We start from the raw sequence: 55824 nt of genomic DNA, 5'->3' as shown, positions 1-55824 counted from the left end.
CATGGACCGGGCCAGCGCGGTACGTTTTCGTAAATAGAGCCTCAAAAACTCACGTTTGAGAGGGCTTGTCTGCGAAAACGTACCGCGCCGGGTCGTCCCTTCACAGGGGATCCCCCGGCCGCGTGAGCTAGAGGATTTCGCCCGGGGTGTAGGCCGCGGCCTGCGGGTGCTGGTCAGCAATCGCCTTGATGCGGCCCAGAATCTGGCTCACCTGCGACTCGGCAGCACCGATGAAGGCGTGCTTATCCGACAGCGCGGCCTCGAGAGCTGCGGCATCGAGCGGCAGGCGCTCGTCGGCAGCCAGGCGCTCAATCAGGTCCTGCTCCCCGCCATTCTCACGCATGTTGAGTGCTACAGCGACGGCGTTTTCCTTGATGACCTCGTGCGCGGTCTCACGGCCCACGCCCGCGCGCACCGCCGCCATGAGGATGCGGGTGGTGGCGAGGAAGGGCAGGTAGCGCTCCAGTTCACGGTCGATCATCGCCGGGAAAGCACCGAATTCTGCCAGCACGGTGAGGAAGGTTTCGAACATGCCGTCAATGGCAAAGAAAGCATCCGGCAAGGCAACGCGGCGCACCACCGAGCAGAAGACGTCGCCCTCGTTCCACTGCTGGCCGGACAGGTCCGCCACCATCGTCAGGTAGCCGCGCAGAATGACCTGGAAACCGCCAACACGCTCGCAGGAGCGGGCATTCATCTTGTGCGGCATCGCGGAGGAACCAACCTGGCCCTCCTTGAAGCCTTCAGTCACGGTTTCGTTGCCGGCCATGAGGCGGATGGTCGTCGCCAGTGAGGAGGGCGCAGCACCAAGCTCCACCAGCGCGGACACAGCATCGAAGTCGAGGGAGCGCGGGTAAACCTGGCCCACCGAGTTGAATACGCGGGAGAAGCCCAGGTGATCCGCAATGCGCGTTTCTAGCGCCGCGAGCTTGTCCTCGGATCCGCCCATGAGGTCAAGCATGTCCTGCGAGGTACCCATCGGGCCCTTGATGCCGCGCAGCGGGTAACGGCTCAGCAGAGACTCCACGCGCTCGATGCCGAGCAGGAGCTCGTCGGCAGCCGAAGCGAAACGCTTGCCCAGGGTCGTGGCCTGGGCGGCGACGTTGTGGGAGCGGCCCGCCATCACCAGAGTCTGGTACTGCGCGGCGCGCTCACCGATGCGGGAGACCACCGCGATGGCTTTATCGCGGGTCAGCTCCAAAGAACGCAGGATCTGCAGCTGTTCCACGTTCTCCGTCAGATCACGCGAGGTCATTCCCTTGTGAATGTGCTCGCAGCCGGCCAGGGCGTTGAACTCTTCGATGCGAGCTTTAACGTCGTGGCGCGTGACGCGCTCACGCTCCGCGATGGAGGCGAGGTCGACGTTCTCAACCTGCGCCTCGTAAGCGGCGATAGCCGCAGCTGGGATGTCTACGCCGAGATCCTTCTGCGCCTTCATCACCGCAATCCACAGCTGGCGCTCCAGGATGATCTTGTGTTCTGGGGACCAGATTTCAGCCATCTCGGGGGAGGCGTATCGAGCGGACAGGACGTTGGAAATGTTCTTCTTTTCAGCCACGTCGCTCATTATTCCACGCCTCGCCCCAAAGGAGGCATTATCAGCGGATTAGATGCTGATCTGGCCCTTCTCCGCTGGCAGTGCGATGTCTGTGCGGAAGAAGCTGCCCTCCAGCTCGATGCCGCCGAGAATCTCGTAGGCGGCAGCACGGGCATCGGCGAGGGTGGCGCCGCGACCGAGGACGTTGAGGACGCGCCCACCGTTGGAGACGTAGCCGCCCTCCCCCGTGGTGGTGCCAGCATGGAGGACGCGGGTGGGATCGTCAAGATCCGGCGAGGTGATCGAATCACCCTTGCGCGGGGAAGCCGGGTAACCCTCGGCAGCCAGCACCACGGTAACGGCGTAGCCTTCCTCCCACTCCAGCGGCGCAAGTTCCGCCAGCTGTCCGGTGGCAGTGGCATTCAAAACCTTACCCAGCGGAGACTTCAGCAAAGCGAGCACCGCCTGTGTCTCCGGGTCTCCAAAGCGGGCATTGAATTCCACCACGGCTGGGCCTTCCTTGCCCCACGCCAGGCCGGCGTAGAGCAAGCCAGAGTAGGGAGTGCCACGCTTGACCATTTCCTTGGCCACGGGAACGCAGACTTCGTCGACGATGCGCTGGACGCCGTCGGCAGGCAGCCACGGCAGCGGGGTGTAGGCACCCATGCCGCCGGTGTTGGGGCCTTCATCGTTGTCATAGGCGCGCTTATGGTCCTGTGCCGGGAGCAGCGGGACGACGGTTTCGCCGTCCACCAAGCAGAACAAGGAGACCTCCGGTCCGTCGAGGAAGGACTCGAGCAGCACTGGGTTGCCCACGGCATGAACCGCATCGACGTGCGCGCGGGCCGCGTCGCGGGACTCGGTCACCACGACGCCCTTGCCGCCGGCCAAGCCGTCGTCCTTAACCACGAAGTGCGGGCCGAAACGATCGAGGGCGGCCTCGATGTCCTCATCGCTGGTGCCGGGGGCGAGCTGCTCCGCGCGTGCGGTGCGCACGCCGGCGGCCGCCATGACATCCTTGGCAAAGGCCTTGGATCCCTCGATCTGTGCCGCGCTTGCCGACGGCCCGAAGACCGCAATGCCGCGCTCACGCAAAGCGTCCGCCACGCCTTTCACCAGCGGCACCTCCGGCCCGATGACCACCAGATCCGCGTCAATATCAACCGCCAGCTCCGTCATACGCGCAGGATCGTCCACCTGGGAATACTCCGGGTGAATGGTGGCTTGCTTGGCATGTGCCGGGGAACCCGGGGCGATGTGCAAATCGGTAACAGAGGGATCAGATTTAAGGCCAGTGAGCAGGGCGTGTTCGCGGCCGCCCGAGCCAATAACGAGAATGCGCATGCCGTCTATCTTAACTGGCGGTAGCCTAGGGGCCATGTCTTCCGTATTTACAAAGATCATCGAGGGCGAGCTGCCAGCTCGCTTTGTCTACCGCGACGAGAAATGCGTGGCATTTTTGTCCATCGAGCCGCTACGTTATGGCCACACCTTGGTCGTGCCAGTCGAGGAGGTCGATAAGTGGACTGACCTCGATTCTCAGACTTGGGCGCACCTCAACGAGATTGCTCTAGAGATCGGTGGCGCCATTAAGACGGCCTTCGACACCCCGCGTACGGGCTACATCATCGCCGGCTTCGACGTGCCGCATACCCACATCCACCTCTTCCCCACCGAGAAGATGGAAGACTACGACTTCGCCAAGGCCTTCGCTGCCGACGCCACCGACCCCGCCGCCATGGACGAGGCCGCCGCGCGCATCCGCCAGCACCTCGGCACGGATGAGGACGGCCGCCGCAGCAACTAGGCGCTAGCTCCCGCTCGTCGGCGCCTTGGGGAGGCGGACGGTAAAGACCGATCCGCTGCCCAGCTCAGAGTCCACGGAGATCGAACCGCCGTGCTGTTCCACGAGGGACTTCACAATGGCCAAGCCCAAGCCCGAGCCACCCGTATCGCGGGTCCGTGAACTATCCGCACGGTAGAAGCGCTCAAAGATATGGGCTGCATCTTCGGGGGAGATGCCCTTGCCGTCATCGGCGACGTCGATAAGCACGTTCTCCTCATCATCCCGCAAAGTCAGCGTCACCGATGCCTCGTCACCACCGTGACGGATACCGTTAGATACCAAGTTGAGCAACACTTGGTGCAGGCGGTCCGCGTCACCGTTGACTATCGGAATCTCGGAGGCTTCATTGTTGACGTTGATCGTGCGGCCAGAAAAGGCCGCGCGTGCCGAAGAGCCCACGGAAAGCACGAGCTCCAGCATGTCTACCTCGCGCATATCGAGGCGCGATCCCTCCGCACGCGTCAGGGCTAGCAAGTCCTCCACCAGCAACGACATGCGCTGCGACTCGGCATCGATCTTGCTGAAGACAAATTCCGGATCTTTAGTCGCCCCCGAACGGTACAGCTCCGTGTAGCCGCGCAGGCTGGTCAGCGGCGTGCGCAGCTCGTGGGAGGCATCGCCGACGAAGCGGCGCATCTGCTGCTCCTTTTCCTGCGCATGGACGACGGAGTTCTGCAACTGTCCCAGCATGACGTTAAGCGCCGCGGCGAGCTGGCCTACCTCGGTATGTAGCGGCCACTCTGGCACGCGCTTGTCCAGGTTGCCGGCCGCGATTTGGGAGGCCGTTTTCTCGACCACGCGCAGCGGCCGCAGCGCCCGGTGGATCAGCCACATACCCACGAGCGCGATAATGAGCATGACCAGCGCCGCGATGATGACCTGGACTATAGCGAGGCCTTTCAGAATGGAGTTTTCCGTCGTCATGTCTTTAGCGACGACCACCACGGAGCCATCCGTCTTGAGCTGCGCCACGGCACGCCATTCGGTTTCGCCTTGAATTGAGCGAACGGTGCTAGGTTCACCACCAACGACCACCGAACGAGCATCCGGCAACGCCGCCGTCGGCCGCGTGGTTACCACGGAGCCATCGGGATAATACGCCAGTGCTACATAGTCCGTCGGGGGTCGGCGGCTCCCGTCCTGCGGCGTGTAGAAAGTCGCGTCGAGATTGCTGGCCCAAGAACTCAGGGCATCATTCAGCTCGGTGTCCACGCGGGTGTAGAGCACGTTGCGCATGATCGACGAGACCGCCAAGGAGGACATAGCCAGGCCCAGGCCCGAAACCAGCACCATCAAGACGAGCAGCCACGTGCGCAAGGGCAGCGCTTTAGGGCGCTGCATGCGCCGGCGCAAGGCGCTATTGCGCACCGGCGTGGATCCGGAATCCGGGTTCGCGGTGGATTCGCTCATAGTGAAAAAGCCTACGAGCGCGGTGTGCGCAGCACATAACCAACGCCGCGGACGGTGTGGATGAGCGGTGTATCGCCGGTATCAATCTTGCGGCGCAGGTAGGAGATGTAGGACTCGACCACGTTGCCATCGCCGCCGAAGTCGTAGTGCCAGACGTTATCCAGAATCTTGGACTTGGACAGCACCACCTCGCGGTTCTGCATGAGGTAGCGCAGCAGATTGAACTCGGTGGGCGAAAGCTCCACGATCTCCCCTGCCTTGGTGACCTCGTGGGTGTCATCGTTGAGGGTGAGGTCGGCATAGGTCATGGTGGCGTCACCGTTCTGGTCATCCACTGTGCTGCCGCGGCGCAGGATCACGCGCAGGCGGGTGATGACCTCTTCCAGGCTGAAGGGCTTGGTGACGTAATCATCCGCCCCAATGGTCAGGCCATGGATTCGCTGATCCACGCTGTCTTTGGCGGTGAGGTAGAGGACGGGGCCGTCGAGGCCTTCCGCGCGCAGCTTGCCCAGCAACTCAAAACCATCCATGCCCGGCATCATGACGTCCATGATGTAGGCATCAGGGTTGATCTCCCGCGCGATGCGCAGGGCTTCGTTGCCGGAGTTGGCGCTGTGTACATCGAAGCCCTGAAACTTCAGGGAAACAGTAAGTAGTTCAACGATATTGGGCTCGTCATCGACGACAAGTACCTTGACGTCCTTTGAATCATCCATGGTCCCGCTCTGGTCCTTTCTCCGCTGTTCCTATGACTAGGTGGCGTGGGGGTTTCTCATTCAAAGTGAGAAGTATTGCACTACGCCTTCCCAGGGTACTGAGCGGAGTCTGGACGTGCGCTGTGAACAAATCAGTCCCACACGAGATTACCCAGATCCAGCCCTTCTGCCTGGGCTTGTGCTTCAATCAGCTGACGCAAGTAGCCGGCATTACCGCGATAGGTCTCATCGAAGCGCGGATCCTCGCAGTACATGCGAGCCAAGATCACTTGCTTGGACCTCGACACTGGGTACCACTGAGCAATGAGGTCGCGGTGCTTGTCGACGATTTCCTTCGCCCCCTCGCTGCCCGGTTCAAGCCCTGCGTTCGCGGACTCCTCTAGCTCGGCCGCAAAGTTTTCATGATCCACGGAGAATCCTTCCCAATCCTTCTTCCCCATCGATTCCGCAGCGGCCGCACTCGCCGCCCATTCTTTGCTGTCTCCCCACTTCTCGCGGGCTTCTTCCTGCAGTTGGGGCCATGCATCACCCAGATTGCGCACTTTTTGACTGGGGCTTAGGTTCTTATCCATTTCGGTCTCCTCAATCAGTCTTTCCACTGCGTACAACATCGCATCGACGTCGGCTCGCCGCTTCTGTAAAGCCTCGTGTTGGCCTCGGAGGCGGGCCAGAGTGGCGGAGGAAGGGGCATCGAGAAGCACTGCGATGTCCTTCAGCTCAATTCCCACGCTGCGATATATCAGGATGTCCATCCCGCGCTGCACGTCATCTTCGGTGTACAGGCGGTGATCACCCCCAGTGCGCCACTGTGGGCTGAGCAGCCCAATGTCATCCCAGTGCCGCAACGTGCGGGTGGTGACTTTGAGGATTTCGGCAACGTCGCCGATGCTGTAGTCATTACGCATGACGTTGAGCCTAAAAGTTGACGTCGCGTTAAGTGCAACTCCTGCCACTCAGCACATATTTTTGCCTACGATAATGAAGCATGACGCAAGCCTCGAAACGCACTGACCGCCTCACCGTGGCTGCTTGGGCCCTGTGGGACTGGGGTTCGGCTGCCTTCAACGCGGTTCTCGTGACGTTTATTTTCTCGGTCTATCTCACCGACTCGGTGGGCCAACACATTGACTCGCAGTTCACCCCGGCGCAGTGGTTGTCGTGGTCTATGACGGTGGCGGGTCTGGTGATTTTTGCGGTCACCCCCGTGATGGGTCAGCGTTCCGACCGGTTGGGCACGCGGCGGCGCGCGCTGGGCTTCTGGTCGCTGCTGACCTTCCTGGTCATGGCCAGCCTGTTTTTCATCCGCAATGATGCGCCCGTGTATTTCTGGCTGGGGCTTGTCGGCTTGGCGGTAGGTTCGGTGACCATCCAATTCGCCGAAATCAATTACTTTGCCCAGCTCAACCAGGTGGCCACCGAGGACAAGGTGGGCCGGGTATCTGGCCTGGGCTGGTCGGCGGGTTATTTCGGTGGCATCGTGCTGCTGCTCATCTGTTACTTCGGCTTCGTCTCCGGAGAGGGAGGCGGACTTGGGCTATCCACGGAGGGCGGCTGGAATATTCGGCTCGTGGCACTGCTCGCCGCGGCGTGGTTTGGGCTATCTGCCATTCCCGTGCTGCTGCGCGTGCCGGAGATTGCACCGTCGGGTGAAGCAGCGGGCGGCCTCACAGCGTCGTACCGTGAGCTGTGGCGCACGGTGCACACGCTGTGGCGAGAGGATCGCAACGCCTTTGTCTTCCTCTTCGCTTCTGCCATCTTCCGTGATGGGCTCTCGGCCGTGTTCAGCTTCGGGGCGGTGTTGGGCGTATCCGTCTATGGGCTTTCGCCTGGCGACGTCCTCATCTTCGGCGTTGCCGCCAACGTTGCGGCCGCACTGGGCGCGGTTGCGGGCGGGCTGATCGACGACCACGTGGGCCCCAAAGCCATCATCCTCACCTGCCTGACAATTCTGACGTTGATGGCGGGCATCATGTTCTTCGCGCAAGGCCCGACGGCCTTCTGGATCTGCGGGCTCATCCTGTGCCTGTGCGTGGGACCAGCCCAGGCTTCCGCCCGCGGCTTCTTGGCGCGCGTTGCCCCGCCAGGACGTGAAGGCGAGATGTTTGGCCTCTACGCCACAACCGGGCGTGCCGTAGCGTGGTTGACGCCTTTCCTGTTCGGCGTCTTCGTCTTCCTGATGGGCCAAGGAGACCGGGGAGGCGTGCTCGCCATAGGGCTAGTCCTCCTCGTCGGAGCGCTCGTGCTCATCCCAGTCAAAGACCCCGCGAAAGCATAACGCTGTCGCGGGGTGGAGCCGCAGGGCGTGGGTTCCTTGTGGTGCGTCGGCCCCTTCTAGCGTGAGAGCGAAGCGCTCACGCTAGAAGTCCTGTGGACGCGGAATGTTGCGCAGGTTGGACTTCGCCATGGAGAGCATCTGACCCACGCCGCCACCGAAGACGGTGCGGGTCGCTGCCTTGGAGAAGCCCAGCAGCTGCTCGAAGGTGAGTGTCGGCGGCAGGGAGAGGGCGTTCGGGTCCGTGACGACGTCGATAAGCGCAGGGCCGTCGTAGGCCAAGGCCTCCTTGATAAGGCGCGGCGCGTCCTTCGGATCCTCGATGCGGAAGTGCTTGATGCCTGCGCCTTCCGCGATCTGGGCGAAGTTGACGTGCTCGTGGTCGGTCTCATGCTCCGGCAGGCCTTGGACCAGCATCTCCAGCTTGACCATGCCGAGGGAAGAGTTGTTAAACACGAACATCTTCACCGGCAGGTTGTGCAGCTTCACGGTGAGCAGCTCGCCCATGAGCATAGACAGCCCACCGTCGCCGGAGAAAGTGATGACCTGGCGTTCCGGGTGCGCCGCCTGCGCACCGATGGCCATCGGCAGTGCGTTGGCCATAGTTCCGTGGCGGAAGGAGCCAATCTGCTCGCGCTTGCCGTTCGCAGTGATGTAGCGCGCGCCCCACACGTTGCACATGCCGGTATCGACGGTAAAGATGGCGTCTTCATCGGCCTGCTGGTCAATGAGGTCTGCGATGTACTCCGGGTGGATCGGCGTGTGCTTCTCCACGCCAGAGGTGTAGGCCTCAACGACGTGGTGCAGCTTGTCGTAGTGATTCTTGAGCATCTTGTCGAGGAAGGAGCGGTCCTTCTTCTCATCGACGTGCGGCAGGATGTTCTCAATGGTGGCGGCGACATCACCCGTCACCGGGTACTTAATGCGGGTGCGGCGGCCAATGTGGGAGCCATCGATATCGACCTGGGCCACGTTGGCATCCGGCAGGAAGTCGTTATAGGGGAAGTCCGTGCCCAGCAGGATAAGCAAGTCCGCCTCGTGGGTGGCCTCGTGTGCCGCGCCGTAGCCGAGCAATCCGGACATGCCGACGTCGAAGGGGTTGTCGTACTGGATGTACATCTTGCCGCCCAGGGCGTGACCGATGGGAGCCTTGATCTTCTCGGCCAACGCAAGAACCTGCTCGCGCGCATCCTTGACGCCAGCACCGACGAAGAGAGCGACGGTCTTAGCCTCATTAATGGCCTGGGTCAGCGCAGCGGCCTCTGCCGGGTCCGGGTAGACAACCGGGCGTCCGGAGGAAATAACGGAGGAGGTGAAGGTGTCCTCTTCCGCCTCTTGAGTGGAGACATCGCCCGGAATGACGAGGACGGACACACCCTTGCCGGCCATGGTGCTCTGGATGGCATGGTGCAGGACCACACCTCCCTGCTCAGCGGAGTTGACCATTTCGCAGTAGCCGGAGCACTCCTGGAAGATGGCCTCCGGGTGGGTTTCCTGGAAGAACTTCGAGCCGATCTGGCGGGAAGGAATGTGGCTGGCTAGGGCGAGGACCTTGGCGCCGTTGCGGTGGGCGTCGTAAAGCCCCTGAATAAGGTGCGTATTTCCCGGACCGCAGGAGGCGGCACACACGGCAAGGTTGCCAGTGGTGAGGGAATCTGCCTCAGCGGCGAAAGCCGCGGCCTCCTCATTGCGGACGTGCACCCACTCGATGGAGGATTGACGCACCGCATCCACGATGGGATTGAGGGAATCACCAACGAGGCCATAGATGCGCTTGACCCCTTGGGCTTCCAGAGTTTCCACGAGCTGCGTGGCGTAATTGCGTGCCATGTTGTACCTCTCTAACTTTTATCGCTAACGGCCCCCAGTGTCCCCGCACCGGGCACATTTCGCCACCTTACAGCTGCCTTCTCACGTAGTAGAGGCTTTGTGACTTCGACAACAAACACGCTTCTTGAGCTTTGAAACTGTAACGACCGTTCGCTATAGTTTCGCAGCATGACAGATGCACGAACGGAAACCTCGGCAGAGATGCTTCGGACCTCAGCGACCCGCCGATGGACCTTCTTTGGCGTGGTCTCTTTAGGCCTGCTCATGATCGGCTTGGATAACTCAATCCTCTACACAGCCCTGCCGGAGCTCTCCGAGCAGCTCCACGCCACTTCGCTGCAGCAACTATGGATCATCAACGCCTATGCACTCATGCTTGCCGGTCTCCTGCTGGGCACCGGAACTCTGGGCGATAAAATTGGCCACCGCCGCATGTTCGTCATCGGCCTGTGGATTTTCGGCATCGCGTCTCTGACCGCAGCGCTAGCGCCCGGCGCGTGGGAGCTCGTCGCTGCCCGCGCCTTCTTGGGTCTTGGCGCCTCCATCATGATGCCCGCTACCCTGGCTCTGATTCGTCTGACCTTTGAAGATGAGATTGAGCGCAACACGGCCATCGGCATTTGGGGCTCCATTGCCGTCGTTGGCGCGGCCGCAGGCCCCACGGTGGGCGGCTTTTTGCTTGAGCACTTCTGGTGGGGATCGGTCTTTTTGGTCAACGTGCCCATCGTGATCATCGCCCTCATCCTCACTGCCTTCCTCGCCCCACCGAACGTGGCGAACCCAGCGAAGCATTGGGATTTCTTGTCTTCCCTTTACGCACTGATCACGCTGGCCTCCCTAGTGCTCGTCATCAAGTCCGTAGCCAGCTCCCACCTCAACGCCATGCTTATTGGTGGCGCGCTGGCCGCCTGCCTCATAGGCGCTGTCCTCTTTACTCGCCGCCAGCACACACTGGAGGAGCCGCTTCTCACCTTCGATATCTTCCGCTCCCCCATCTTCAGCGGCGGCGTGTTGGCCGCAGCCGGCGCCATGTTTGGCATGGCCGGGCTGGAAATGACCACCACGCAGAAGCTGCAGTTGGTGGACCTCTACTCCCCACTGCACGCTGGGCTCATCATTTCCCTCATCGCGCTGGCCGCGCTGCCGATGTCCGCGCTGGGCGGGGCTAACCTGCACCGCTGGGGCTTCTTGCCCATCATCGCCGGCGGCTTCCTCGCTATGGCAGCGGGCATTGGCTGCGTGGTGTGGGGCGGCACGCACGACGTGTTCCCCGCATACCTGGTTGGCCTGTTCATCACCGGCCTCGGCGCGGGGTTCGTGATGTCGGTATCCTCCACCGCCATCATCGGCGCCGCGCCTGCCTCGCGTTCCGGTATGGCCGCGGGTGTGGAGGAAGTTTCCTATGAATTCGGCACGCTGCTGTCCATTGCGGTCACCGGTTCGGTGCTGCCTATGCTCTATAAGAGCGGGCTGCCAGAGGACATCCGGGACCTAGGCATGGATGCACTCCACGACCCCTCGCTCGCGGAGGCCGCCGGCCCCGCATACACCGATGCTTACTTGGCCACCGCCGCCGGACTTGGCGTAGTCATGCTCATTTTTGCTGCGGTCACCGGCTGGTGCTTCCGCAGCAACCCAACCTCCGGAGGTGCCGATGCCACGCATTAGTAAAAAGGTTGAGGCGCTCGAAAAGGCGCTCGCCATCATCGAGAAGGATGGCGTTCACGCCCTCACCTACGATTCCCTGGCCACTGCCACGGGCATGAGTAAATCGGGGCTCATCTACCACTTTCCTACCCGGCACGAGCTGCTCATTGATTGCCATAAGCTGTGCGCGGAGCGCTGGGAGGAAGAGCTCATCGGTCTCTCCGGTGGCAAAACGGCGGAGCAGTTGAGTCCTCGCCAGCGCTACCGCGCCACCTTGGAGTCGATGGGCAAGAATGACCCGCTCATTGAATTGCTCATGTCCATCCACTCGCAGTCCCATCCGGACTTCCAAAAGGTGTGGAGGGACGTCGATGGGCGCTGGCTGCCTGATCCTGCCGCGGAGGATGAATCCGTCGTGCTGGCATCAATCATCGCAGACGGCCTGTGGGTGCACGATCACCTCACCGACCGCCCCCTGCCGCCGCAGAGACGCCGCGCGCTTATCGACGTCGCCTTAGGCCACCTCGCCGAATAACCCCCAGAATGAAAAAAGGGCCTTGAAAAGGCCCTTTTGAGCTGGAGACGAGACTTGAACTCGCAACCTACGCATTACAAGTGCGTTGCGCTACCAATTGCGCCACTCCAGCACCGCGGCTCATCCGCTAGGGGAATCGTACCTGAGCCCACCCCATACAGAGAAAGTCAGGGTGCTTGCGCTGCGAAAAAGTGAACGTAAAAGCCGCGAAAAGCACTGGCAGGTGCATAAATCGACGGCAGTTACTAAAGTGCTGACTTACCGAACCCAGAAGTGTTGTTGAGGTCTATCTTTTCCGTGTCTGTTCTTTCTTCCTTGCGCCAGCGCCTGCTGTACCGTTCGGCCTCCGTCGCCACCATCGACGCTGCAAAGGCCGCACCACCGCCCTCCCCTCTAGCCCCTGTCGATCTCACCGATCCGGCCCAGGTCACAGGCGTCATGGAAATCGCCGCACGCGTTGGTGAAATCCTCATTGCGGCGGGCTCAGCCAATACCGACGTGCAAGCGCAGATTCACCTCGTCGCTTCCTCCTATGGTCTGCACTACTGCCACGTGTCGATTCTGATGAACACCATCACCATCCACACCTCCATCGGCACCGGACCGGAGCGGCACAACCTCCATGTCTTCCGCGTGGCACCGAGCATCGCCGTGGACTTCACTAAGCTCTCCGCTGTCGACCGGCTCATCCGCTCCATCCACTCCGGTGCTACCCCGCCGGCAATGGCGGAGAAAATCCTGGATGACATCGACGCGATGAAGAACCCTTATTCCAAGACCACCATCGTCAGCGCGTGGGGTGCCATGGGTGGATTCATCGCCGTGATGCTGGGCGGCGACCTTCTCGTCGGGGTTGTCACCTTCCTCATTTCGGCACTCATTATGGGCACGAACATGTTCCTGGCGGACTATCGCTTGCCGCCCTTTTATCAGAACCTCGTCGGCGGCCTACTCGCCGTTGTCCCCGCGGCCATCCTCTACAACATCTTCGCGGGATTTGGCATCCAGATGCTACCTTCCCAAATCATCGGTTCCGGAATCATCATCCTGGTGGCGGGCCTGACCTTGGTGCAGTGTTTGGTGGACGGGATCACCCGCGCGCCCGTGACCTCATCCGCCAAGTTCTTTGAGGCGCTCATGTCCACCGGCGCCATCATCGCCGGCGTCGGTCTAGGTATCCAGGTGGCTTCGTGGTTGGGCTTCAGCCTGCCGCCACTGGCGACACTCGCCCCGCCCGTCTATCACCAGATCCCCCTTCTGGTGCTGTGCGGTGGAATCGGTTCTGCTGCCTTCGCACTAGCGCTGGGAGCGTCGTGGTCCGAGGTCACCATCTCCGGGCTCACCGCAGCCGCCGGTATGATTTTCTACTATTTCCTCGTCGTCTTATTAGGCGTCGGAGCTGTCGTCGCCTCCGGTATTTCGGCCGTGGCGGTCGGCCTCGCCGGTGGTCTCCTCTCCCGCCGCTACATGATGCCGCCGCTCATCACCATGATCGTGGGCTATACCCCCATGCTGCCGGGTCTGACTTTGTACCGCGGCATGTACGCCATGCTCAACGAACAGCTCATTACCGGCCTGACCAACCTGGCCAGCGCCCTCGCCATTTCCGGTGCACTAGCCGCTGGCGTGGTCTTCGGCGAGCGAGTGGCCCGCCGCCTGCGCCGCCCGCAATACTTCCGGCCTTATAACTCGATCAAGCGCTTGGGCACGTTCTCCTTCTCGCGTGCCACCCGCTTGGCCCAGCGCGCCCGCATTCCGCGCGTTCCCCTATCGCCCTTCGCTCCGCGTCACAACCTGCCAGCCCCACCGCCGCAGTACGGCCCCAAACCGCCGACGCCTGCACAGCAGGCGCGCTTCCAGCAGGGCGATGCCGTCACGGACATGTGGCCCGTCACCACGCAATTTCCAGCGCAGCGCCCCACCTACACAGTGCCCGGCAAAGATGACCCGAGCGCCCCAACGGACTCGCAATAGCGTAGAATAGCCGGTCTGAAAGCTTTCACACTTCATCCCAGGAGGACTCCGTGCCACCAAAGGTCACAGATACTCAGCCCGCCGCTGATCAGACTCATGCTGTAGAGGAAGAGACCGCCCGCGCCGCGCGTCGCGTCGTCGCCACCTATGCGGAGGATTTCCTCGACGGCGTGACCCTCATGTCGATGCTGGGCGTCGAACCAGAAGGCTTGGTCCACCGCAAGGTTTTGGCTGAGCAAGCCGATGCCGCTCCGAAGAAGAGCAGCAAGAAGGCAACGAAGAAGGCCTCCAAGAAGTCCACCAAGAAGACGACAAAGAAGGCTACGAAGAAAGCCACCAAGAAGGCCACTAAGAAGTCGAGCAAAAAAGCTACCAAGAAGGCAACTAAAAAGGCCACGAAGAAGGCCTAGTTATGTCCGGGCGCAGCAATAGCTTCGTAGTCGTGGCCAACCGGCTGCCGGTGGACCTCGAAACCGCCGCCGACGGCACCCGTGAGTGGAAGGCCTCCCCGGGCGGCCTCGTCACCGCGCTCTCCCCTGTCCTAGAAGAACACCGGGGCTGCTGGGTGGGCTGGCCGGGCGTGGCCGACGAAGCTCCCGAGCCTTTCACCACCGACAACGGCGTTCTACTTCACCCGGTACGCCTCACGAATGAGGATTTTGAGGCCTTTTACGAGGGTTTTTCCAACGCCACCCTGTGGCCGCTCTATCACGATCTCATCGTCACCCCCATCTATAACCGCGATTGGTGGGACACCTACCGCGAGGTCAACCTGCGCTTTGCCAACGAGGTAGCGGCCGTCGCTGCGGAGAATGCCACGGTGTGGGTGCAGGACTATCAGCTGCAGCTGGTGCCTGGCATCCTGCGCCAACTGCGCCCCGATCTCACTATCGGTTTCTTCCTCCACATCCCCTTCCCTTCCCCGGATCTCTTCCGCCAGTTGCCGTGGCGTGAAGAGTTGGTGCGGGGGCTTCTCGACGCCAACCTGATCGGCTTCCACCTCGAATCCAACGCCCGCAACTTCGTGGAGCTGGCTCGCACCCAGGGCCTCACAGTAGAAGGTGAGGTCAGCACCCGCGAGGTGACCGCCCGCATCGTGACGAATAGCGGTCATTCCGTCGGGGTCGGCGCCTTTCCCATCTCCATTGCAGCGAGTGAGTTCGCTGAGGGTGGCGATGCAGAGGACGTCGTCCAGCTCCGCGCTGAGTTGGGCAACCCCGCACACGTCATTTTGGGGGTCGACCGCTTGGATTACACGAAGGGCATCCTGCAGCGCCTCACTGCCTTCGAGGAACTCCTCGAGACCGGGGCGCTGGACCCGGACGAGGTGACCTTCGTCCAACTAGCTACTCCCTCGCGCGAGCGCATCGATCACTACCGCGCCACGCGCTCGAAGGTGGAGGAAGCCGTGGGCCGCATCAATGGACGCTTTGGGCGCTTAGGAGCACCCGTGGTGCATTACCAGCACAGCTCAGTCCCGAAAGACGTACTACGGCGCTACTACCGGCTCGCAGACATCATGCTGGTCACACCATTCAAGGACGGTATGAATCTGGTGGCCAAGGAATACGTGGCTTCCCACAGCGATGGCTCCGGCGCGCTCGTGCTCTCCGAATTCGCGGGCGCTGCAGCAGAGCTTACCCAAGCCAACCTGTGCAATCCCTTCGACATCGAGTCCATCAAACGCGCTCTACTCTCCGCGGTCAAGGCACTGGAGGAATCTCCTGATACCATGCGCGAGCGCATGATTGCGATGAACGAGCAGGTGCGTCAGCACGATATCGCACTGTGGTCGCAGTCCTTCCTCGGCGCACTGAACCAGGAGGAAGCATGATGCGGCGCCGGCCCGCCGCAGCGCTCACCGCTGTGCTCGGCACGGCGCTGCTCACGCTTGGTCTGAGCGGGTGTGGCTCCGCCGAGGAGGAGCCTGCGCCGCGCGGCGATGAGCGCATCCTGGACAAGGATTGGCAGGTCATTAACCTCTATACATCTCCGGATGCTCCTTCCTCCCTGCCCGCCGATACTGCACACGTGCCGCACATGAGCTTCGGTGAACACACCGCTGTGGGCTCGACCGGCTGTGTTTCCTTCACTGCCGAGGTTTCCTTCCACAAGGATGACAAGGCCTCCACCATCTGGGAGGGCGACGTGATGCGGGTGGAGAAAGCCACTTATGAGAGCCCGCCGCGCAGTGCTGACTGCGAGGGCTCGATACAGTGGGCCGATTCACTCATGCGCAACCTCATTGCTGAGGGCCATGAATTCGATTTCGGGCTTAACCCGAACAACCAGCTGGTGTTGACGCTGCGCACTGACAAGGTGGACTCACCGATCATCCGGATGGCCTCGCTGTAGCCTTGAAGTTTTCGGCGCTAGGGTGGGAAGCATGATTGATGCTCTCGCCTCCGCAGAACACCTCGCGGTTGTTTCCGATTTTGATGGCACCTTAGCGGGCTTCGCACGCAACGCGTATGATGTAAAGCCGGAGCAGCGCTCGCTCGACGCCCTGGCCACCTTAGCGGAGCTCCCGAACACCACCGCCGCGGTGCTCTCCGGCCGGCACCTCGAGGGCCTAAAACAGGTATGCCCGCTGCGCGAACCGGTACTTTTGGGCGGTTCGCATGGCGCCGAGTCCTCGTGGGAGGATTCCGCCCTCACTCCGGAGATGGAAGCTCACCTGGCGAAGAAAGAAGCAGAGCTCAGAGAAATCATCGCGCGCCACCCCGGCGCGGAACTGGAGGTCAAACCCTTCCAGCGCGTGCTGCACCTGCGGACACTAGAATTGCAGGATCCTGACGCGGCGGCCGCGGCGTATGCAGAAGGCGAGGCTCTCAGCGCCGATGGTTTCCCCAAGACAGCGGGCAAGTGCGTCGTCGAGTTTTCTGCTACACAGGCCACGAAAGGCACGTGGCTTGAGAAGCTTCGCCAGCGCGTCGGCGCCACGGCAGTGGTCTTCTTGGGGGATGACACCACCGATGAAGACGGCTTCGCCCTGCTCAACCAACCGCCGGACCTCGGCGTCAAGGTCGGTGAGGGCGCAACGCAAGCGGCGCTGCGCGTGCCCGATATCGCGGCGGTGACGGAGTTCCTCGAAGAACTCGCCGCCGCCCGCGCGCAGCACAGCGCTTAAGCCCCAGCCGGGGCCACGGTCCGCCCGGGATGGAAGGTGGTCTCCAACAACGCGCGCGGCACCTCTCCGCGCCCATCGATGAGGCTGGCCAGCATGCGCCCCGCCGCCGCCCCCTTTTCCTTGTTCGGCTGCACGACGGTGCTCAGGCCCAGCGCCAAGGCGGGCGCAATGCCGTCGAAGCCGGTAACAGAAAGCTGCTCGGGAACCGCGATTCCATGATCGCGTGCATAAGCGATTACGCCAAGCGCCATCGAGTCCGTCGTACACAACACCGCGGTGAGATCCGGGTGCCTAGTCAGCAATTCCTCTGCGGCCGCATAAGCGGTGCGTGGATCATTGATGTGGCGCGTCACCACGGGGATGCCTGCAGGATCGAGTCCCGCGTCTGCAAAGACATCGAGCGCACCCAATACACGTGAGCGTTGCACGTGCATATCCGCCGCAGCTAGCTGCGCAGCCGTCACTTCACCATCGAGGCGCTCGCGGTATAGGCGGATGGCAAGGATGCCGATGCGGGTATGGGAGGCGTCGACAAGCGCCTGCGCCGCCGGGGCAATCGCGGCGCGGTCATCGATGCCCACGAAGGGCAAGCCCGAATCCGTGGGCTGGTCACACACCACCACCGGCAAGCCGCGGCGTTGCACGGCTTCAAGGTAAGCATCACCCGCCGCCACGGAATAGACCACAAATCCATCAACCGCCGCCGACCCTACGAGCTGCGCTGCCTGGGCGTCATTGGGAGCACCGACGGTATCTGGGCCGGCCGGGATGAGAGTCAACGTCGTGCTCGCCCCTGCCGAGGCCTCCGCCATGCCGGCGAGGAAATCTACCGAGGCCATGTCCTCGAAGGCATAGGACAGGTGCTCAGTAAGCAGGACGCCCAGCGACCCCTGGCGGCGTGTGCGCAGGCTGCGCGCGGTGGGATCCGGGCCTGTGTAGCCACGCTCAGCCGCCGCGGTGAGGATGCGCTCCCGGGTGGCGGGGGCCAGCTGGTCTGGGCGGTTATACGCGTTGGACACCGTGGTGGGCGAAACCCCGAGTTCGGCTGCCAGGGAGGCCAGCGTCGTGCTGCGTTTGGACATGACGGTAAGACTACCCGTTTTCAACTTATTATCATTTGACAACAATTTTCACTAAAGCGTAGAAATAGGGACATGACCACTTCCCTCCCACGCCGCGCTTTCCGACGTCCCACCGCCCTCCTCTTCGCTGCCACGCTGGGCGCCGCCTCGCTGAGCGCCTGTTCTTCCAGCGGCGATAACGCCGATGGCGGCTCGGATGCCGGTTCCGATAAGGAGACCATTCAGGTCGTCGCCTCGACCTCCATCTGGGCTGATGTGGCCCAGGCGGTCGTCAACACCGCGCAGACCGACGTCAATATCGACGTCCACGCCATCGTGAGCGGCAACAGCGTGGACCCACACCACTTCGAGCCCACCGCCGCGGATATCGCCCGCGCCGACGAGGCCGACGTCATCATCGCCGGTGGCGGCGGCTACGACGCCTGGCTTTACCAGGCCGTCAAGAACCAGGACCAGATCATTCACGCCCTGCCGCTTACTGCGCATGACCATGGCGATCACGATCATGGAGAACATGAGCATGGCGAGGAACACGACCACGCGCATGATGAGCATGGTCATGACCACCATGACCATGGAGAAGGTCATGACCATGACCACGCTCACGAAGGCGAGACCGTGACCATGGACGAGGCCAAGAAGATTGCCGCCGAGCACCCCGAGCAGGTCACCAACATCGATGGCAACGAGCACGTGTGGTACGACTCCGCCGCCATCGAGAAGGTGGCGACGGAGGTCGCCACCCTCGTTAACGAGGCCAACCCAGAAGCCAAGGCGACCGCCGACCCACTCGTGGAACGTATGGAAGGACTGAAGGCACGCATCGAGAAGCTCCCGCAGCGCAACTACGCGCAGACCGAGCCCATCGCGGACTACATCTTCAAGTACACCGACAGCACCGACGCCACCCCGGAGGGCTACCGCAAGGCCACCGTCGCTGAGGGCGAGCCCACCGCCGCCGATTTGGCCCGCTTCCTTGAGGACATCAAGCAGGACAAGATCGACCTGCTCATCTTTAACCCACAGACCGAAACCGACATGACCAAGCGCATCCGCGCCGCCGCCGAGGATAAGAACATCCCGGTGGTAGAGATTGGTGAAACCCCGCCGGAGGGGACCAACTTCCTCGACTACTACGAGGAAGTCGTCAACGCACTCGAGGCTGTGTAAGTGCTCATCTCTTTTAAGAACGCCGCAGTAGAACCGCTGTGGTCGGACATGAACCTCGCCGTAGACCGCGGCGAGTTCATCGCCGTTTTAGGCCCCAACGGCGTGGGCAAATCCACGCTCCTCGGCACTATCTTGGGTACCCGCCAGCTCACCGCGGGCAGCGTCGACGTCAACTGCCGCGTGGGCTTTATCCCACAGCAAAGAATGTTCCCCCAGGACCTGCCCCTGCGCGCCCGGGATCTCGTGTCGCTCTCCCTCGCCCATGGCGTGCTCCGGAAGCGACGGCCTGCTCGGGGGCGTGTCGACGAACTCCTCGCCGAAGTCGGTGCCACCGGCATCGCTGACCGCCGCGTGGGCCAGCTCTCCGGTGGACAGCAACAGCTCATCCGCCAAGCCCAGGCCCTAGCCAACGATCCAGAGCTCATCCTCGCGGACGAGCCGCTGTTGTCTTTGGATCCAGCGCGGCAGCAGGCGACCGTCGAGAAGCTCAATGCGTGGCGCCACGAGCGCGGCACCTCCGTACTCTTCGTTACCCATGGCATAAACCCGGTGCTGGGCGTGGTGGATAAAGTGCTCTACCTCGCGCCCAATGGCCACACGTTCGGTTCAGTCGATGAGGTCATGCGCTCCGAGGTCCTCTCGGAACTGTATGGCTCCTCCGTGACTGTTCTCAACGTCGATGGGAGGCTCATCGTTGTCTAAATTCATCGAAGATACCCAGTACCTCCTGGGCGTTGATTTTGTGCAATCCTCGCTCATCGCCTGCGCGCTGCTCGGAATCCTTTCCGGAGTGATGACCTCACTTATCGTCCTGCGCCAAATGTCCTTCTCTGTGCACGCCACCTCTGAGCTCGCGCTCATGGGCGCGGCCGCCGCCCTGCTGTTCGGCCTCAATATCGGCTTCGGCGCGATTGCCGGCGCCATCGTCGCCGCCATCATCCTGGCGGTGCTGGGACTGAAAGGCCAACAAGACAGCGCTATCGGCGTGGTCATGAGTTTCGGCCTGGGACTCTCGGTTTTGTTCCTGCACCTCTACCCCGGCAACGCCAAAACCGCGATGACGCTACTGACAGGACAAATTGTCGGTGTCTCCTCCGCGTCGGTGTGGCTGCTCGCCGCGACGACCGCCATCATCGTTGCCGTGGTGGCGCTGTTCTGGCGCCCGCTGCTCTTCGCTTCCGCGGATCCCGTCATGGCTCAAGCCGCCGGCGTGCCGGTGAAGTCTCTGGCGGTGTGTTTCGCCATCCTCGTGGGCCTGACGGCCGCGCAATCCGTGCAGATTGTCGGTTCCCTGCTCGTCATGGCGCTGCTCATCACGCCGGGTGCTGCGGCGGTACAGATTACCTCCTCCCCACTGCGCGCGGTGATGTGGTCCACCATCTTCGCGGAGGTCTCCGCCGTGGGCGGCCTGGTCCTCTCCCTGGCGCCGGGCCTGCCCGTCTCGGTCTTCGTCACGAGCATCTCTTTTGTTATTTACCTGGTCTGCCGCGGCATCGGCTGGGCTCGCAGCCGCAAGGCCGTCCGCGACGACGTCGCCGCCCGCCGCGCCTCCCAGGAACACTTCCGCGCCGCCACCGATCGCGCCGACGCCGAGACACACCACACCTCGACGCACGATGAGCACTGCGCGCATCAGGATTAGGCTAGATGCGTGACTTTGGAACGCCGTAGCCTCGAATTACAAGACCGCACCCGCACGTACCTCGTGTACCGCCCGAATGATGACGTCGAGCGCCAGAGAGACCTCCTCCTGTTCTTCCACGGCTCCCTGCAATCCGCGAACGTCATCCGCCGCTTCACTAACGGCACGTTCGATGACCTCGCCACCCGCCACGGCATGCTTGCGGTCTACCCCACCGGCGTGGAACAGCACTTTAACGATGCCCGCGCCACCCTGCCCGTCGCCGCGCGCGAGCTGGGCATCGATGACGTCGCCTTCACGCGCGCCATCCTCGACGAGCTGCGCGCGGAGCAGGAGATTGGCCGCGTGTTCCTCTGCGGCTTCTCCAACGGCGGGCAGATGGTTATCCGCTTGCTCTTCGACGCCCCCGGGCTTGCCGATGCCGCCTGCGTCTTCGCCTCCACTCTCGGCGCCGGCGCCAACCATGCGCCCACCAATCCGGACTCGGCGTACCAACCCACCCCGGTCATGTTCGTCCACGGCACGGGCGACCGGCTCGCGCCCTATACGGGCGGAACGGCGGGCATTGACCCGAAGCGCACCCGCGGTGCCGTCACCGGCGCGCAGGAGAACGCCGCACGCTTCGCGGAGCTCAACCATGCCGCCGGCCCAGAGCGCACCCACCTTTTCCCCGACACCGTTGTCGACCGCTGGGAGCCGGCAGACGCCACCGGCGCGCCGGTCGAGCTCGTGAGCGTCGAGGGCATGGGCCACGTCATCCCGTCGGGCAACGAGCTGGACCCACGCCTGGGTAAAAACACGGATTCCTTCATCGCTGCCGAGCTCGTGGAGGAATTCTTCGGGCTCTAGACTGCACGTGCGCCCCATCGTGTCTCACTCCACTCAGCCCCAACCTCGGGTCGAGGCCGTTCGTAGGTGAGCGTCGAGAAGCAATAATTGTGGATTACCGACCAGTGCTTTGGCGATTCCTAGACGCTGTTTCATACCGAGCGAAGCATGCTCGCAGGAAACACTGTGGTGCAATGAAAGGCCTACAAGGGATAAAAGATCCTTCAGTTCATCATTCAGTGAACCTTGTTGTAGTGGTCGGCAATGTCGTTGACGATCGCGTAGAGGTCGCGTTCCATCGCGTAGGTTTTCTTTTCTCGCGTACTGACTAATCACACTTGCGACCCGTTGTTATCTAGAGAATTATTACGTCCCAGCGTGATGTTGCACACGTCTGTGCATGTATGTACTCTCGATGTCACGGTTTGCTGGCGAAGATTCTTCAAGTTACCCGCAGCTGAATCTGTACAAGGTGAAAACGGCAGGCAAAGGACCGAGTCGTCCTCGTCTCTAAGCCGTGGAACCCCAATCCTCCAGAACCTTGTATTCGGCACACGCACGCAATCTGAATGTTCAAGATGTGAAGTACTGGCCAGCAACCAAGAAGTAAAGATCGCCATCCAGCTTTCTCGGCCCTGAATCTAGCATCCGGAGGCGTAGAGAAACTCACGCAACGACTGAAACGCCAGCGTCTGTGTCACGTCGCGCAGCTCAAGGAAGAACCCATCTTCTGTAATTTCAACAATCCGCGCACCGGGGATGGCTGCCACAATCGGCGAGTGCGTCACCACGATGAACTGCGCACCCGCCTCCGCGGCGCGATGGATTTCCGCCATGAGCGCCATCTGCCGCACGAGCGAAAGCCCAGATTCCGGCTCGTCGAGGATGTAGAGCCCGCGCCCATCAAAGGAACGCTGCACGACGTCCATGACGGACTCGCCATGCGACATCGCGGTCGAACCAACGTTGTAGTGCGCCTCCGCTCGCAGGAAGTAGCCGTCCTTGGGCGCGGTACCTAGCCGCAGGCTCGCCCACCTCCGGAGGGGATTGATGGGACCGGCGGAGCGCTGCACACCCCATATCCCACCGCGCTCAGGAAAGCCGTACTCGAAGGCAATGCCCTCGGCGAGCGTCGACTTTCCTACCCCGTTGTCCCCGGTCAGCACGGTCACCGGCGCACGCAGGTCCAGTCCTTGGCGTCGCAGCGCCACGAAACCAGGAACGGAGGACACCCACTCAGGTCCGTGGCCGCCGTCCAGCGCGGCATAGGCGTCGACATAGAAGTCTCTCATTCGCCCTCCCCAATAAGAAACGCGGCGGTCCCCAATGGATCGGCAAGGAACTCGCGCGCGGCGTGGACAGCTTCCGTCGCTTCGGGAGCGACGGGCGCAATCCCCTTGTCGCCGAACGCGTAGACGGTCGCGCCTTGCATGCTGAGGAAGACTGGCGAGTGCGTCGCGAGGATGACCTGCGCGCCCTGGGCGGCGAGGCGCTCGAGCTGCGTGACAACCTCGACCTGCCGGGGATAGGACAAGCCGTCTTCCGGCTCGTCGAGAATGATCATTCCGTCAGAATGGAAGCGTCTCTCGACGAGGGCGAGCAGACCCTGGCCGTGGCTGAGAAACGGCAGGTCACTGAGCGGATCGGGATTCTCCGGGCTGTGGATCTGGTGGTGATACTCGCTCAAGTTGAGGAAGGTCTCGCCGCGCAAGAAGTACACGTCGCGCGGGTTGTGCGCCCGCGAGCAGATGAGCCACTCGGGATAGTCCTCGTCGCCGGTGGCAAACCGGGCGTGGCGCGAGCCGCCCTCGGGATTGACGCCAAGCCCCACGGCGATGGCCTCGAGCAGCGTGGATTTTCCGGCGCCGTTATCCCCCACGACGACGGTCACGGGCGTAGGCAAACGCAAGGCGCCGCCGGGCAGCGCTGCGATGAGCACGCCCAGGCGGCGCATGTGTTCCGGCACGCCGGGCAGTCCCTCCCCAATAAGCTCCGGGGCGGGACGCACACTCGTGAGGAACATGGCGACGAAAGCGTGAGCCTACTTCTGGGCCGCGCGACGCTGGCGGGCGAACTCGGAAAGCACCGCACCTGCCGCCACGGAGGCGTTGAGGGATTCAACCCAGTCGGTCATGGGGATGGACATGATGGCATCGCAGTTCTCGCGGACGAGGCGCGAAATGCCTTTGCCCTCAGAGCCGATGACGATGACAACGGGGTCGGTGCCACCGTTGTAAGTATCGAGGGTGTGCTCGCCTCCCGCATCCAGGCCAACAACCTGGTAGCCGGCCTTCTGGAAGTCCTGGACCGTGCGGGTCACGTTGGTCACGCGAGCCACCGGCAAGCGCGCGGCGGTGCCGGCGGAGGTACGCCAGGCCACCGCGGTGACGGAGGCGGAGCGACGCTCTGGGATGATGACACCATGGCCGCCGAAGGCCGCGACGGAGCGGATGACTGCGCCGAGATTGCGCGGGTCGGTGATGTTATCGAGGATGACGAACATACCCGGTTCCTGAGCATCGCGGGCCCGATCCATCAGGTCATGAACGTCGGCATACTTGTACGGCGGAATCTGCAGGCCAATGCCCTGGTGCATGCCGTTGCCGGTCATGCGATCCATCTCGTGGCGCTGGACCTCAAGAATCGGGATGTTGCGGGTATTGCACATGGCCACTGCCTCCGACAGGCGGGCATCATTACGCGTGCCCTGCACGATGTAGAGGGAGGTAGCAGGCACCTTGGCGTGCAGGCACTCGATGACCGGGTTGCGGCCAACGACCATCTCCGCGGTCTCCTTCTGGTGGCGGCCCGAATTGCGGCGCTCGCGTTCCAGCTTCGCCTTGTGCTTGGCGTGGTAGACGCGGTCCTCCGCCTTGGGCGTAGGGCCCTTGCCGGCCAGGCCCTTGCGACGCTGACCACCAGAGCCCTTCGTAGCCCCCTTCTTATTGGACTTGCGGGCGCCCGCGCCGCCGCGGCCATGGGTACGTGCCATAATTCTTCTCCTTTGTTGTCCTCGACTTCTGTGCTGTCCTTGGCCTTTGCCAAGGACGGTTAATCCGCCAAGGACCAGGTGGGGCCGTCGGCGGTGTCGGTGATGGTAATACCCGCAGCTGCAAGGCGGTCGCGCACGGCGTCCGCAGTAGCCCAATCCTTTTCTGCGCGGGCGGTAGTGCGACGCTCCAGTTCGGCACGGACGAGGACGTCCAGTGCTGCATCAGCGCCGCTCTCTTCGCCACTATCTTTCCACTGTTCATCGAGTGGATCAAAGCCAAGAACCGCAGCCATGGCGCGCACAGCCCCGGCGAGGCGCTCGGCCTCTGCACGGTTGTCGTCGCTCAGCGCCTTATTGCCCGCGCGCACGGTGGTGTGGATTTCCGCCAGCGCCTTCGGCACAGCAATGTCATCATTCATCGCCTCTTCGAAAGCCGGGGTCCACTCGCCCTTTTCTACGTTTTCAAACTTGCCCACGAAGTCCTCGATGCGGCGGTAGCCGGCCGCAGCTTCGGTCAGCGCTGCCTCGGAGTATTCGAGGACCGAACGGTAATGCGCGGAGCCCAGGTAGTAGCGCAGCTCCACCGGGCGGACGATCTCCAGCATGTTGGCAATGGAGAGCACGTTACCCAAGGACTTCGACATCTTCTCACCGGCCATGGTGACCCAGTGGTTGTGCATCCAGTAGTTGGCAAACTTATCGCCCGCCGCATGGGATTGTGCGATCTCATTTTCGTGGTGCGGGAACTGCAGATCCAAGCCACCGCAGTGGATATCGAATTCGCCGCCTAGGTAGTAGGTGGACATGGCCGAGCACTCCAAGTGCCAGCCCGGCCGGCCACGGCCCCACGGGGTGGGCCAGGACGGCTCACCTGGTTTAGCCGCCTTCCACAGCGCGAAGTCCTGGGGACTGCGCTTGCCAGCGTTGTCTGTTTCGCCCTGTTCCATCTCCTCGACACGGTTGCCAGACAACGCTCCGTAGTCCGAGCCTTCCGTGGCATTCCACGCCGCGACGTCAAAGTAGACGGAACCAGCACCGTCTTCGCCAGGCACGGCATAAGCAAAGCCGGCGTCGATAAGCCGCTGCATGTACTCCACCATCTGGGTGACAAAGCCCGTCGCGCGCGGCTCCACGGAAGGGGGCAGAACACCCAGGGTGTTATAGGCCTTGGTGAACTCGCGCTCATAGGTGGATACCCACTCCCACCAGGGGCGGTTATTCTCAGCGGCCTTGGTGAGGATCTTGTCATCGATATCGGTGACGTTGCGCACCAAGGCCACGTCATAGCCCTGCGCGAGCAGCCAGCGGCGCAGGATGTCAAAGGCAACGCCGGAGCGCAGGTGCCCAATGTGCGGCTGCGACTGCGGGGTGGCACCACACAGGTATATCGACGCATGGCCAGGGCGAACCGGCTCGAACTCACGTTGGCTGCGGGTGGCGGTATCAAAAATGCGCAAAGTACTCACCCGCCCTAGTCTAATTGACCCGCAGGTAGGAATTCACCACGGCCGATGGTCACACGGAGCAGGACTGGGCGCAGTGCCTGTCCATTCAACCCGATTTAGGTCGTGGATGGATGAGCAACGTCGCTTTTAACACTGATACTGGCGGCTTACAGTAGCGTGGTGGGATTGTTCCGCACCCAATTGACCTAAGACAGGAAGGCGTCCCGTAAAAGGCATCTGTCACAAGGCATCTTTGGGTCTAAAAACGCCATTTGACTGATGCCTTTTGTCAGACGCCCTTTGTCAGATGCCTCAAGCATGTCCATGGAGGCGTGCAGGAGTTCGTCGTGCCGAGCACGAAGTGCCTCGGTATTGGTAATTCGCATTGTCAAAGCCACAGCGCCCCCTTTCTCCTGACACCAGGTTAGGACTCGGTGGCGCGCCAGACTACAGCCGTAGCCACGGCAGCGCGGCCCTCCTTGCGCCCGGTGAAGCCAAGGTGATCCGTCGTCGTGGCCGAAACGGATACTGGGGCGCCGAGGATGTCGCTCAGCACGGCCTCGGCTTCCTTCCTCCGCGGGCCCATCTTGGGGCTCTGGCCAACCAATTGTGCGGCAGCGTTGCCGATGATGAAGCCTTCCTTTTCTAGCAGCTCGCGGCACTCGCGCAGCAACTGGGCGCCGGAAACCCCGTCGTACTCCGGCCGGCCTACACCAACGAAGGAGCCCAAATCGCCGAGGTTGGAGGCGGAGAGCAAAGCGTCGACAAGCGCGTGGCTCACCACGTCCCCATCGGAATGGCCCTCGCAGCCATCGACGCCTTCAAAAAGCAGACCTGCGATCCAGCAGGGTTTTCCGGGCTCGATCTGGTGGGCATCGGTAGCGATTCCCACGCGGGGGATGATGGGGTTAGTCACTAGGCACCTCGAAGATGGTCGGTTCGACCTCATCCGTCACGGCTTTCGCCAGGACGAGGTCGATGGGGGTGGTGATTTTAAACGCGAAGGTATCTCCCTGCACGGTCTCCACGCGCTCACCATGCCATTCCATGAGGCTGGCGTCGTCCGTGGCGACGAAGTCGGGGTCCTGCGCCCAATAGTCTAGGTTGGCGCGGCGCAGCGCAGCCAGGCTAAAACCCTGCGGCGTCTGCACAGCGCGCAGACGGGAACGGTCCGGCGTAGACAGCACCGCGGTCCCTTCGACTTCTTTGATGGTGTCTGCCACGGGAAGGACCGGGATAACTGCGGTGGCACCGTCGAGCACGCGCTTGGCGACGCGCGCGATCATCCCCGGCGGCGTCAGCGCTCGGGCGGCGTCGTGGATCAGCACCACGGCGTCCTCCTCCGGGATTGCTTGCAATCCCGCCCAGACGGAATCGGCTCGCTCACCCCCGCCGTGGACGATACGTACGGGAACATCAGAATCGATGCGGTCGAGGATACTGGCGGCGTAGCCCTCCATCGCGGGACTGACCAGAACGATGATCTCATCGACGAATTCTGAGGTGATCATGGCCCGGACAGAACGCTCCAGCAAGGTGCGCCCGCGCAGCTCCACGTAGGCCTTCGGGACTTCGGCCCCGAGGCGCGTTCCCTGACCGGCAGCCGCGACGAGAGCAATGACGCGGGCGGTGGAGCGTTGATTAGTCTTCGTCGTCGAAGGAGAGGTCATCGAGATCGACGTCATTGTCAATGTCGGTGGTAATGGACTTGTCCTCCACCAGGCCAGCGGCGCGGTGGCGCTCGATGGTGGCGTTAATCTCCTCCATCATGGTGTCAGCCTTCTTCTCATCAACCGGCTTAGCCAGGGAGAGCTCGCCCACCAAGATCTGACGGGCCTTAGCCAGCATGCGCTTCTCACCAGCGGACAGGCCGCGGTCCTGATCGCGGCGCCACAAGTCACGCACGACCTCTGCCACCTTGTTGATATCACCGGAGGCGAGGCGCTCTTGGTTCGCCTTGTAGCGGCGGGACCAGTTGCCAGCTTCCTCGACGTCTACTTCGCGCAGGACGGAGAAAACCTTCTCGAGGCCTTCCTTGCCCACAACGTCGCGCACGCCCACCATCTCAACGTTCTTGGAAGGAACACGCACCACCAGGTCGGACTGGTTGATTTGGAGAACGAGGTATTCGAGCTCCTCGCCGCCCATCTCCCGCGTTTCAATCGCCGTAATCTTGGCGGCGCCGTGGTGGGGGTAGACGACGACCTCTCCGACCTTAAATTCCATTGCCACTCCTTGTGAAGCCTTTGAGACGATGCCCATCGTGTGCGCTCGGCGTGCTCTCGGTGGGCCGCATATACAGGGAGTCTATTCTAGCACGCTGCTTTCTACCCCTGCTGCCCCGCCCGGGCGCTGCGCACTGGCTGCACTACACCACTATGGCGGCTGATATAAAGCCCGGCTACCCCCGGTCTACCCAAGGGGTTTAGCGGAAACTGTGTGCTTTCCCCCCGGAGGTACTAGGCTAAAGCGTTGATAAGCTTTGTGATCGCAATTCAATGGAGGACACTCACAGTGCAGTCCCTGAAGTCCGCCGCTCGCTGCGGTGCCATCATGTCAGTTACCGCCCTCTCCGCGCTGGCCTTGGCGTCCTGCTCGGCCGGTCATGTTGCGCAGACCGCGGAAAAGGTGATTGCTGTCGACGGTGCATCCGCAAGCTCCGAAGATGGCAAGGTGGCCGTACGTGACGTCACCATTCAGGTTGAGCCGGACACCGGTGAGACCTCCCTGAAGTTCGTTGCCGTGAACCAGGGCTACAAGGTCGATGACGTTACCCTCGAGTCCGTCAGCGTTGACGGCCAGGATGTGCCCCTGGAGGGCGTCGAGCCGCTTCCGCGCGATCATGCTCTCTACGCCGATTCCCAGGAGAACCTGGACCGCCTCCCCAAGGACGGCAAGGATAAGAACATCACTTATGTGACCACCTCCCTGGAGAATGAGGACTACGCCTTTGGCGGCTCCCGCCCGGTGACCTTCACCTTCAACACCGGCACCATTGAGGTTGATGCCACCGTGTCGGCCTCCCCGCTGCAGTCCGGTAACTATGACCGCGACCCGCAGTCCACCGAGGGCTACGCCGAGAACAAATAAGCCTTTTCTTCATAGATAAACCGCCCCAGCTGCCAAAGTTGTAGCCCGTGATTTAAAGATTCGGGAAAACTTCGTCAGTTGGGGCAGCTGCGTTTCGTATTAGTGTTTTCGCACATACACAAAGGCCACCGCATGAGATACCACGCGGTGGCCTTTTTCTACGGTGCCGGCGAGGCGCTTAGGCCTGAGAAGAGCCTGCGAGCGCGAGGACAACAATAGAGTTCACGATGCCCAGGGAGGACAGAGCAGCCGGAACCAGAAGAAGGTTCGGTGCCTGCGGGCCGCCGTACTTAACCATCTGATCCATAACCTGGTTCAACGGCTCCGGGTAGGTAGCTGCGGAAGCAGCCGGGGCGCCAGCAAATGCGACAGAGGTAGCAGCGGCCAGAGCAACGAGGGTGCGACGAATCTTCATTATGTCTCCTTGAAAAATCTGATGAACGTGTGGGGCGGATTAGTTGAACAGCAGGTTGGACAGGAAGCCCAAGGAGGACAAAGCTGCCGGAACAAGAATAACGTTCTGAGCCTCGTAGCCAGCAGTGTTGGCGATCTGGGTCAGAACGGAGGCCAGCGGCTCCGGAGCCTGTGCAGCGGAAGCGGCGGGGGTACCAGCAGTTGCAACGGCTACGGCAGCACCAACGGCGACAAGAGTACGACGGATCTTCATGAAAACACCTTCGCGGGTCGGGAGAGTATAGGACCGGAGACACACAAACTTGGGACTGTGTTGTATACCCCTCGCCGCGTAGTTTACCCCATCACTAGTGGGACGCCTCTCGTAGGCTAGATTCTCTCCACTCGGGGGTAACGCTTGTTTCTGCTGATGGAGCAACACAAACACGTGCCTGTCCACGCGGCTTACTAGAGTGTGAGACATGGCAAAAAAGGTTCGTCCCGTCCACACCTGCTCTGAGTGTGGCTTCGTCTCCCCCAAGTGGCTTGGCCGCTGCCCTGAGTGCGGCTCGTGGGGGACGCTGCAGGAAACCGCGGCAGCCCAAAGCAGTACCGCCGCCCAAGCCGCCATGTCTGGGCGGCGCCCCACCGGTTTGACTCCGACGAGCCCAGCGGTGCCGATAACGAAGGTCGGTGCGTCAGCGACGAAGGCCATCAATACCGGAATTGGGGAGCTTGACCGAGTCTTGGGCCGCGGCATCGTCCCCGGGTCGGTGGTGCTCATGGCGGGTGAACCGGGAGTCGGCAAATCCACTCTCCTGCTCGAGGTTGCTTCCCGCTGGGCGCAGCTAGGGCGCACTGCGCTGTATGCCACCGCGGAGGAATCCGCCGGTCAGGTCCGCGCCCGCGCTGAGCGCACCGGGGCTTTGCACGAAACGCTCTACCTTGCGGCTGAGTCGAATCTCGACGTCGTCTTTGGGCACGTGGAACAGCTCAAACCCAGCCTGCTCATCGTGGACTCCGTCCAAACCATGCACGCCGCCGGAGTCGAAGGCGTGGCTGGCGGCGTGGCCCAGTCGCGCGCGGTGACCGCTGCCCTGACCACGCTGGCCAAAACCACCGGCATCCCCATCCTCCTCGTCGGGCACGTAACCAAAGACGGCAACGTTGCCGGACCGCGCGTGCTTGAGCACCTCGTGGACGTCGTCCTGAATTTTGAAGGTGACCGTCAATCCTCTCTGCGCCTTCTCCGGGGCCTGAAGAACCGTTTCGGCGCCACCGATGAGATGGGGTGCTTCGAGCAGACAGCGTCCGGAATCCGGGAGGTCGCGGATCCTTCTGGCCTCTTCCTCTCCCACCGCGGCAGCACCCCGGATGGCTCGGCGGTGACCGTCGCTATGGATGGTGTGCGCCCCATTCTGGCTGAGGTCCAGGCACTCACCGTGGATCCTGTGGCGAAGAACCCGCGGCGCGTGGTGACGGGGCTCGACTCAAACCGTGTCCCCATGGTGCTCGCAGTGCTCCAGGCCCGCGCGGGCGAACGCACCAACGACAAGGATGCCTATGTGGCCACGGTGGGAGGAATGAAAATTCAGGAGCCGGCAACGGACCTTGCCGTAGCCCTTGCCACGTGGTCCTCCTTGCACGAGCAACCGCTACCGGCGAAGACCGTTGTCATCGGGGAGGTTGGCCTCGCCGGAGAGGTGCGCCGCGTGCCCAACCTAGACCGTCGCTTGGCGGAAGCCGCCCGCTTGGGTTACCGCCATGCCCTAGTCCCGCCCGGAAAGGTGGAGGTCAGCGGCAGCATGCAGGTGCGTCAAGCAGCAACGCTAAGCGAAGCAATTGCTGCTCTTAAAGCAGATTAAACGGGAGCGCTGGGGAGTAATTCTCACCGATGACGGAGTGTAGGAAGTAAGCACCCGGCTCGGCTTCCTCGCGGTCGGTGCACTTGCCCGGCTCGGAGCGCTTACGGGACCAATCCGCCTGGAAGTAGCGAGTCTCACCGGATTTGAAGGTCTGCTTGCCGGTTTCCACCGAGGCATAGCAATCGGTATCGGCCCACACGCGCTCGTTAGAGCCCATCTTGTAGACCTCGAAGCGCAGCTGTTCCTCATCCAGATCTATGGAGCAATCTGCCGTTGTCGGGTTAAAGACCTCCAAGTAGAAGGTCGGCATCTTATCGGCCGGAACACTGTCCTCGTTGGTCTTGGCCAGCACCTTGAGGTCTTGGAGGGAACACGTCGTCTTGGTGGGATCAACGGTCAACTCGTCGGGCTTCGCCTCAGAGGATGGCGCTTCCTTGTCCTGCTCACCTTCCTTCGGCTCAGCCGGTTCCGAGGCTTCAGCGGAGCCCTCGGCCGCAGTGGACTCGGTTGTCTCCACCGCCGAGGTTGCTTCCTCCGACGGGGCCAAGGTATCCGAAGCCGCTGCTTGCTGTGATTCCGCTCCCGGTTCCTCCGAACCGCTAAAGAGCGCGGTGGCAGCCCAAATAAGAACGATCACGAGTACCAAGATCGCCACGAGCGCAGCGACGCGACGGCGAACATAGATCTCTCGCGGCAGCTGCTTCGGGGTACGGGATGGCTCAGTCACAGCTCTTAGTTTAAGGGGACTAGAGCCCAACCCGGGCCAGCCCGCAGCCGCGTGTCTTGAGCAGCGGCTTCTATGTGCTCACCCGAGGAACCGGCTGAGCACACGGGTTATTCAACGCCGTGTAGGACGACGGTCTCCACGCTGGAATCCTCTAGGAGATAGCGCAGGCCGACGATGCCGAGCGTTCCGGCGTCGAGAAGCTGGCGTGCAGCCGGGATATCAGAGATGATCTGGGAGACTACCTGCGCGGTGTTTTCGCGCTCGAAGTCAGCGCGGTCTTCGCGGCCATCGCGCTTGGCCACCATCGAGGCCGCGGCAACTTGCTCGATGATTGGACGCTGCAGGCCTGTCGGCAGATCGCCGCCCGCCAGGAAGTCTGAGGCTGCACCCACCGCGCCGCAGGACTGATGGCCCATGACCACGAGCAGGTTGGCCTTGAGGTTTTCCAGGGCGTAGTCCAGCGAGGCCATCACCGCGCTGTCCAGGATGTGACCGGCGGTGCGGATGACGAAGGCATCGCCGAAACCAATGTTGAACACGTGCTCAATGGGCGCGCGGGAATCGGAACAGGCCAGCACGATCACGCGCGGGTCTTGGCCTTGGGTCAGGCCAGCGCGCAGCTTCGCGTCTTGATTTACGTCGATGAGGTTACCCGTCACCAGTCGGTGGTTACCTTCCTGGAGGGCTTCCCACACCTTCTGCGGGTCTTGAGGGACATCTACTAAAGGCATGTTTCTTAGTCTAGACCCCGCCGCCCTACACTGAGGTGCCTATGGATACCCAAGCTGTCGTGGAATGGTTCGATGCTCATGAGCGCCCCCTGCCGTGGCGCCGGCCGGGTACCTCGGCGTGGGGTGTGCTCTTAAGCGAGGTCATGAGCCAGCAAACTCCCGTCGCGCGCGTCGCCCCGCAGTGGGAGCAGTGGATGCGCCGCTGGCCTACCCCACAGGACCTTGCGGCGGCCTCCAAGGCAGATGTCCTGCGCGCGTGGGGCAAGCTGGGCTACCCGCGCCGCGCACTGCGCTTATGGGAGTGCGCGAAGAAGATTGGTGAGGGAGAGGTCCCGGGAGACGTCGACAAGCTCTTGGCGTTGCCGGGGATCGGTGAGTACACCGCCCGTGCGGTGGCCTGTTTCCATTTTGGCCACAACGTTCCGGTGGTGGATACCAACGTCCGCCGCGTCTATGCCCGCGCCAAGGAGGGGCGCTTTCTCGCCCCGACGCCCACGAAACGCGAATTAGCACAGGTAGAAGCCCTGCTTCCGGACGAGAACGGCCCGCGTTTTTCGGCCGCTCTCATGGAACTCGGTGCCTTAGTGTGCACGGCCAAGAACCCGGACTGTGCCGCCTGTCCCATTAAGGCCTCGTGCGCCTGGCAGCTCGCGGGCTGCCCAGAACCTAGTGCGGAGGAGACCGCGCGGGCTAAGAAACGCGTGCAAAAGTTCACCGGCACGGACCGGCAGGTGCGGGGGCTGCTTCTCGACGTCCTCCGAGGCTCGGCCCACCCAGTTACCCAAGCCGACCTGGATGCGGTATGGCCAGACGCGGCACAGCGCTCGCGCGCACAAGCCTCACTGCTCGAGGACGGGTTGATGGATGTCAACGACGAGGGTTTGTTCCACCTGCCGCACTAGGCACGTGTGAGAAGTCGATGAGGTGGCCGAAGGTCCAATCGCGGTCGGTCAACAAGCGGGCGAGGATAAGCCCGCAGCCGATGGCCGCCACGGCCATCGAGGCGGTAGCGAAGTTGCTCAACGCCTGGTCCATGTTGCCCACGTTGAGGTGATAGACGGTGCGGAACATGGAGGTGCCCGGGATCATGATGACGGACGCGGGCACCGTCGTGGTGATGCGCGGCAGGTGTGCATGTGTGGAGGCCACCGCGCCCAAGAGCCCGACGATGACACCGCCGGCGAAAGCGCCGACGTAGGCCGTGGCCCCGACCCCGATGAGGAGCAGGCGTACGAGGTTGGCCACCGTTCCCACCGCGGCCGCCACGAGGACCATGCGGCGCGAGGAGTTAAAAAGGAACGCGAATCCAGAAATGCCCAGGAAGCTGGCCGCAGCAGCAGCCAGGTACCACACGGGCGCATAGTCTGGGATTCCCGGTTCCGGAGTGAGCTCCGTGGTCCAGCTGACCAGAGCTACGGTAAAGGTCGCAGCGGTGATCACCGTCAACGCATAAGTCAGGCGGGATAGCCCAGCCTCGAAGTCGAAGCGCGCGAGGTCAATGAGTGCGGAGAACAACGGGAAGCCGGGAATAAGGAAGAGCACCGCGGCCACGTAGCCCGAGGAAAACTCCGACGGATCCGCCACCCCGGCGACGGCTACGGCCTCGGTGGTGAAGAAGTACACGAGGCTAGCCACCGTTCCGGCCGCCACGATGCAGCCCAGCTGATGAACGTGCTTGCCGTGTAGGACCGCGCGGGTGAGCTGACCACAAAAAGCGGCGAGCGCCACGAGGAGAATCGCCAGCGGCGTGAAGAAGTTCAGGACCGCGAATGAGGCGCACGCTATCGCCGCCGCGGCTGCCAAGAACCAACGATTCCACCGCTTGACCACCGTCGACTCGATGGAATCAAGCATCTCTGTAAGATCTTCGGCCGTAATGCCCGCGTACAGACTGTGGTGGGTAAGGTCCTCCAGCGCCTCAATGCGGGAGGCGTCAACTGCCGGCGAATGCTGCTGGGCCACCACGGTACGAAACTCGCGGCCACGGTGAAACGTGCATGTTATCTGGGTGACGCCAACGTTGGCGTCGAGCCGATCAAAGCCGAGCGCGCGGGCGGCACGTTTCATGCCGCGTAGCACGCGGTAGCCGGACGTTCCCGCGCCCATGAGCATCATGCCTAGGCGCAGGACGACGTCCGCCTCGTACCCCATGCGGACATAGTCGCTGTTGGGGTGAGAAGTCATTAGCGCCAGCGTCCCCGGAAATTCAGTCCGCCGGGCAGGTTGACCCACATGCCGCCGCGGGAGTTAAAGGTCACGGGGCCGACCTTCGTCGACATCGACGCACCGGAACCGGAAACGTTAATCCAGCTATTCTTTCCGGTCTTCTTGCGCTTGCGAAAATAGATTCCCATGCGCGCTAGCTTAGCGCAGCGAAGCCGCTGCGCACCGGCGACAGAGCGATTACCCTTACGGCACGAATCTGATCTCTCCTCGCGCACTCGTGGCGGCCCTCGCGCTCGCGGCTACCGCACTGGCACCCGCAGTGGCATCGGCGGCGCCCACCAACTGCCAGGCTCCCTAAGACTTAGTGCAGACCGTCCAGGGATGAAAATGGCTCCTCTGCCTCGATGTCATGCAGGGGCACGCGTACCCAAGGCGAATCACTGTGTGCGAGCAACTCGGTGAGCCGTTGCGATTGATCCTTCATCGCAGCGGCGACGTCGGGCTCACCGTCACTTGCCCAGATCATTCGACCCCACCAGAAGCTTGCGGCTACGTCAGCCCACGACACGAAGTAGCGCTGCAGGGCCGCCACGGCCTTATCGGAAATCTGAAGGAACTCTTCTGGAGAGATCCACCCCAGCTCCGTTGCCGGACCACCGACGTTGTGAATTCGGATTATGTCCCATGCGCGAGTCGTGGCGGGCAATGCCGGGGCTGCTGCTTTGGCAAAGCCCTCCGAACGCAACATCCTTACGAGGTAGCGGAACTTATGTTCTCCACGACGCGGATCCGCGCCTTGGGCAACAAAGAAGTCTTTAAGGAACTCGACCTTTTCCTCCACTTCCGCATCTAGCTCGCGCTCGGGGACGTCCTTCACGGCGTATGCGAGCGGTAAAATAAAGTCATTTTCCACGTGCTGACTACCTTCGAGCAACACGTCAATAGCCTGGTGCGCTTCCTGTGCACCAGTGACCCCCCAGTTTTGCTCGAGAGATGCTTTGTAGTACTTGGCCGTCCTTGCATTGATGTCCTCAACCCCTAGCGGAGTCGCAAACGCCTTATTGCTCTTGTATATCATTCCCCAAGAGTGGCGGCGCACTTCATCTTTGCTCGGCGCCGGTTCCGGCCACGGGAACTTTGTAAGGCGGTAGATCCAAGTATCATCAAACTTTGCTGGCGTGAACGTTGAGCTCATATCTTCACAAAGTACCGAGGTTCCCAACGTGGATCCGTGGCGCCCCCTCCGTCACCCCTATGTTGGGGAGTGACGGACGCCATATCGCAGCACACACACAGTCATCATTTTTGATGTGTTGTTAGTCTCGTGTGCATGACAGGACCCCAAATTGCATTGACAGACCGGCCAGATCTCGGCGCCGCGCTTAAACGTGCTGGTGATTCCGAGATTGTGCACACTGCCGCCGCAGCCGTTGTGGAAGGCCTTGGTGTCGACGAGATTGTCTTGGAAGCCGCCCCCACGAAAGCAAGCGGGGTGGATGGTGCCGCGTTTGTCACCAACCGTAGGATCCTCGTGACCGCCGATAAGAAGGATCCATCTCATTTTGAGTTCCTTGAACTGGACAGCCTCGGCAACGTCACAGTTCTGCCCTACAAGGGTGGCTGGGCCGTCGTGGCTCAGCTCTACAGCACCTACAAAGTGTGGAGCGGGTTCACGGAGAAGGCCGCGCGTCGCGTGCAGTTTGCCGCCCAGTGGGCCCTGACCGCAGGCCGGGAGGCACGAACGGAGGCCTCGCGCGCGGTGTCTTCGGAAGAACTTTTTAAGCGATGGAAAGAAAACAAGCACCGTCTCAATCGCAACAGCGTGGAAGAGCGCGTTGCGTCGATGCACTCCCTGTATTCCGACATTGATTCACGGTGGTGGACTGAATAATGAGCAGACTTGCATACCCGGGTTCGCCCGACCACTTTAACGGGGCAGAAGACACCTCACACATCGAAGAAGGCCAGATAATTGCGGATAATGGCTATCGCCATTTCATCAAGCACGGCTCACCACTAGACGCCGGCACGTCTCCGAAGAGCGCCTCGGGCACCGCCTCACCCTCGTCGAACCCCACCGCGGGAACCACAGGCACCCACTCCAATGACTCAAAGCAGGGTCTCAGCGTTAAGAAGCAGCTGTTGCTCCTCCCGCTCGTGATCGCGGTCATCGTGGTGGTAGCGATTGGCTACGTTGCACTTAAAGACGCGCTCTTTGGTGATAAATCAGAGGATTCGGCTGCTCCCGAACAACCGGCCGCTGAGGCACCTGCCGATTCTGGGGCTTCCAACGGTGGCGCTACCGGCGCGACCGGTGGAGCAACCACTGGCGACACTCAAAGTGGCCTCACCCCTGCTGACCAAGCACCCGAGCCGATTACTGACTTCGTGGAGGCTTGCACGGATTATGAAGTGGTGTTCAGCTACTACGGCGCGGATAACTCCCCTGCCCCAGAAGCAATGGGCACCAACTGCTCCGTGGATACGACGAAAGCACCTGAGGTTGGTTACGTGGTCTTCACCGATGACCCTGCCGCCACCGCCGCCGTTCGTGACGGCAAGCCCGTCCTAGACGGCATTGAGATTCCGGCAGAATCAACGCGTGGCTCCACATTCAAAGCACAGCGAGTCGAGTCCCTCATCACTGTTCAGGAAATCCTCCCAGATGATAAGGGAATCGTTGAGTACATGATCAAAAATAATGACCCTGAGGTGGCAAAGAAAGCTCTGGTAGACCTCGGCGTGGCCAAGTAGAGCTAGAACGCGCACTTCTACCCGCCGCCTTCTGTTTTCATTTTATTGTCAATAAGAGTCGGTGGTGATAAGCTGAGTGCATGGCACACGAGCACCACGACCACGATCACTCCGGCACACCGCTACGCGCACTCCTCATAGCGCTGAGCATTACCGGCACCGTCTTCTTCGCGGAGCTGATCGGCGGCTGGTTGGCGGGCTCAATGGCGCTGATGGCCGATGCGATGCACATGCTTTCCGACGCCGCCGGGCTCATCATTGCGGTGATTGCGGTGTTGATTGGGCGTCGACAAGCATCAGCCCAGGCCACATACGGCTACCGGCGAGTGGAGGTGCTTGCGGCGCTGGCAAATGCGGTGATGGTGCTGGCGATCTCGGTGTGGATTGTCGTCGAAGCGGTGCGCCGCCTACAGAACCCGGCCGAGGTGCAGGGCGAGGCAATGCTGATCATCGCGGGCATCGGTCTCGTGGCGAATGCACTGTCGGCGTGGGTGCTCCACCGGCACCGCGAATCCTCAATTAACGTGGAGGGCGCGTTCTTGCACGTGCTGGTGGATTTGCTCGGCTCGGTCGCCGTGATTGTGGCGGGCATCGTGGTGCTGACCACGGGGTTTGTGGCGGCGGACGTGATCGCCTCCCTCGTGATCGCGGCGATGGTGCTGCCGCGCGCCTGGCAGCTCATGCGGTTGTCGGCGAGCGTGCTGCTCGAGCAGGTTCCGGCGGGCTTCGACGCCAGCGTGATCGAGCCCGCGCTGCGGCAGGTCGAGGGCGTTGCCGATATCCATGACCTGCACCTGTGGAGCCTGGATGGTGTAAACGTGCTCACGACCGTGCACATCGTGCGCGACGGCACCGTCGACACCGGCCCACTGTTGGATGCCGCCCAGCAGGCTCTGCGTGAACACGGCATCGAGCACTCCACCATCCAGATCGAACACCCGGAGCACGAATCCCACGAGACCGTGTGCTGATTCCTTTTTATTAGTCGGTGGGATAGCCCACCCACCGGTCACACAAAGAAAGCCCCGATCCGCACGAAGTTCACATGCGGTTCGGGGCTATTCCTTATGGACCCAGTGTGGGTCCCGAGTCAGTGCTTAGAGCGGCTGGCCAGCACCGGCACCTGCCGGCGGCGGGTTGCCGTCATCACCATCATCGTTGTGGGATTCCTCAGCGGAGTCGCTACCTGACTCGTCGAGGACGTCCGGGGTGACAGTGTCGGGGCCATCGGAGTCTGGGCCGTGAGTTTCGGCGTCGATTTCGGTGGCCAGTTCCTCATCGGCCTCACGCACGGCGGTCTCCTCGAGATCCTTGTCGAAGGTGTCCTCCGGCAGTGGGCGCGGACGCGGGGTGAAGGTGAAGGTGGCAGAAGAGTTGTCCTTGGACTCGCCGTCCCAGCCTTCAACGTCCACGGTGATGATTTCGCCCGCACCGATTTCGCCGAAGAGGATCTTCTCGGAGAGCTGATCCTCAATCTCGCGCTGGATGGTGCGGCGCAGCGGACGAGCACCCAAGACCGGGTCGAAGCCGCGCTGAGCCAGCAGATCCTTGGCCTTCTGGGTGAGCTCAATGCCCATGTCACGCTCGGAAAGCTGCTTCTCCACGCGGGCGATGAGCAGCTCCACCATCTCGACGATCTGCTCCTGCGTGAGCTGGTGGAAGACCACAATCTCATCAATACGGTTCAGGAACTCAGGGCGGAAGTGCTTCTTCAGCTCGTCGTTGACCTTGTTCTTCATGCGCTCGTACTGCGCATCGGCGTCATTCTCCGAAGAGCCGGTAAAGCCCAGTCCCACGGCCTTCGAGATGTCCTGGGTACCCAGGTTGGAGGTGAAAATGAGCACCGTGTTCTTGAAGTCCACCACGCGGCCCTGACCATCGGTCAGGCGGCCATCCTCCAACACCTGCAGAAGGGTGTTGTAGATCTCCTTGTGGGCCTTCTCGATCTCATCGAAGAGCACCACGGAGAAAGGCTTACGGCGAACCTTCTCGGTCAGCTGGCCGCCCTCTTCGTAACCAACGTAACCCGGAGGGGCACCGAAGAGGCGGGACGCGGTGAAGCGATCGTGGAACTCACCCATATCGATCTGGATGAGGTCATCATCCGAACCGAAGAGGAAGTTAGCCAAGGACTTCGACAGCTCCGTCTTACCCACACCGGACGGGCCAGCGAAGATGAAGGAACCAGAAGGACGACGCGGGTCCTTCAGGCCAGCACGGGTGCGGCGGATGGCGCGGGAGACGGCCTTGACGGCATCGTCCTGGCCAATGATGCGCTTGTGCAGCTCCTCTTCCATGTTGAGGAGGCGGTTGGATTCCTTCTCAGTAAGCTTGAGAACCGGAATACCGGTCCAGTGAGCGAGGACCTCTGCGATCTGCTCCTCACCAACCTCGGCGATTTCCTCCAAGTCACCGGAGCGCCACTGCTTCTCCTTCTCCGCACGCTCTTCACCGAGCTTGCGCTCCTTATCGCGCAAACCAGCGGCCTTTTCAAAGTCCTGCGCGTCAATCGCCGCTTCCTTTTCCTTGCGGACCTCGGCGATGCGGTCATCGACTTCACGCAGACCTTCCGGAGCGGTCATGCGCTTAATACGCATGCGGGCGCCGGCCTCATCGAGGAGGTCGACAGCCTTATCCGGCAGGAAGCGGTCATTGATGTAGCGGTCAGACAGGGAGGCCGCTGCCTTCAGCGCCTCATCGGTGTAGGAGACACGGTGATGTGCCTCGTACTTATCGCGCAGACCCTTGAGGATGAGGATGGTGTCATCGAGGGAAGGCTCTTCCACCTTGACCGGCTGGAAGCGGCGCTCGAGAGCGGCATCCTTCTCAATGTGCTTGCGGTACTCATCCAGGGTGGTGGCACCGATGGTTTGCAGTTCGCCGCGAGCCAGCTTCGGCTTCAACAGCGAAGCGGCATCGATAGCGCCCTCGGCGGCACCGGCGCCGACCAGGGTGTGGATCTCATCGATGAAGAGGATGATGTCACCGCGCTGGTTAATCTCCTTGAGCACCTTCTTCAGGCGTTCCTCGAAGTCACCGCGGTAGCGCGAACCGGCCACCAGGGAGCCCAGGTCCAGCGAGTAGAGCTGCTTATCCTTAAGGGTCTCCGGGACCTTGCCGTTAACGATATCGAGGGCCAGACCTTCGACCACGGCGGTCTTACCCACGCCGGGCTCACCGATGAGCACCGGGTTATTCTTCGTGCGGCGGGACAGCACCTGCATAATGCGCTCGATCTCAGAATCGCGGCCCACTACCGGGTCCAGCTTGCCATCACGCGCCGCCTGGGTGAGGTTGCGGCCGAACTGGTCCAGCACCAGGGAGTTGGAACGCTCACCGGAGCCGCCTGGGCCGCCACGTCCACCCTGGCCAGCGCCGGCACCGGCGCCCACCGGACCTGCACCACCCTGGGACTGGTTGCCCTCTCCCTCGTTGCCCTCATAGCCGGAGAGCAGCTGGATAACCTGCTGGCGAACACGCGGCAAGTCAGCGCCCAACTTCGTCAGCACCTGGGCTGCTACGCCATCGCCCTCGCGGATGAGGCCAAGCAGTAGGAATTCGGTGCCGATGTACTTGTGGCCCATCTGAAGGCCCTCACGCAGGGAGAGCTCGAGGACCTTCTTGGCGCGCGGGGTGAAGGGGATGTGGCCGGTGTGCGGCTGAGAACCTTGACCAATAATCTCTTCCACCTCACGGCGGACATCCTCCAGCGAGATGCCCATGGACTCCAAGGCCTTGGCTGCTACACCTTCACCTTCGTGGATAAGTCCCAGGAGGATGTGCTCGGTGCCGATGTAATTGTGGTTGAGCATGCGTGCTTCCTCCTGCGCCAAAACGATGACGCGGCGAGCACGGTCAGTAAACCTCTCGAACATTACCTCTTACCTTTCGCTCTAAATGTGTCATCCACTCTAACGCGCGGGGAGGACACTCCATCCACGATTTCTCTCCCCCTCTTCCACTAAACCTACATTTCCGCAGGTAAAGGCACTGTACGCCGGTAGCGAACAGGTCATGATGAAGCCGCTTTTCGCACTAACCTGCCACAGAGGCTTCGCCACCTTAGAATGAAGAGGATTCTATATATCTCATCATCGACCCCTCCACGAAGGATTTCCTCTCATCGTGACTATGCTCCCAGAATTTTTCACCACCCAGCACCAGCTGCGCCAAAAGGCAGTCTTGGACCCAGGAGCGGACTCCACGCTCTTCCTCGTGGAAGATCCTTCACATGACGAGCTGCTCGTGGAGATATACAACCCAGAGGACCGTGGTGTGCTCCGCCAGTCCGGCGTCGTGGGGCAACTACAGCACAGCGCCATCGCCCCCATCGTAGGCACGGGAACGATGAACAACGGTCAAGAATTCTTCGTGCGCCGCAGCCTGCCAGGTGAGCAGCTGTCGAATTTCACTTCCTCTGGCATCGGCGCGCAGCACCTTTCCCGGGAGGAGGCCATCGCTGTCTTCGCCCCTTTGGCTGACGCCACCGATTTCCTGCTCCAGAAGGGCCGCAATAATTTCGCTCTCCGCGCGCTCAATCCGCGCCGCATCATCCTGACCAATAACCGCTCGAACGCCTTCTTCGCAGCAGTCGGCCCAGCTACGGGCTCCGAGGCCCCCACTGCAACAGCGAAGGAGGCAATCGACCGCCTGGCACAACTCCTCGCCGCCGCCTATCCTTCCTTCCGCGCAGCAGGCGCTTATACCTCGGCGGCCGCCGTTGTTGATTCTCTCCGAAATGCTGGAGCAGGGATGGCCAGCGCCAGCGCGGCAAGCGCAGGTGCCACCACCACGCCTAGCGCCGACGCCGCCGCGGGTACGCCACAGTGGCAACCGGAACAGCATTACGCTGCCGCCCCGCAAGGAGAATGGGGAACGCAGCCGCAAGCGCCGGTTCCCGCTTCCACCCCTGCAGAAGACTCCGCTCAGCGCGGGTCGACCTCGAAGAGCAAGGTCTTTGCTGGCCTTGGTGTGGGCCTTGTCCTTTTAGCCCTCATCGGCGGCCTGCTGTGGTTCTTCTTGGGCCGTCCGGCGTGGTCTGAGGAGGAGCAAGCGCTGGTCGACGACCACCCAGGACTCATCAGCTCCCGTCCCGGTGGGGAGGGCTTCGACGGTGCCACCTGCGAGTCCCGCGAGCCGGAGGATGGTCAGGACGCGAAGATTACCTGCGTTGGCGACGGTGTGGGCTACTCGGTGGCGAGGTACGGGGACGTCGCCAAGCGCGACGCAGCTGCCCCAACACAGGATGCGCAGGAACTGTCCAACGGCCAGTGCACCGTACGCAGCTATGACGTTTCTGATTCCGAGCCAGTCTTCTACATGAGCACCGAGGACTCCGCGGACGCCGTCCTCGTGTGGGGTGAGGACGCCGAAGAACTTCGCCTGAACATGCCGCTGTGCTAAGCCGCACGCTCACTCGGCGCAGCTAGTCTGCGCCGTTAGTCCACACGCTTAAGCAGCGGTGCAATCACCGCAATGGCGATACCGGCCACGCCGGCAAAGAGGAAAGCCCAATGCGTTCCCTGTGCCGTCGCTGCGGCGGGCCCCATCCCCGCGGCGGCGCCAGCCTGGGTGCCGCGTGTGAGGAAGACTACGAGCAAAGCCGTTCCCGTCGCGCCAGCCAACTGCTGGAAGGTGTTCATGATGGCCGAACCGTGCGAGTAAAGCTTCTCCGGAAGCGAGGACAGCGCTGTGGTCATCAGCGGCGTCATCATCAAGCACATGCCGAGGGAGAAGATCACGTGCATGCCCACGACCATCCACAGGGCTGAGTTCTCACCCAAGATGACCATAAGCCACAGGCTGGCCACCATGAACAGTGAGCCCGGAATCATGAGTGGACGCGGGCCATAGGAATCGAAGAGCCGGCCCACGATCGGGGAAAGGAAAGCCTGGAGGATGCCGCCGGGCATCACCGCCAATCCCGTGGCAAAGGCGGTGACGCCCAAGGTCGTTTGCAGGTAGATGGGCAAGACCGTGACCATTCCCAGCATGAGCCCAAAGGACAGGAGGAGGATGATCACCGCGAGAGTGAAATTGCGGACGCGGAAAGGACGCAGGTCCATCAGTGCGCGGTCCTCCAGTGCCAAGCGCTGCTGGCGACGGATAAATACAATGAGCGCGATGACGCCGACCACGGTAACGGCGATATCCACCCAGGCGCCGCCCTCCAGCATCTTTTCCATCGAGGACAGACCATAAATCAGCCCGCCAAACGCGAAGGCGGAAAGGACGACGGAGAGGCCATCGAGCGGAGTATCGCGGTTCTCACCCACATTGCTCAATCGCCAGAGCCCAAAGGTGAGAATAAGGGCGACGAGCGGCGCCATGGCCCAGAAGATGACGTGCCAGGTGAAGCGGTTCAGAATCGCCCCGCCGACTGTGGGGCCAAGCGCCGGGGCAACGGAGATAACCACAGAGATGATGCCCATTACCGTGCCGCGGCGCTGCGCTGGGACCAGCGTCATGGCCACGGTCATCAGCGTAGGAATCATCAGCGCGGTTCCGCCGGCTTGCAAGATGCGGCCCAGGAGCAGAATGACGAAGCTCGGGGCGAGGGCCGCCACCACGGTGCCAACCAGGAAGAGTCCTGCGGAGGCGGTGAAAATCTGCCGCGTGCTAAGCCTCTCCAGCAAGAAGCCGGTGGTCGGAATGACGACGGCCATGGTGAGCATGAATCCCGTCAACAGCCATTGGGCGCTCGTAGCAGGAATGGAGAAGTCCGCCATAATGGCTGGTAGCGCAACGGAGAGCGAGGTCTCATTGAGAATCATGACCATCGCTCCCAGCACCAGGATGCTGAGGTTAATTATCACCTTCGAGGGAATGTCAGCGGACATGCAGCCAGCCACACCTTTCAACTCTTCATTTTTGGCTCTAAGCGCTGCTACTAAGCCTGGCAGCACTCAGGCGACAACACGTAAGCGATTTAGTGTATTCCCTAGGCGGCTGGGCATGACACATGACCCGGAGCCGCAGGGTTCTCCATTCTCCCGCGGCTTGAGGTGTCTGACTGCGATACCTTAGGGCAGGGTTTCCATGTTGCGCGGCGTGATGACCACGACGCTGCCACCGCTGTCCAAGCTGCAGCCCAACAAACGGTTTTCTGGGGTGTCCTCCCACAGTTTCGGCGCACCGTAAGCACAGTGCCCCAGGTCCGTGGTGAGGTGGCCACGGTTTCCGCCCTCGCCAGCCTGCCAGTCATGGTTAGCGTATTCATCCAGCAATTCCATGGCGTCATTGCAATTCGTGCCGTCCTCTTGCACGTAGACCAAACCGGTGTCTTCACCACGCGTACCGCTTTCACCGCACACCGTTCCGGTGTTGGCGATGCCGCTCGCATCTGGCTTCGCTGGGAAGGTATCGGAGTAGTACTGGCCATCGTCCTTGACGGTGAAGTGGTGCCCGTTCGCCTTGACCACAAACTCGTTGCCACTGAGTGCTTCAAAGGTTCCACCGTCAAAGCTCACGGTCTCGCCCTCGTTGAGCGTTGCAACTTCGGTCGGTGTATAGAACTCAATGGCCCACACCGGGAAGAAGCCGCGGTCGCCGAGGTAGCTCACCGCGTTTGACCTCCAGCTCTGCATGACCGGCCCCGGATAAATTGGCGGATCGGCAAATTCGACCTTGCAGTTCGGGGCATCGGCCTCTTCGTGGATGAGGCAGAGGACGCGCCCATCCGGGCTCTTGACCGCTGGGATGGGGTTCGGAATCGTCGCTAGGTTGCCACCCGCCATAAAGTCCTGCGGATCGCGTTCCTTCAGGCCGCCGGGTTTGTCTTTATCGGGCTTGGCGCTGCTCGACGCCGCGGCCTCGGTAGAGCTACTGGAGGCAGACTCAGAGCTAGTGGAGCTGGCGGAGTCCTGTTGAAACTGTGGCTCATCGCCCGCCGGCTCGCTCGTCGAAGAACACGAAGCCACGGCGCAGGCCATGAGGGAGGCAGAAAGGATAGAGAGAAGCTTCTTCATAACAATCATCGTCCCACGAAATAGTGTTATGCCACTAGTTTTCCGAGTGTTTCGGGTCTTCGGGGTGTGCAGCGTCAAGAAGAATAACGCGACCGATACCGGATAAATCTTCGCAATGAATCCGACGTGCATACGGATTAGGTGTCTCAACGAATTCCGGTTCTCTGTGGGAGCACTTCCAGCCGTCAAGCTCCAGGATTCCCCGGGTGTTCACTTCTTTTATGTCCCACTCGTAGTTGACGTACTTGTCCACGATCTCCATTGCAGTCGTGCAATTCGTACCGTCTGTCTGCACAAAGACTTTCTGGCGTCCAAAATTGGTGTCGGTCTCGCCGCAGACAGTACCCACGGGCGCATAGCCATTGGTGTCCGGCTTCAGTGGATAAGTATCCGCCGAAAACTGGCCGCCGTCCTTCACTGTGAAATGGTGGTCTTGGACCTGAACCGTGAATTCATCCGCACTGGGGGCTTCAAAAATCACGCCGTTGATATCGACTTTCTCGCCTTCCTCCAGCTGCTGTGAAGGAACCTGGTCCCCGGCATCCACCACGCCCTTGGGGAAGAAACCGGCACCTTCTTTATAGCTGACCATGTTTGCTTCCCATTGCGGGTTCTCGGGGTCGGGCAGGATGGGCGGGTTCTCGAAGCCAACGAAGCACCACGGCCCTTGAGAGCCCTCCGTCAGAGAACACGACACTCTGCCGTCTGGGCTCCTCACTCCCCAGGCAACCGTCGTCTCATACCTGAATCCGGTAGCGCGGAAGTCCTCAGCATCGCGTTCTTTTAGTCTGGAAGATTGAGAATCAAACTCCGGCTCATTATCTGTAGAATCGCTCGCTACCGCAGCACCGGATTCTTCCGAACCGCTCTCAGAGCCGGAGCTATCCACAACTTCGAATCGAGGAGTGTCCTCTATTCCTTCATCGGAGGAACAGGCAACCAATCCAGCGGCCACCATCGGGAGTGTGAGAAGAGAGAAAAACTTTTTCATGCTTTGCATTGTTCCACGCAGGCAGGCTTCACGCTGGGTGTTTCCTTGCTACGACAACTTAAAAGCCCTTAAAACAACAACGCACAAGCCTTCGGCTGCGGGGCCGGTGGCTTGTGCGTTGAGGAGGAAAGCTAGCGCGGAGACTAGTGCTCAGGTTTCACGATTGGGAAGAGCACGGTCTCACGGATTCCTAGGCCGGTCAGAGCCATAAGCAGGCGGTCCATGCCCATACCAGCGCCCGCTGTCGGCGGCATGCCCTGCTCCATGGCGGCGAGGAAGTCCTCATCCAAAACCATGGCTTCTTCATCGCCGCCAGCAGCCAAGCGGGCCTGGTCCTCGAAGCGCTCACGCTGGATTACGGGATCCACCAGCTCCGAGTAGCCGGTGGCCAGCTCGAAGCCGCGCACGTAAAGGTCCCACTTCTCCGTCACGCCTGGCTGCGAGCGGTGCTGCCGGGTCAGCGGGGAGGTCTCAACCGGGAAGTTCTTCACAAAGATTGGGCCCTCAAGCTGGTCCTCGCAGAGCACCTCCCAGATCTCCTCCACCAGTTTGCCGTGGCCCCAGCCGCCGTTCTTCGGGACGTCGAGCCCGATGACGTCAGCAATCGCCTTGAGCTCCTCGACGGTGGAGTCGATGGTGACCTCCGGCTGGCCGGGGAACTTGCGCTGCAGAGCCTCGTTGAGGGAGGGGTACATTTCAATCTCCGGCCACTCTTCGCCACCGAAGTCATACTCAGTACCATCAGCCAAGGTGACGGTGGTGGAACCGAAGACCGCGCGAGCCACAGACTGGATGGACTCGCGGATAGTGCGGGCACAGTCGTTGTAGTCACCCCACGCCTCGTAGGTCTCCAGCATGGCAAACTCCGGGGAGTGGGAGCGGTCAACGCCCTCGTTACGGAAGTTGCGGTTGATCTCAAAGACGCGGTCGATGCCGCCGACCACAGCGCGCTTCAGGAAGAGCTCCGGAGCGATGCGCAGGTAGAGGTCAATGTCCAGGGCATTGGAGTGGGTCACGAACGGGCGGGCCGCCGCACCACCGTGGAGGGTCTGCAACATCGGGGTTTCGATCTCCACGAAGCCCTCATCTTCCAGGTAGTTGCGCAGCGCACGCATGACCTTCACGCGGGTCATGGCATTCTTGCGGGCCTCCTCGCGCACGATGAGGTCGTTGTAGCGCTGGCGCACGCGAGTTTCCTCGTTCATGTCCGCGAAGGAAACCGGAAGCGGGCGCAGGGACTTCGCCGCCATGGTCCACGTGGAGGCCATAACGGAGAGCTCGCCACGGCGCGAGGAAATGACGCGACCCCGCACGGAGATGAAATCACCCAGGTCAACGTCAGACTTCCACGCGGCGAGGCGCTCCTCCCCTACCTCTGCCAGCGACAGCATGGCCTGCACCTGGGTGCCATCGCCATCCTGCAAGGTGGCAAAGCAAAGCTTGCCAGTATTGCGCATGAAGATAAGGCGGCCGGCGATGGCTACCTCGACGTCAGTCTCCTCACCCGCGCTGAGGTAGGTGACGCCCTCTTCCGCGGCCGGCTCTTCGCCCTCGGCAACGACCTGGAACTGCTGGCGGAGATCCCGCAGGGAGATCGTGCGGTCTACGGTCACCGGATAAGGATCAGTGCCGGACTCCAACAGTCGGGCGCGCTTCTCACGGCGAATGCGCAGCTGCTCGGGGACGTCAGTAACTTCAGTATTCTTCTTCTCGCTCACGGTTGTCTAGGGTAGTCGATCCCCATACGCTGGCGCGATCCCGGTTCACAGAGAGTTCATCTGGTGGTTAGACAGCATCAACCATGCGGTCATCTCAACCGTATTAACTCAGTGCGTCCGTTGCGACATCCCTTACGCAACCAACGATTTTCGATTTTTGGAGCATAACTTTCATGGCACTCAACGGCCGTAATCTCTTGGCTAACATGTTCACCTCGTCTCGTTCTTCTCTTACCTGCACCTACAAGTGCGGTAATGCCTGTTTCGGCGAATGCGAGAACACCTCCGACAACCCTTACTTCGGCGATCAGTTCTCCCGCCGTACCGCCCTGCGCGCCGGTGGCTTGGCCGTCGTCGCCGTCGGTGGTTCTTCTGCGCTGGCTGCATGCGCTGCTCCGGATGACAACGGGTCTGCGGCTGGCGGCTCCTCCGACAAGACCAGCGAGGTCAAGGGCTCTGACATCGAGCTCACCTCCGCCGAGGGCATGCACTTTGAAGCCGTAGAGGCCAATACCAAGGATGAGGTCGTCATCCCGAAGGGCTATGAGCAGTCCGTTCTGATTGCCTGGGGTGACCCGGTCATCGAGGGCGCACCGGAATTCGACGTCAACAACCAGACCGCCGCGGATGCGGAGAAGCAGTTCGGCTTCAACAATGACTTCGCCGGCCTCATCGAGCACCCGGATGACAAGAACCGCATGATCTACATGTGCTCGCATGAGTACACCACCGAGCCGATGATGTTCCCGGACTACGACCCGGAGAACCCCACCGAGGAGCAGGTAAAGATCGGCTGGGCCGGCCACGGCCACACCATCCTCGAGGTTTCCAAGGTGAAGGGCTCCGGCGAACTCAAGCGCGAATTCGGCCCGCTCAACCGCCGCATCACCGCCACCACCCCGTTCACCCTGGTTGGCCCGGCTAAGGGCACCGACCTGGTGAAGACCTCCGCCGACCCGAAGGGCGAGAAGGTCCTGGGTACCCTCAACAACTGCTCCGGTGGCGTGACCCCGTGGAACACCATGCTGTCCGGCGAAGAGAACTTCGACCAGTACTTCGCAGGCGGTGACGTCAAGGACGACAAGGCCGCTGAGTCCCTCAAGCGCTTCGGCATCAAGGAGGGCCCGTCCGACCGTAAGTGGGAGAAGTACGATGACCGCTTCGATGTAACCAAGGAGCCGAACGAGCCAAACCGCTTTGGCTGGCTCGTGGAGATCAACCCGCTAGATCCGAACTCCACCCCGGTCAAGCACACCGCTGTGGGCCGCTACAAGCACGAGGCTGGCAACATCCACATCACCAAGGATGGCACCGTGGTCTGCTACTCCGGCGATGACTCCCGCTTCGAGTACGTCTACAAGTTCGTCTCCTCCAAGAAGTACAAGGAAGGCGACCTGGAGCACAACATGACCATCCTGGACCACGGCACCCTGTACGTGGCCAAGATGGAAGGCAACTCCCCGGAGAAGGAAATCGACGGCTCCGGTGTCCTGCCGGAGGACGGTGCTTTCGACGGCAGCGGCGAGTGGGTCAAGCTGCTGACCTCCGATACGGAGAACAACAAGTTCGAGTCCCACGTGGACGGCATGTCCGCCGAGGAAGTCGCCGTCTTTACTCGTGAGGCCGCCGATAAGGTGGGCGCGACCAAGATGGACCGCCCAGAGGACGTTGAGGTTCACCCGGAGACCGAGAAGGTCTACATCGCGCTGACCAACAACAAGTACCGTGGCGCCACCGGTGAGAACGCTAAGAAGAACAAGGAAGACGCCAAGGAATGGGCTCCGGTCAAGGAGAACAAGAACGGCCTGGTCATGGAGCTCGAGGATGACCACGCCGGTGAGAAGTTCACCTGGAACCTGTTCCTGGTCTGTGGTGATCCGCGTGAGGCCAGCACCTACTTCGGTGGCTTCGATAAGGAGAAGGTCTCTCCGATTTCCTGCCCGGATAACCTGGCCTTCGACAACCACGGCAACCTGTGGATCTCCACTGACGGCAACGCGCTGGACTCCAACGATGGCCTCTACGCCGTGACCACCGAGGGTGAGACCCGCGGTGAGCTCAAGTGCTTCCTCACCGTCCCGGCGGGCGCGGAGACCTGTGGACCGATCGTCGACGATGACCGCGTCATGGTCAACGTCCAGCACCCGGGTGAGGCTGACGACGCCACTTTTGAGAACGCCACCTCCCACTGGCCTGACGGCGGCAAGTCCACCCCGCGCCCGGCCGTGGTCGTGGTGTGGAAAAAGGACGGCAAGATCGGTACCGAATAAGGCACCGACGTTGCGTAGTGCGCACTCTTAGGCGGTGCGCAGCTGCGCCTCCAGCACCTCCTGCGCAAAATCCCACAACGGGGTTGCAACCCCAGCCTTGGCGCCCATGCGTCGGATAGCTCCGACCTGGGCGTCAAGTTCGTTTGGTAGACCTTCTTTGATGTCGCGCTGCATGGAGGACGTGTTATCCGGGTGCTGCTGGCGGGCAAACTCCATGGTTTGCTCGACCACATTGTCAGGCAGGTCCACGCCAAGTGCACGTCCAACAGACTCGACTTCCCGCATGAAGGCCTCAAGCTGGCCGGGGATTTCCTGGCAAAGGTAGCCAATCGGTTTATCCACCAAGGCGCCCAGAGTGCCGGTAGGGGTAACGAACATGGCTTTCGACCAGACGTCGACAAGCGCTGCGTCGTGGAACTTGCTGGAGGCACCCGCCTCTTTCAGCGCGGCCGCCAGATCCTCACCTGTACGGCGCAGTGACTCCGGCGCATCAGCACTCAACGGACCAAAAGCCAAAGCCAAAGGCCCCGGATTGCGCTTGATCTGAGCCGGGCCCAGACGCGTGGCATAAACACGGGCAACCCCAGCAAGGATGTTTTCCTCCCCGAATTCCTCGGCCGCAAGGTACGGAATCTCGACCGAGTTGTGCGTGGTCACCACTGGAACGCCCTGCAAGGCCTCGCGGTCCTCCGCGCTGCCAAAGGTCTCATTGCCCGGCAGCGCCTTCGACGCGATAATCGCCACGTCCAGCCCACCCAAGACCTCCTTGACCTCAGTAAAGGATTGCGCAGCCGGGACCTTAATAACCTCGGTCGTGGTGGGTTCTGCGTGGGCGTCGATCAGCGTCACGCCCGTCTCCCCCAGCACCCGCAAGGTCTCGCCACGGGCGACGAAGGCGACGTCGTGGCCCGCTGCTTTCAGTTTTCCGCCAAAGTATCCGCCGATGGCGCCGGCTCCCAGAATTCCAATCTTCATGTCTCCAACCTAACCGGTGGAGACCTGCGCCACAGACTTTTATCCGCGCTGTTCTAAATTTCGGAAGCCAATTCCCAACGGCACGCCCGCGTTATCGATGAGCCGCACGCCGCCGATGGTGGCGGCGAGAAAGAGGCGGGCATCGCCCTCTGCGGGTGGCTCCCCAAGGTCGCGCCCGCGCAGCTCCACGTATTCCGGCTCGACGCCCGCGGCAGTGAGCACCTCACGTGCCACACGGACGACTTCCTCGGCCCCGGACTCCGCCGCATACGCACCGGCGGTGAGTGCCGCTGACAAGGCGCTGGCTTGCTCGCGTGCTTCAGGTGCCACGTCGGCATTGCGCAGGCTCATCACCACACCATCGGGCATGCGCACCGAGGGCACACCCTGCACACGCGCCCCGATGTGAAGGTCCGTAAAAGCTTGTTGGGTAGCCACGAGCAGCTCGTAGTCCTTCTCCCCCATGAAAACATCACTGGGCCCCAGCGCACAGGTCAGCGCCACAACACGGGTCAGCTCCGCGCTGACGTCCTCCATGCCGTGGTCAGGAGCGAGGACCCGCGTGCGCTGGCTCTGCTCGCCATAGCGCCACACCACGTCAACACCGTCGAGGGCAGAGGTGTCCGTCTCCGGGTCCACAGTCACGACCACGATGCCGCCGCGCACGCGCTGTGCTGCCTGTACTAAGGCAAGGTGCCCGGCGTGGATGTCGCGGCCCAGCGGTACCAACACCACGCGCTTGCCCGTCTTGCGGTAGGCGCTGCCGACCATGCGGATGCGCTCGATGTCCTCCACTAGGAGTTGTTCTGCCACGGCGCTCCCTTTCTGACTGCCCACAGTTCCAGTTCCTCAATCTTTTCCTGCTCGCCCACCATGCGGGCAACGTCGCGGTAGTTGCGCGCCATGCCGAGCTCCACCGCGGCGGGGTAAGCATCGATGATGTCACCGGCGTCAAGCTCAAAAGCGCTGCCCATGAAGTCTTCGATGATCTTCGCCTCTACAGACGCCCAAGCACTCAGCACACCGAGCATCTCCGCGTAGTACAACCGCGCGGCTCGCTCCGCACGTTGTGCCTCAGGCACTGTTTCTGCGGTCTGATGAATCTCTGAAAGCAACAGACTAATGACGGTATCCGCCACCTCATCGAGAGCGCCCACCGCGTAGGAGTCGCCCAGGGGAGCTGCGGCAATCGTCAGACACCCGCGCGTTTCCAGCTCATCAAGGGCTTCCACCCCAGCCAGCAATGAGGTGTGGATGACGATTTGCTTGGGGCGCACGTGCTTTTCGACGTCCCCCACCGCCCCCTCCAGCTCCCTCGCCGTCGCGGCGAGAATCAGCGCATCGAAGCGGTCCAGCTGGGCGGGGTCCTCAAGCTTCTCAATGGTGTGGCCAGCCATCTCCAGACGGAGGGCGAAGTTAATGCCGGCCCGGGAATTACCCCAGACCGCCACCCGCATGCGTGGTGCCTGCATCTACTTCTTCACGTCCTTGTCCGGCTCCTGCTGTTGCTTACGGCGCGCCAAAAGCTCCGCGACGGACACCGCACCCTCACGGTGTTCATCGCTGCGGCGACGGCCACGGGTGCTGGGCTGTGCGCTGTCTGACTCCGGCTTGCGGTGGCGGTGGTGCGGCTGTGCGGGGCCAGCATCCTCCTTGACGTGCTGCGCGCCTGCGGCACCCTGGTTCCATTGCACGGCTTGGAAGCTATCGGTCTTGAACTCCGGCGCCTTCGGCTGCGACTGAGTCTGAGGCTTCTGCTCGGTGCGCGCCTGCTGCTTCTCTGCCTTTACCTGCAGCTTCTCGGCCTTGGCCTGTGGCTTGTCGGCCTTTGGCTGAGGCTGCGGTGCGCCCATAGGGCGAAACGCCGGGGCACGGTTCTGCGACGGCTGTGGTGCACCGAACGGGGATGGTGCTGGGCGGGTGCCCTGCTGATCTGCGGGCTGCTCGGCGGGTTTCGCAGCAGGCTGCTGGGCGTTGCCACGAGCATTATCCGCCAGCAGATTATCCAGCGGATTGCTCACCGGGTGGGTCGGCTGCGAACCGAGGCGGCCTGCCACGGCGTCGGCAGACGGCGCGCCACCGGACTTCTGGGTGAAGTTCACGTTGGGTGCATCGCCGCGCTCATCCACTCCTGCGCCGCCGGCCTTGCGCTCCAGCTCCTGGATGCGGCGAGCCTCCGCATACAGGGCGGCGGGCTCGTAGACCCACTCGCGCCCGGAGATCTCCTCGATTTGGGCGCGGATGGCTTCTAGCTCAGAGCGGATCTCCGCCAGGACCTGACTGTTGTCCGTAGTGGAAGCGCCGGAAGCGGTCAAAGTGGATGCAGCATGGGCGCGCTCTACTGCCAGAAGCTCCTTGGCCTCATGGGCCTGGCGGCGGTAGCGCACAACCAGGAAGAAGCCCAGCACCGCAGCCCACAGGGAGGCGAGCAAGGCGATCTTCAGCGCATTCGCCGAACCCGAAATCAGCATGACCAGGCTGGCAATCACCGCGAGGATGACCAAGACGATAAGCCCGATGGAACCCGCATCCGTCTTCGAACCGGTCTCAGAAGACTCCGCCGGCGTTGGTGGCTGAGAGTCCGGCTGCGCAGAAAATTGGGCCGTCGGATAATCGTCCGGGGCCGACTCGTGCTGGGGCTCAGGGGCGTGATGCGGGCTCGTCATGCCCACTAACTTACCGCTTGTGCCCCATCAGTTGGAGGTGGCACCTCGCAGTGTCGCTCCAGCACCACTCCGGCGACACACATCGCAGCACCACCCAGCGCAGAGGTCACCACCCCAGCCAGGTCACCAGCCGCCGCGACGAGCTCACCCGCACGAGGCACCACGTAAACTGCCATGCCTGCATAGGCCCCGCCCACGATGGCACCCGTCCACGCCGAGGCTTTGCCGACCAGCAAGAATTGCGCGATGGTCATGGGATTGAGCTGCGAGTTGTCCAGGCCGATGCCGTGCTCGTCCTCCTTGGCGCCGCGGACTTTAAGGGTCAACAGCACGCACACCAGCGCCATGGCCCACAGGGAAATCGACACCGTTGCCGGGATGGCCAGCATGGAGCCATAAAAGCGGGTGGTGAGGATGGCGGCCGCCGCGGCCACGAAGAGGGCTGTGCCGATGAGCGCGCCGATCGACGTCCTCGTCATTACTCCCCCAGTTCCTTCACCGCCGCGACCTCGTCCTCATCGAGGTCGGCGATGAGTTCGCGCACCAGGGTGCCGTTAAGCTGCGCGTGCTCATCCGCGGCCAGCCACGGCACGAGTACAAAGGCGCGCTCGTGGGCATAAGGGTGCGGCAGAGTAAGTTCCGGATCTTCGGAGGTCACGCCGTCTATCTGTACGATGTCCACGTCCAAGGTGCGCGGGCCCCAGTGCCGCACGCGCACACGCTCAGCGGCCTCCTCCAACTTCTGGCCGCGGCGCAGCAGCTCCAGCGGGGTGCAGTCCACGTCCACGATGAGCACCGCGTTGAGAAATTCATCTTGGTCGGTCACGCCCCACGGCGGGGTGGCAAAGACCGGAGAGGCAGCGACGGTCTCCTCAGCAAACTCATCAAAGACGGTCTGTAGGAGCGCGCGGCGGTCCTCCATGTTGGAGCCGATGGACAGCACGGCGCGCATTAGCCTGCCATCCTCTTCCGGGAGCGGCGTGCTACGACGGCCACGTCCGCGAAGGTGCGCGGGATGGGTGCCTTCGGCTTGTGGATGGTCACCTCGATGGCGTGGAGAATCTCGAAGCGCCGCATGGCGGTCTCGGCGACTTCTTCAGCCACCGTCTCGATGAGGTCCCGGGAGGGGCCTTCGACGATGTCTGCGGTGACGTCAGCAAGCTCGGCGTAATTCACCGTGCGGGACAGGTCATCCTCGATGCCCGCGGTGTCCAACCAGCAGGTGACATCCACGATGAAGGGCTGTCCTGTCTTCTTCTCTTCCTCGAAGACTCCATGGTAGCCAAAGCACTCCAGGCCGGTGAGCTCGATGCGATCCGCCATGTTTTATGCCTTTCCCAAAGAAGTGGACACCACTGTTCCGCCGTCCGCGCCGTTGGCGTAGCTGCCGGAGGCATGCGCGCCACCGGTGTAGGATGCACCCGCGTTCCACGCCGCGGCAACGTCCACGGCATC

The 55824-nt window shown here is 62.0% G+C and carries 56 protein-coding genes and 1 tRNA gene (1 of these 57 only partly in view); 21 read left to right on the top strand and 36 right to left on the bottom strand.

Annotated elements, in window-relative coordinates; all coding sequences use genetic code 11:
- Nucleotides 1-127: 127 nt before the first annotated feature.
- Entirely contained in the window at nt 128-1567 is a 1440-nt protein-coding gene (gene purB, locus QP363_RS05055; RefSeq protein ID WP_070446043.1) for an adenylosuccinate lyase, read from the bottom strand.
- A gap of 39 nt (nt 1568-1606) precedes the next feature.
- Nucleotides 1607-2881: a phosphoribosylamine--glycine ligase gene (purD, locus tag QP363_RS05050; protein ID WP_070711528.1), complete on the bottom strand. Its 1275-nt coding sequence runs from the start codon at nt 2879-2881 to the stop codon at nt 1607-1609.
- Nucleotides 2882-2915: 34 nt separating this feature from the next.
- Between purD and QP363_RS05045 the strand changes: the two genes are divergently transcribed.
- Nucleotides 2916-3344 (top strand): HIT family protein, encoded by a 429-nt coding sequence (locus tag QP363_RS05045; protein ID WP_070645602.1) that lies wholly within the window; start codon nt 2916-2918, stop codon nt 3342-3344.
- Between the two features lie 3 nt (nt 3345-3347).
- On the opposite strand, the gene QP363_RS05040 is transcribed toward QP363_RS05045, so the two are convergent.
- The 3 genes from QP363_RS05040 to QP363_RS05030 all read right to left on the bottom strand — a co-directional run bounded on the left by QP363_RS05040 (nt 3348) and on the right by QP363_RS05030 (nt 6414).
- Entirely contained in the window at nt 3348-4793 is a 1446-nt protein-coding gene (locus QP363_RS05040; RefSeq protein ID WP_284763115.1) for a cell wall metabolism sensor histidine kinase WalK, read from the bottom strand.
- A gap of 11 nt (nt 4794-4804) precedes the next feature.
- Nucleotides 4805-5509 carry a response regulator transcription factor gene (locus tag QP363_RS05035; protein WP_070446030.1) on the bottom strand — a complete coding sequence of 235 codons (705 nt, stop codon included), beginning with the start codon at nt 5507-5509 and terminating at the stop codon, nt 4805-4807.
- 131 nt (nt 5510-5640) lie between these two features.
- The gene (locus QP363_RS05030; protein ID WP_070711531.1) at nt 5641-6414 is read right to left on the bottom strand and encodes a MerR family transcriptional regulator; all 774 of its coding nucleotides are present in this window, start codon (nt 6412-6414) and stop codon (nt 5641-5643) included.
- A gap of 80 nt (nt 6415-6494) precedes the next feature.
- Here QP363_RS05030 and QP363_RS05025 point away from each other — a divergent pair, with 80 nt between their 5' ends.
- Entirely contained in the window at nt 6495-7784 is a 1290-nt protein-coding gene (locus QP363_RS05025) for an MFS transporter (protein WP_284763112.1), read from the top strand.
- Between the two features lie 81 nt (nt 7785-7865).
- On the opposite strand, the gene QP363_RS05020 is transcribed toward QP363_RS05025, so the two are convergent.
- On the bottom strand, nt 7866-9611 hold the full coding sequence (locus tag QP363_RS05020; protein ID WP_070446019.1) for a pyruvate dehydrogenase: 1746 nt from the start codon (nt 9609-9611) through the stop codon (nt 7866-7868).
- A 168-nt stretch (nt 9612-9779) separates the two neighbouring features.
- On the opposite strand from QP363_RS05020, the gene QP363_RS05015 reads away from it, so the two are divergent.
- Nucleotides 9780-11279: an MFS transporter gene (locus QP363_RS05015; protein WP_070645592.1), complete on the top strand. Its 1500-nt coding sequence runs from the start codon at nt 9780-9782 to the stop codon at nt 11277-11279.
- Entirely contained in the window at nt 11266-11793 is a 528-nt protein-coding gene (locus QP363_RS05010) for a TetR/AcrR family transcriptional regulator (protein ID WP_070446013.1), read from the top strand. The genes QP363_RS05015 and QP363_RS05010 overlap by 14 nt, the downstream gene beginning before the upstream one ends.
- Nucleotides 11794-11832: 39 nt before the next feature.
- Here QP363_RS05010 and QP363_RS05005 read toward each other — a convergent pair.
- Nucleotides 11833-11905 (bottom strand) — tRNA-Thr (locus QP363_RS05005).
- Nucleotides 11906-12090: 185 nt separating this feature from the next.
- On the opposite strand from QP363_RS05005, the gene QP363_RS05000 reads away from it, so the two are divergent.
- Genes QP363_RS05000 through otsB form a run of 5 tightly spaced genes read left to right on the top strand, consistent with a single transcriptional unit; the run spans nt 12091 to nt 16897 of the window.
- Nucleotides 12091-13767, top strand: a complete 1677-nt coding sequence (locus QP363_RS05000; protein WP_216381155.1) for a threonine/serine exporter family protein — start codon at nt 12091-12093, stop codon at nt 13765-13767.
- A 50-nt stretch (nt 13768-13817) separates the two neighbouring features.
- On the top strand, nt 13818-14177 hold the full coding sequence (locus QP363_RS04995; RefSeq protein WP_070446010.1) for a hypothetical protein: 360 nt from the start codon (nt 13818-13820) through the stop codon (nt 14175-14177).
- 2 nt (nt 14178-14179) lie between these two features.
- Nucleotides 14180-15601: a trehalose-6-phosphate synthase gene (locus tag QP363_RS04990; RefSeq protein ID WP_284763107.1), complete on the top strand. Its 1422-nt coding sequence runs from the start codon at nt 14180-14182 to the stop codon at nt 15599-15601.
- Nucleotides 15598-16122 (top strand): hypothetical protein, encoded by a 525-nt coding sequence (locus QP363_RS04985; protein ID WP_070446002.1) that lies wholly within the window; start codon nt 15598-15600, stop codon nt 16120-16122. The genes QP363_RS04990 and QP363_RS04985 overlap by 4 nt, the downstream gene beginning before the upstream one ends.
- A gap of 31 nt (nt 16123-16153) precedes the next feature.
- On the top strand, nt 16154-16897 hold the full coding sequence (otsB, locus tag QP363_RS04980) for a trehalose-phosphatase (protein ID WP_070445997.1): 744 nt from the start codon (nt 16154-16156) through the stop codon (nt 16895-16897).
- Here the strand turns inward: otsB and QP363_RS04975 are convergent.
- Nucleotides 16894-17979 (bottom strand): LacI family DNA-binding transcriptional regulator, encoded by a 1086-nt coding sequence (locus QP363_RS04975; protein WP_070445994.1) that lies wholly within the window; start codon nt 17977-17979, stop codon nt 16894-16896. The two genes, otsB and QP363_RS04975, sit on opposite strands and share 4 nt — an antisense overlap.
- Nucleotides 17980-18051: 72 nt before the next feature.
- On the opposite strand from QP363_RS04975, the gene QP363_RS04970 reads away from it, so the two are divergent.
- From QP363_RS04970 to QP363_RS04955, 4 genes are read left to right on the top strand one after another with little or no spacing between them, the layout of a single operon-like run.
- Nucleotides 18052-19149, top strand: a complete 1098-nt coding sequence (locus QP363_RS04970; protein ID WP_284763105.1) for a metal ABC transporter solute-binding protein, Zn/Mn family — start codon at nt 18052-18054, stop codon at nt 19147-19149.
- Nucleotides 19150-19851, top strand: a complete 702-nt coding sequence (locus QP363_RS04965; RefSeq protein ID WP_284763103.1) for a metal ABC transporter ATP-binding protein — start codon at nt 19150-19152, stop codon at nt 19849-19851.
- A complete protein-coding gene (locus tag QP363_RS04960; protein WP_284763102.1) occupies nt 19829-20791 on the top strand; it encodes a metal ABC transporter permease in 963 nt (320 codons plus the stop codon). The genes QP363_RS04965 and QP363_RS04960 overlap by 23 nt, the downstream gene beginning before the upstream one ends.
- Before the next feature lie 9 nt (nt 20792-20800).
- Entirely contained in the window at nt 20801-21640 is an 840-nt protein-coding gene (locus QP363_RS04955) for a PHB depolymerase family esterase (protein ID WP_070524571.1), read from the top strand.
- Nucleotides 21641-21673: 33 nt separating this feature from the next.
- Here QP363_RS04955 and QP363_RS04950 read toward each other — a convergent pair whose 3' ends face one another.
- The 8 genes from QP363_RS04950 to QP363_RS04915 form a co-directional block, all read right to left on the bottom strand.
- Nucleotides 21674-21955 carry an ATP-binding cassette domain-containing protein gene (locus QP363_RS04950; RefSeq protein ID WP_080550367.1) on the bottom strand — a complete coding sequence of 94 codons (282 nt, stop codon included), beginning with the start codon at nt 21953-21955 and terminating at the stop codon, nt 21674-21676.
- A 305-nt stretch (nt 21956-22260) separates the two neighbouring features.
- Nucleotides 22261-22911 (bottom strand): AAA family ATPase, encoded by a 651-nt coding sequence (locus tag QP363_RS04945; RefSeq protein WP_284763100.1) that lies wholly within the window; start codon nt 22909-22911, stop codon nt 22261-22263.
- A complete protein-coding gene (locus QP363_RS04940) occupies nt 22908-23642 on the bottom strand; it encodes an AAA family ATPase (protein WP_010188884.1) in 735 nt (244 codons plus the stop codon). Before QP363_RS04940 ends, QP363_RS04945 begins: the two co-directional genes overlap by 4 nt.
- Nucleotides 23643-23660: 18 nt before the next feature.
- Complete coding sequence (gene rlmB, locus QP363_RS04935) at nt 23661-24611, bottom strand: 23S rRNA (guanosine(2251)-2'-O)-methyltransferase RlmB (RefSeq protein ID WP_070445974.1); 951 nt, start codon at nt 24609-24611, stop codon at nt 23661-23663.
- Between the two features lie 59 nt (nt 24612-24670).
- The gene (gene cysS / locus QP363_RS04930; RefSeq protein WP_284763095.1) at nt 24671-26077 is read right to left on the bottom strand and encodes a cysteine--tRNA ligase; all 1407 of its coding nucleotides are present in this window, start codon (nt 26075-26077) and stop codon (nt 24671-24673) included.
- Nucleotides 26078-26480: 403 nt separating this feature from the next.
- The gene (gene ispF / locus QP363_RS04925; RefSeq protein WP_284763092.1) at nt 26481-26972 is read right to left on the bottom strand and encodes a 2-C-methyl-D-erythritol 2,4-cyclodiphosphate synthase; all 492 of its coding nucleotides are present in this window, start codon (nt 26970-26972) and stop codon (nt 26481-26483) included.
- A complete protein-coding gene (gene ispD, locus QP363_RS04920) occupies nt 26965-27726 on the bottom strand; it encodes a 2-C-methyl-D-erythritol 4-phosphate cytidylyltransferase (protein ID WP_070445965.1) in 762 nt (253 codons plus the stop codon). Before ispD ends, ispF begins: the two co-directional genes overlap by 8 nt.
- Complete coding sequence (locus QP363_RS04915) at nt 27698-28282, bottom strand: CarD family transcriptional regulator (RefSeq protein WP_010188874.1); 585 nt, start codon at nt 28280-28282, stop codon at nt 27698-27700. Before QP363_RS04915 ends, ispD begins: the two co-directional genes overlap by 29 nt.
- A 288-nt stretch (nt 28283-28570) precedes the next feature.
- Here QP363_RS04915 and QP363_RS04910 point away from each other — a divergent pair, with 288 nt between their 5' ends.
- Nucleotides 28571-29146, top strand: a complete 576-nt coding sequence (locus tag QP363_RS04910) for a hypothetical protein (RefSeq protein ID WP_070445962.1) — start codon at nt 28571-28573, stop codon at nt 29144-29146.
- A gap of 178 nt (nt 29147-29324) precedes the next feature.
- Here QP363_RS04910 and QP363_RS04905 read toward each other — a convergent pair whose 3' ends face one another.
- Both QP363_RS04905 and QP363_RS04900 read right to left on the bottom strand, forming a co-directional pair.
- Nucleotides 29325-29561: a hypothetical protein gene (locus tag QP363_RS04905; RefSeq protein ID WP_070711555.1), complete on the bottom strand. Its 237-nt coding sequence runs from the start codon at nt 29559-29561 to the stop codon at nt 29325-29327.
- A gap of 39 nt (nt 29562-29600) precedes the next feature.
- The gene (locus QP363_RS04900; RefSeq protein WP_070711556.1) at nt 29601-29813 is read right to left on the bottom strand and encodes a hypothetical protein; all 213 of its coding nucleotides are present in this window, start codon (nt 29811-29813) and stop codon (nt 29601-29603) included.
- A 208-nt stretch (nt 29814-30021) separates the two neighbouring features.
- Here QP363_RS04900 and radA point away from each other — a divergent pair, with 208 nt between their 5' ends.
- The gene (gene radA, locus QP363_RS04895; RefSeq protein ID WP_201829108.1) at nt 30022-31404 is read left to right on the top strand and encodes a DNA repair protein RadA; all 1383 of its coding nucleotides are present in this window, start codon (nt 30022-30024) and stop codon (nt 31402-31404) included.
- Here radA and QP363_RS04890 read toward each other — a convergent pair.
- Both QP363_RS04890 and QP363_RS04885 read right to left on the bottom strand, forming a co-directional pair.
- Nucleotides 31391-32131 carry a hypothetical protein gene (locus QP363_RS04890; RefSeq protein ID WP_284763091.1) on the bottom strand — a complete coding sequence of 247 codons (741 nt, stop codon included), beginning with the start codon at nt 32129-32131 and terminating at the stop codon, nt 31391-31393. The two genes, radA and QP363_RS04890, sit on opposite strands and share 14 nt — an antisense overlap.
- A gap of 107 nt (nt 32132-32238) precedes the next feature.
- Entirely contained in the window at nt 32239-32862 is a 624-nt protein-coding gene (locus QP363_RS04885; protein ID WP_284763090.1) for a carbonic anhydrase, read from the bottom strand.
- Between the two features lie 41 nt (nt 32863-32903).
- Between QP363_RS04885 and QP363_RS04880 the strand changes: the two genes are divergently transcribed.
- Complete coding sequence (locus QP363_RS04880) at nt 32904-33764, top strand: A/G-specific adenine glycosylase (protein WP_284763089.1); 861 nt, start codon at nt 32904-32906, stop codon at nt 33762-33764.
- Here QP363_RS04880 and QP363_RS04875 read toward each other — a convergent pair.
- The 3 genes from QP363_RS04875 to QP363_RS04865 all read right to left on the bottom strand — a co-directional run bounded on the left by QP363_RS04875 (nt 33730) and on the right by QP363_RS04865 (nt 36106).
- The gene (locus QP363_RS04875; RefSeq protein ID WP_284763087.1) at nt 33730-35046 is read right to left on the bottom strand and encodes a threonine/serine exporter ThrE family protein; all 1317 of its coding nucleotides are present in this window, start codon (nt 35044-35046) and stop codon (nt 33730-33732) included. The two genes, QP363_RS04880 and QP363_RS04875, sit on opposite strands and share 35 nt — an antisense overlap.
- A complete protein-coding gene (locus QP363_RS04870) occupies nt 35046-35216 on the bottom strand; it encodes a DUF4236 domain-containing protein (protein WP_010188861.1) in 171 nt (56 codons plus the stop codon). Before QP363_RS04870 ends, QP363_RS04875 begins: the two co-directional genes overlap by 1 nt.
- A 173-nt stretch (nt 35217-35389) precedes the next feature.
- A complete protein-coding gene (locus QP363_RS04865) occupies nt 35390-36106 on the bottom strand; it encodes a DUF1266 domain-containing protein (RefSeq protein ID WP_284763180.1) in 717 nt (238 codons plus the stop codon).
- Nucleotides 36107-36358: 252 nt separating this feature from the next.
- Between QP363_RS04865 and QP363_RS04860 the strand changes: the two genes are divergently transcribed.
- The 3 genes from QP363_RS04860 (at nt 36359) to QP363_RS04850 (ending at nt 38753) form a co-directional block, all read left to right on the top strand.
- Nucleotides 36359-36919, top strand: coding sequence for a hypothetical protein (locus QP363_RS04860; RefSeq protein ID WP_070711563.1), 561 nt, complete (start codon nt 36359-36361; stop codon nt 36917-36919).
- Entirely contained in the window at nt 36919-37782 is an 864-nt protein-coding gene (locus QP363_RS04855) for a hypothetical protein (protein ID WP_201829100.1), read from the top strand. Before QP363_RS04860 ends, QP363_RS04855 begins: the two co-directional genes overlap by 1 nt.
- 80 nt (nt 37783-37862) lie before the next feature.
- On the top strand, nt 37863-38753 hold the full coding sequence (locus QP363_RS04850) for a cation diffusion facilitator family transporter (protein WP_070645562.1): 891 nt from the start codon (nt 37863-37865) through the stop codon (nt 38751-38753).
- Nucleotides 38754-38879: 126 nt separating this feature from the next.
- Here the strand turns inward: QP363_RS04850 and QP363_RS04845 are convergent, their stop codons facing one another.
- A complete protein-coding gene (locus tag QP363_RS04845; RefSeq protein WP_201829098.1) occupies nt 38880-41657 on the bottom strand; it encodes an ATP-dependent Clp protease ATP-binding subunit in 2778 nt (925 codons plus the stop codon).
- Between the two features lie 256 nt (nt 41658-41913).
- On the opposite strand from QP363_RS04845, the gene QP363_RS04840 reads away from it, so the two are divergent.
- On the top strand, nt 41914-43185 hold the full coding sequence (locus QP363_RS04840) for a serine/threonine protein kinase (RefSeq protein ID WP_284763178.1): 1272 nt from the start codon (nt 41914-41916) through the stop codon (nt 43183-43185).
- Between the two features lie 35 nt (nt 43186-43220).
- On the opposite strand, the gene QP363_RS04835 is transcribed toward QP363_RS04840, so the two are convergent.
- The 4 genes from QP363_RS04835 to lysS all read right to left on the bottom strand — a co-directional run bounded on the left by QP363_RS04835 (nt 43221) and on the right by lysS (nt 48458).
- Nucleotides 43221-44621, bottom strand: a complete 1401-nt coding sequence (locus QP363_RS04835; RefSeq protein WP_284763083.1) for an MDR family MFS transporter — start codon at nt 44619-44621, stop codon at nt 43221-43223.
- Nucleotides 44622-44804: 183 nt separating this feature from the next.
- A complete protein-coding gene (locus QP363_RS04830; protein ID WP_284763081.1) occupies nt 44805-45749 on the bottom strand; it encodes a hypothetical protein in 945 nt (314 codons plus the stop codon).
- Between the two features lie 34 nt (nt 45750-45783).
- Entirely contained in the window at nt 45784-46740 is a 957-nt protein-coding gene (locus QP363_RS04825) for a hypothetical protein (RefSeq protein WP_284763079.1), read from the bottom strand.
- Nucleotides 46741-46883: 143 nt separating this feature from the next.
- Nucleotides 46884-48458 (bottom strand): lysine--tRNA ligase, encoded by a 1575-nt coding sequence (gene lysS, locus QP363_RS04820; RefSeq protein WP_284763077.1) that lies wholly within the window; start codon nt 48456-48458, stop codon nt 46884-46886.
- A 173-nt stretch (nt 48459-48631) separates the two neighbouring features.
- Here lysS and QP363_RS04815 point away from each other — a divergent pair, with 173 nt between their 5' ends.
- Nucleotides 48632-50728 carry a PhoX family phosphatase gene (locus tag QP363_RS04815; protein WP_284763075.1) on the top strand — a complete coding sequence of 699 codons (2097 nt, stop codon included), beginning with the start codon at nt 48632-48634 and terminating at the stop codon, nt 50726-50728.
- Between the two features lie 27 nt (nt 50729-50755).
- Here the strand turns inward: QP363_RS04815 and QP363_RS04810 are convergent, their stop codons facing one another.
- The 8 genes in view from QP363_RS04810 to folP are tightly spaced (at most 39 nt apart) and all read right to left on the bottom strand, a layout consistent with a single transcriptional unit that may run on beyond the window.
- A complete protein-coding gene (locus tag QP363_RS04810) occupies nt 50756-51703 on the bottom strand; it encodes a 2-dehydropantoate 2-reductase (protein WP_070711573.1) in 948 nt (315 codons plus the stop codon).
- Nucleotides 51704-51742: 39 nt separating this feature from the next.
- A complete protein-coding gene (locus QP363_RS04805) occupies nt 51743-52516 on the bottom strand; it encodes a pantoate--beta-alanine ligase (protein ID WP_336620728.1) in 774 nt (257 codons plus the stop codon).
- Complete coding sequence (locus QP363_RS04800; protein WP_284763073.1) at nt 52498-53175, bottom strand: hypothetical protein; 678 nt, start codon at nt 53173-53175, stop codon at nt 52498-52500. The genes QP363_RS04805 and QP363_RS04800 overlap by 19 nt, the downstream gene beginning before the upstream one ends.
- On the bottom strand, nt 53176-54369 hold the full coding sequence (locus QP363_RS04795; protein WP_284763071.1) for a DUF6779 domain-containing protein: 1194 nt from the start codon (nt 54367-54369) through the stop codon (nt 53176-53178).
- A gap of 5 nt (nt 54370-54374) precedes the next feature.
- Nucleotides 54375-54848, bottom strand: coding sequence for a DUF3180 domain-containing protein (locus tag QP363_RS04790; protein WP_070445901.1), 474 nt, complete (start codon nt 54846-54848; stop codon nt 54375-54377).
- Entirely contained in the window at nt 54848-55321 is a 474-nt protein-coding gene (folK, locus tag QP363_RS04785; RefSeq protein ID WP_070718186.1) for a 2-amino-4-hydroxy-6-hydroxymethyldihydropteridine diphosphokinase, read from the bottom strand. The genes QP363_RS04790 and folK overlap by 1 nt, the downstream gene beginning before the upstream one ends.
- A complete protein-coding gene (gene folB, locus QP363_RS04780) occupies nt 55321-55692 on the bottom strand; it encodes a dihydroneopterin aldolase (RefSeq protein ID WP_070445894.1) in 372 nt (123 codons plus the stop codon). The genes folK and folB overlap by 1 nt, the downstream gene beginning before the upstream one ends.
- A 3-nt stretch (nt 55693-55695) precedes the next feature.
- Nucleotides 55696-55824 carry the 3' portion of a dihydropteroate synthase gene (gene folP / locus QP363_RS04775; RefSeq protein ID WP_284763069.1) on the bottom strand. 801 nt of this gene lie beyond the right edge of the window, so 129 of the gene's 930 nt are visible here — the last part of the coding sequence; the start codon falls outside the window, past its right edge; the stop codon is at nt 55696-55698.

It is taken from the genome of Corynebacterium sp. UMB6689, assembly GCF_030215295.1.
Lineage (GTDB): Bacteria > Actinomycetota > Actinomycetes > Mycobacteriales > Mycobacteriaceae > Corynebacterium > Corynebacterium aurimucosum.
Note: the sequence above shows the minus strand (reverse complement) of the source record. Positions and strands in the feature narration are given on the sequence as shown.

What these genes read in the sequence shown, in the direction of transcription:
- purB (WP_070446043.1), bottom strand. Translation starts at nt 1,567, where the DNA reads ATGAGCGACGTGGCTGAAAAGAAGAACATTTCCAACGTCCTGTCCGCT.
- purD (WP_070711528.1), bottom strand. Translation starts at nt 2,881, where the DNA reads ATGCGCATTCTCGTTATTGGCTCGGGCGGCCGCGAACACGCCCTGCTC.
- QP363_RS05045 (WP_070645602.1), top strand. Translation starts at nt 2,916, where the DNA reads ATGTCTTCCGTATTTACAAAGATCATCGAGGGCGAGCTGCCAGCTCGC.
- QP363_RS05040 (WP_284763115.1), bottom strand. Translation starts at nt 4,793, where the DNA reads ATGAGCGAATCCACCGCGAACCCGGATTCCGGATCCACGCCGGTGCGC.
- QP363_RS05035 (WP_070446030.1), bottom strand. Translation starts at nt 5,509, where the DNA reads ATGGATGATTCAAAGGACGTCAAGGTACTTGTCGTCGATGACGAGCCC.
- QP363_RS05030 (WP_070711531.1), bottom strand. Translation starts at nt 6,414, where the DNA reads ATGCGTAATGACTACAGCATCGGCGACGTTGCCGAAATCCTCAAAGTC.
- QP363_RS05025 (WP_284763112.1), top strand. Translation starts at nt 6,495, where the DNA reads ATGACGCAAGCCTCGAAACGCACTGACCGCCTCACCGTGGCTGCTTGG.
- QP363_RS05020 (WP_070446019.1), bottom strand. Translation starts at nt 9,611, where the DNA reads ATGGCACGCAATTACGCCACGCAGCTCGTGGAAACTCTGGAAGCCCAA.
- QP363_RS05015 (WP_070645592.1), top strand. Translation starts at nt 9,780, where the DNA reads ATGACAGATGCACGAACGGAAACCTCGGCAGAGATGCTTCGGACCTCA.
- QP363_RS05010 (WP_070446013.1), top strand. Translation starts at nt 11,266, where the DNA reads ATGCCACGCATTAGTAAAAAGGTTGAGGCGCTCGAAAAGGCGCTCGCC.
- QP363_RS04990 (WP_284763107.1), top strand. Translation starts at nt 14,180, where the DNA reads ATGTCCGGGCGCAGCAATAGCTTCGTAGTCGTGGCCAACCGGCTGCCG.
- QP363_RS04985 (WP_070446002.1), top strand. Translation starts at nt 15,598, where the DNA reads ATGATGCGGCGCCGGCCCGCCGCAGCGCTCACCGCTGTGCTCGGCACG.
- otsB (WP_070445997.1), top strand. Translation starts at nt 16,154, where the DNA reads ATGATTGATGCTCTCGCCTCCGCAGAACACCTCGCGGTTGTTTCCGAT.
- QP363_RS04975 (WP_070445994.1), bottom strand. Translation starts at nt 17,979, where the DNA reads ATGTCCAAACGCAGCACGACGCTGGCCTCCCTGGCAGCCGAACTCGGG.
- QP363_RS04970 (WP_284763105.1), top strand. Translation starts at nt 18,052, where the DNA reads ATGACCACTTCCCTCCCACGCCGCGCTTTCCGACGTCCCACCGCCCTC.
- QP363_RS04960 (WP_284763102.1), top strand. Translation starts at nt 19,829, where the DNA reads ATGGGAGGCTCATCGTTGTCTAAATTCATCGAAGATACCCAGTACCTC.
- QP363_RS04945 (WP_284763100.1), bottom strand. Translation starts at nt 22,911, where the DNA reads ATGAGAGACTTCTATGTCGACGCCTATGCCGCGCTGGACGGCGGCCAC.
- QP363_RS04940 (WP_010188884.1), bottom strand. Translation starts at nt 23,642, where the DNA reads ATGTTCCTCACGAGTGTGCGTCCCGCCCCGGAGCTTATTGGGGAGGGA.
- rlmB (WP_070445974.1), bottom strand. Translation starts at nt 24,611, where the DNA reads ATGGCACGTACCCATGGCCGCGGCGGCGCGGGCGCCCGCAAGTCCAAT.
- ispD (WP_070445965.1), bottom strand. Translation starts at nt 27,726, where the DNA reads ATGACCTCTCCTTCGACGACGAAGACTAATCAACGCTCCACCGCCCGC.
- QP363_RS04915 (WP_010188874.1), bottom strand. Translation starts at nt 28,282, where the DNA reads ATGGAATTTAAGGTCGGAGAGGTCGTCGTCTACCCCCACCACGGCGCC.
- QP363_RS04905 (WP_070711555.1), bottom strand. Translation starts at nt 29,561, where the DNA reads ATGAAGATTCGTCGCACCCTCGTTGCTCTGGCCGCTGCTACCTCTGTC.
- QP363_RS04900 (WP_070711556.1), bottom strand. Translation starts at nt 29,813, where the DNA reads ATGAAGATCCGTCGTACTCTTGTCGCCGTTGGTGCTGCCGTAGCCGTT.
- radA (WP_201829108.1), top strand. Translation starts at nt 30,022, where the DNA reads ATGGCAAAAAAGGTTCGTCCCGTCCACACCTGCTCTGAGTGTGGCTTC.
- QP363_RS04885 (WP_284763090.1), bottom strand. Translation starts at nt 32,862, where the DNA reads ATGCCTTTAGTAGATGTCCCTCAAGACCCGCAGAAGGTGTGGGAAGCC.
- QP363_RS04880 (WP_284763089.1), top strand. Translation starts at nt 32,904, where the DNA reads ATGGATACCCAAGCTGTCGTGGAATGGTTCGATGCTCATGAGCGCCCC.
- QP363_RS04875 (WP_284763087.1), bottom strand. Translation starts at nt 35,046, where the DNA reads ATGACTTCTCACCCCAACAGCGACTATGTCCGCATGGGGTACGAGGCG.
- QP363_RS04870 (WP_010188861.1), bottom strand. Translation starts at nt 35,216, where the DNA reads ATGGGAATCTATTTTCGCAAGCGCAAGAAGACCGGAAAGAATAGCTGG.
- QP363_RS04865 (WP_284763180.1), bottom strand. Translation starts at nt 36,106, where the DNA reads ATGATATACAAGAGCAATAAGGCGTTTGCGACTCCGCTAGGGGTTGAG.
- QP363_RS04860 (WP_070711563.1), top strand. Translation starts at nt 36,359, where the DNA reads ATGACAGGACCCCAAATTGCATTGACAGACCGGCCAGATCTCGGCGCC.
- QP363_RS04855 (WP_201829100.1), top strand. Translation starts at nt 36,919, where the DNA reads ATGAGCAGACTTGCATACCCGGGTTCGCCCGACCACTTTAACGGGGCA.
- QP363_RS04850 (WP_070645562.1), top strand. Translation starts at nt 37,863, where the DNA reads ATGGCACACGAGCACCACGACCACGATCACTCCGGCACACCGCTACGC.
- QP363_RS04845 (WP_201829098.1), bottom strand. Translation starts at nt 41,657, where the DNA reads ATGTTCGAGAGGTTTACTGACCGTGCTCGCCGCGTCATCGTTTTGGCG.
- QP363_RS04840 (WP_284763178.1), top strand. Translation starts at nt 41,914, where the DNA reads ATGCTCCCAGAATTTTTCACCACCCAGCACCAGCTGCGCCAAAAGGCA.
- QP363_RS04835 (WP_284763083.1), bottom strand. Translation starts at nt 44,621, where the DNA reads ATGTCCGCTGACATTCCCTCGAAGGTGATAATTAACCTCAGCATCCTG.
- QP363_RS04830 (WP_284763081.1), bottom strand. Translation starts at nt 45,749, where the DNA reads ATGAAGAAGCTTCTCTCTATCCTTTCTGCCTCCCTCATGGCCTGCGCC.
- QP363_RS04825 (WP_284763079.1), bottom strand. Translation starts at nt 46,740, where the DNA reads ATGAAAAAGTTTTTCTCTCTTCTCACACTCCCGATGGTGGCCGCTGGA.
- QP363_RS04815 (WP_284763075.1), top strand. Translation starts at nt 48,632, where the DNA reads ATGGCACTCAACGGCCGTAATCTCTTGGCTAACATGTTCACCTCGTCT.
- QP363_RS04810 (WP_070711573.1), bottom strand. Translation starts at nt 51,703, where the DNA reads ATGAAGATTGGAATTCTGGGAGCCGGCGCCATCGGCGGATACTTTGGC.
- QP363_RS04800 (WP_284763073.1), bottom strand. Translation starts at nt 53,175, where the DNA reads ATGCAGGCACCACGCATGCGGGTGGCGGTCTGGGGTAATTCCCGGGCC.
- QP363_RS04795 (WP_284763071.1), bottom strand. Translation starts at nt 54,369, where the DNA reads ATGACGAGCCCGCATCACGCCCCTGAGCCCCAGCACGAGTCGGCCCCG.
- QP363_RS04790 (WP_070445901.1), bottom strand. Translation starts at nt 54,848, where the DNA reads ATGACGAGGACGTCGATCGGCGCGCTCATCGGCACAGCCCTCTTCGTG.
- folK (WP_070718186.1), bottom strand. Translation starts at nt 55,321, where the DNA reads ATGCGCGCCGTGCTGTCCATCGGCTCCAACATGGAGGACCGCCGCGCG.
- folB (WP_070445894.1), bottom strand. Translation starts at nt 55,692, where the DNA reads ATGGCGGATCGCATCGAGCTCACCGGCCTGGAGTGCTTTGGCTACCAT.